Origin of the sequence: Oceanobacillus profundus, assembly GCF_003515705.1 — a bacterium.
In the GTDB taxonomy this organism is placed as follows: Bacteria; Bacillota; Bacilli; order Bacillales; family Amphibacillaceae; genus Oceanobacillus; species Oceanobacillus profundus.
In genome coordinates, this window is record NZ_QWEH01000015.1 from 56889 (window position 1) to 114559 (window position 57671).

Below are 57671 nucleotides of genomic sequence, written 5' to 3' on the forward strand. Positions count from 1 at the left end.
TACGAACTGGAAATTAATATAACTTCAGGTGGTAAGGTAGTGGGTTTGATTTATCGAGAAGCTGGTGGAGACTCTCCTGAAGTACACGTTATTCATTAGACCATAACTTATCTTTTTTTATAAATTCAACAAATAATGTTGCTTATCTGGTAACACTCCTCTTTTGAATAATAAGGGAAGCGAAGAAGAAATGTACGGTATATTTATAGCAATTGCAGGGCAGTTTTAGTTTGTCTAAATTCATAGATGGTAATTTACTCAGGAACCTTAAAAAAATAACAGTTGTTGCACAAACCTATTGAGTTAATTCAACAAAAGTATCATTTTACTAAAACGCTATCCTTTACGATAGTGGATGTCATCAAAGTGCATACTTATCTTAAATTCTACTTTCTATATAATGAGGGTATCCCAGGAAATCGGGACACTTGGTACAGGCATGTGGAACCGGATTGGTTCCTATTATATTGGATGAGGATAAAATATTTTTTACACTACCCGAAGCTCAAATAACATCAATTGATCATCATGAAGATATAAAAGAACTTGCAGATGCTCTAGGTGTATCTTCAGATAACGTACAGAACCAAGGCTTTCTCAAAAAAATCAAGTATATCCTTATTTTTATATCAAGCAATACAAAACAATATTAACGTTGTGCACCTAAGTTCTCAAAATGAATAATTAAAACAGTTATATATCAACATTTACAGGCTATCTCATTTATGAGGAGACAGCCTGTTTTTTAAAACAGAGTGTATGAATAAAACTTTGGGAGAGCCACTATCCAGGTTATTTTGGGACAGTTCCGTCTAATAAGTTTGCACAAAAATTCCGTCGTCTTCTAGCCATTCAGCTATAAAAACACTTTTATAATCTGCCACATTTTTCGATAAGAGCTGTGACTTTAACCAGTCTTCATCAAACCCGAGATCATTAACTTCATCCCATAATACTTTACTATCGCGAATGAGCGTAACAGGAGCATAAACAGGTTTAACGGGTAAATTGAAATCCTCTACTGTTGTTTTCTGGTATGGTGTTTTCTTTAAAATGCTTATTGATCCGTTCGCCTCCAAGTAACAAAAGGCAACTTCCCGAATAGAAAATGTTTCGCTTTGGCGAAGTAAGCTTTGCAGTTGATTGATATTCATTCGATGTTTTTTCAGTGCCTCTCTGTCGACAATACCATTTTTTATAAGAGCAGCAGGTTTTCCCTCAAAAAGACCACGGAAAAATAAAAGCTTCTGACCCAAAAATTCAACAATAATTAATAAAAATCCCCATAAGCACATGGAATAGAAAATATAAAAAGCTCCAATTTTATCTTCATATACAGCGTTTCCAAGTAATTCTCCCAAAATGATAGAGGCAATAAAAGTAAACGGTGATATTTGATTAATGATTTTCCTTCCAACAATCTTAACAATAATAAACAACAAGAAAAACCCGAGGATAAGTTCGAAAGTTAGCTTAATAATCATTATAATTCCCCAATCTATTCCCATTCTAGTAAATCATTTTATTTATTGCCACTTAGCATAAAATTATTACATATCCTCAAGAATGATTTACAGGTAACAATTCATAACATTAATGTTACACCATGTTGATAGACGGTCAATTCAATACATAGCATACTAAGGGAGGAGGTGTGAAATGTATGATAAATATGAATTTGAAACGACTCAGGCAACAGTATCAATATACACAGGAAGATTTAGCAGAAAAGTTAGGCGTCTCCCGCCAAGTAGTTGCCAAATGGGAAAAGGGGGAGTCGACACCTGATTTGTATTTCTGTATCAAACTAGCGGAACTATACGATGTTACGATTGATAATTTGGTGAACTATGATGAAGAGAAATCCGGTGTATCTGTACCGCCGAAAGGGAAGCATTACTTTGGTGCAACGACAGTTGGAGAACGTGGGCAAATTGTTATCCCGAAAAAAGCGCGAGAACTTTTTCATATTGAAGCAGGTAATACTCTTCTTATTGTTGGTGATGAAGAACGAGGACTTGCGATTGTCCCACAAAATTATATGCAAGGATTTTTCCCGCAAAATGTCCTCCTTAATAAAAAGGAGGAATATGAATGATTGCAATTGAAACAAGAAATATAACGAAACAATATGGTAATAAAAAGTCTATAAATGACGTGTCACTGACAATTAAAAAAGGCGAATTATTTTCACTGCTTGGTGTCAATGGCGCTGGAAAATCAACACTTATCAAAATGCTATCTTGTCTTGTTAAGCCAACTGGCGGCAAAGCCTCTATTTTCGGGTATGATGTGACGAAAGAGCCAGAACAAGTGAAAAATGTTATTTCTGTCTCCCCGCAAGAAACAGCGATTGCACCGAATTTAACGGTATATGAAAATTTAGAGCTAATGACAGGAATACATGGTTTTTCAAAAAAGGACCGTGAACAAAGAGTGAGAGAAATAATGGATACCTTTTCGCTTATGCCCTTCCAAAGGCAACGAAGCAAGACATTATCAGGAGGATGGAAGCGTCGTTTAAGTATCGCGATGGCTTTAATTACTGAGCCAGATATTTTATTTCTAGACGAACCAACTCTTGGGCTTGATATTTTAGCAAGGCGTGAACTCTGGAAAGTTATTAAAGGGTTAAAAGGCAATGTTACAATTATATTAACGACACACTATTTAGAGGAAGCGGAAAGTTTATCAGATCGTATTTGTATTTTAAAGCAAGGTGAAGTGAAAGCGCTTGGTACAGCAGAGGAATTAATCGTCAAAACATCCACGCTATCTTTTGAGGATGCCTTTGTTGCTTTAGTAGAAGGGGTGTCGATATGAAAATGATGATGTTTGGCTTCCGCACAACGAAAGAAATCATACGTGATCCTTTATCCATGTTCTTTGGCTTAGCGTTTCCGATTATTCTATTATTATTACTAACATTCATTAACCAGAATATTCCGAACGATTTGTTCCATATTAGCAGTTTGGCGCCTGGTATAGTAGTCTTTGGCTTGTCGTTTATGACTTTATTTTCAGCACAAATGATTGCAAAAGACCGAGTTAGTGAATTATTAGCACGTTTGTTTACGACTCCAATGAAAGCATATGATTTTATACTCGGCTATACGCTGCCCCTAATTCCGATGTCGTTGGTGCAGGCAATGATTTGTTATGGCGTGTCAATCATGTTAGGAATGGATTTTACATTAAATGTTTTATTAGCGATTATTACTGTTTTACCAGTAGCGATTCTATTTATAGGGATAGGACTTTTATGTGGCAGTATTTTCAATGAAAAGGCGGTAGCAGGTATTTGCGGGGCATTGCTAACGAATTTAACAGCTTGGCTCTCAGGAATATGGTTTAGTTTAGAATTAGTTGGCGGTTGGTTTGAAAAAATCGCGTATGCTCTTCCATTTGTGCATGCTGTTGATATGGGGAAAGCAGTGTTTAGTGGAGATTATTCAAACATCTTTCCTCATATATGGTGGGTAGTAGGTTATGGTTTAGTGATTACCGTGTTAGCAATTTATATCTTTCAATGGAAAATGAAAAACAGATAAAGTGATGCAAAAGGTAAACATTTAGCATCAAAACGTTTCAAAGGCTCTTTTCATTTATGTAAAAAAGGGTCTTTTTTGTGTTTTTAACGGAGAAAATCATAATTAGACAACGACATGATTTTCTATTGTTGAATAAATCGCTATAGGAAAAATGGAGCTATATCTATATTATAAACTCGTGGCTTTTCTAAGCTTACCTGCCAACAAATAAAGTATAGGAAATGAATCTAGAATTAAAAAAATTCTTGACAATCTATTAAAGTTAGCATAAATTTGATAATGATAATCATTATCAACATAATGGGGGTATGTCAAATGAATACATATCGAAAAAGTTTAATTAGCGCATTACTATTTTTAATAGTGTTTATGATTGCTTTAGTTGGCTGTTCACAAAAATCAGATACAGCACCTGCACCGGCTGATGATAATGACGCATCAGAATCCGCGTCTGCAGAATCTGAATATCCAATTGTTATCGAGCATGCTTTCGGCGAAACGGAAGTAACTAGCAAGCCTGAACGTGTAGTTACGGTTCAATGGGGCAATCATGATGTTGCACTTGCTCTGGATGTTGTACCTGTAGGCTTCTCTGCAGCAAATTTTGGCGTTCAGGATGATAGTGGTCTTTTGCCTTGGACAGCTGAAAAGCTTGATGAGCTTGGTGCAAAAGATCCAAATGTCTTCCAAGATACAGACGGTCTTGACTTTGAGGCCATTTCAGATGCAGACCCAGACGTCATTTTGGCAGCATACTCTGGTATAACACAGGAGGATTACGACCTTCTCAGTCAAATTGCTCCAGTCGTAGCATTTCCGACAGCTGCTTGGGCAACTACATGGCGTGAGCAAGTTAGTTTAAATGCAGCGGGAATGGGCATGAAGGAAGAAGGCGAACAGCTTATTAAAGACATCGAAGACATGGTAAACGAGAAATTGACGGAATATCCGCAGATTGAAGGCAAGAAGGTTGTTTGGGTTAACTTCTCGGCTGACGATATGTCTAAATTGCATATTTACACTCCGATAGACTCTCGAGTCTCTTTCCTGCATGAGCTTGGGATGGATTATCCTGATAGTATTACGGAACAAATTACGGACCCTAACAGCTACTCGCTGAATTTAAGTGCTGAGAATGCTGCGGATCTTTACGATGCTGATCTAATTATTGGTTATGGTAATGATGAATTACTACAAACTCTTCAAGCAGATCCATTGCTTGGAAAAATCCCTGCAATCGAGAGAGGTTCTGTTGCGTTCATTGAAAGTGATACACCTTTAGTAGCTGCTGGAACTCCGAATCCACTTTCGATTACGTACACGATTGATGAATACCTGGAATTAATAGGAGGAGCTATTGACAAGATAGATGAAAAGTAGTTCAGCAGTTTCAAAGATGCATGAAGTCAATTCACATATACCGAAAAATTTCATGGTAGTTTTAGTAATTGGTTTTGTCTTGCTCGGGTTGAGTGTGTTTCTCTCCTTATCACTAGGCTCTCGAATGGTAGGCTTACAGGAAGTACTGGACGGCTTATTCCGTCAAGATATAGACTCTTATGAAGCAAATGTTGTCCGTAAAAGGATATCACGTACCGTTTTCAGTTTGTTTTGCGGAGCGGCACTCGGAGTTTCGGGAGCGCTTATGCAGGCGGTCACTCGCAACCCGATTGCCGACCCAAGTATATTGGGAGTGAACACGGGAGCATCCCTATTTGTTGTTTTTGGAATAGCATTTTTGAATATAAGCAGTGCACATCAATATATATGGCTAGCGTTGGCTGGTGCTGCAATTACTTCGGTTTTCGTATTCGGAATCGGTTCTCTTGGGCGTAGTGGGGCCACGCCGATCAAACTTGTTCTTGCGGGGGCTGCCACAACTGCAGCCCTTTCCTCTTTGGTTGTCGCAATCATGATTCCACGTTCTCATGTTATGGATCAGTTTAGATTTTGGCAGGTTGGAAGCGTCGGTTCGGCAACTTGGGATGGTATTGCTACCTTCATTCCCTTTTTGCTAATCGGAATACTGATAGCTATTCTGTCTGCACCAGCACTAAACGCATTGGCATTAGGGGACGCTATTGCGACTGGACTAGGTGTCCGGATCGGAATATTAAGGCTTGTTGCAGCTCTTGGGGCTGTTCTTTTATGTGGTGCAGCTACAGCGCTGGCCGGTCCAATTGGCTTTGTGGGACTTTTATCTACTCATGTTATGCGCCTTGTACTTGGTCCCGATCTGCGTTTTGTTATTCCGATGTCGGCAATTTCAGGTGCAGTCATATTGACGATTTCTGATGTGAGCGGCAGGGTAATCGGGAGTCCTGGCGAGCTTGAAGTCGGCGTGGTTACAGCATTTATTGGGGCTCCATTACTAATTATATTAGCTATGAGATCGAAAGTGAGTTCGTTATGAAAAATGAATCTATTGCGTTTATTATGGCGGGAAGGCGTCAAAGGCACCGCCGATGGATACTGGTTACCAGCTTTCTAGTTGTTCTTGCATGCATTCTTTGCGGTGCGATGCTTCTATTAGGAAATACGATTCACCCAGTGAAAGATGTAATCCGAGCACTTTTGGGAGAGCAGATTCAAGGTGTCTCATTTGCAGTTAATACGATACGTCTGCCGAGAATGCTAGCAGGTGTTTTTGCTGGTTTTGCATTCGGTGTTGCGGGTGACATTTTCCAAACGATGTTGCGTAATCCACTTGCAAATCCGAATGTAATTGGTATTACCACAGGATCCAGTGCAGCGGCTGTTTTTTGTATTGTTATTTTGCATGCAAGTGGTGCTGTCGTTTCAATTGCTTCCGTGATTGCCGGTCTTGCTACAGTAACATTCATCTATATTTTATCCAGAGGAAGGTCCTTTTCCATCGGACGATTAATCCTGATTGGAATAGGCGTCCAAGCAATGCTTAATGCGCTGATATCCTATCTTTTGCTAGTTGGTGCGGAGCAAGATATACCAGCGGCGCTCAGATGGCTCAGTGGTAGTCTGAATGGCTCTCAAATGCATGAACTGCCACCGCTTATCCTATCGGTTTTTATCTTTGCGCCTATCGTTATCATGCTAGCGAAGCAGCTTAGTATATTAGAACTCGGAGAACAGTCGGCAACTTCTCTTGGGATAAATACCGACAGGACAAGAATGTTGCTGATTTTGAGTTCCGTCTGTATGATTTCCCTTGCGACTTCTACTACTGGACCAATAGCCTTTGTATCTTTTCTTTCAGGTCCAATCGCAAAGAGGCTGGTCGGTGTTGGGTTCTCAAATGTAATTCCAGCAGGCCTTGTTGGTATTAATTTGGTTTTGGCAGCAGATCTAATCGGGCAGTTTGCTTTTGTGGTCAGATATCCTGTAGGCATCATAACGGGAATAATCGGAGCACCGTATTTGATTTACTTGCTAATCCGAATGAATCGAAAGGGGGAATTATAATGAAACAGACACATCTTTTCGAAGCTGAGCAATTAGTAGCAGGCTATGATAATAAAACGGTTATCCAAGAGGTAAGCCTTACGATTCCCAGTAATAAAATAAGCGTTATTATTGGAGCGAATGCTTCTGGAAAATCAACACTTCTTAAAACATTAGCACGGCTTATAAAACCGATATCTGGAAAAATCAATCTGGATGGGAAATCAATTACCAAAATACCGTCAAAACAGTTGGCGCGGGTTTTAGGGCTGCTGCCACAATCGCCCATTGTGCCAGAAGGAATCTCTGTCGCAGATTTAGTAGGAAGGGGAAGATTCCCGCATCAATCCATGCTTAGCGGATGGACAAAGAAAGACTATGAGGCAGTTGCTGAAGCGATGAGAATTATGGATATAACAAAGCTTGCCAATCATAATATTGACGAGCTGTCAGGTGGCCAAAGACAGCGTGTCTGGATTGCAATGGCGCTAGCGCAACAGACAGATATTCTATTTCTCGATGAACCGACAACCTTTTTAGATATTACATACCAGGTTGAAATTCTTGATATGCTTACAGACCTTAATCAAAAGATGGGAACTACAATTGTAATGGTTCTGCATGATATCAACTTGTCTGCCCGTTATGCGGACAATATATTTGCTATTCATAATGGAAAACTTGTTGCTGAGGGGGAGCCATCAAATGTCATTACAAGCTCTTTAGTGAAGGACGTCTTTGGTCTTGATTGCATTGTGGTAGAGGATCCGATTTCAGGATCCCCTTCTGTGGTGCCGATAGGACGACATCATGTTAACAATGAGTATACGCCTTGAAGACATGTATAAAGCAGTGGATATCTTTTTATATCCACTGCTTTATATTAGCTACTTAAATAGCTATCCTGTTTTCCATCATTAAAAGTTTATTTTTTGTAATTCTTTCGGTTTCAATACACCGATATCTTTAATCAAGATGTGTAGCATAACTAAATTTGACCACTACGATTTAAAAATCCGATCAATCGTTTCAATTTCCTCATTTGTTAATGTAACATCAAGTGTTTTTAAATTGCTTTGCACCTGATCAGGGTTTTTTGCCCCAGGAATAATGACATCAATGGCACCTCTTGTTAAATACCAAGCAAGCACAATATTTGCAACATCTGTATCTTTTCCATTTGCAATGTTTCGAATCTGTTCTACCTTTTCAAGATTGTTTTTAAATGTCTCTCCCTGGAAATATGGAAGTCCTGCGCGTAAATCATCAAATTTCGAGTCTTTATTGTATTTCCCCGCTAATAAGCCAGCTACAAGCGGGAAAAACTGCACAAAGGAGATGTTTTGTTCCAACGCGTAAGGCAATAATTCTTTTTCTGCCTCACGATTTAGCAAACTGTATTCTCCCTGGTATACATCGACATAGCCATCTTTATTGGCCTCTTTTAATTGATCCATTGAAAAATTCGATAGGCCAATTGCTCTTATTTTCCCTTCATCCTTCAATGCTTTTAATGCGCCAACTGCTTCATCTTTAGGTGTATTCTCATCTGGATAGTGAATATATAATAAATCAATATAATCGGTTTTCAATCGTTTTAGGCTTTTTTCAACCTCTTCTTTTAAGAAAGCAGGAGAATTATCATGGCTCATTTCATTTCCATTGAAAATTGGAGAAACCTTTGTTGCAATGACTAGGTCAGAGCGCTTTCCTGTTTCTTGCACGACTTCACCGATCAATTCTTCTGAGTAACCGGGACCATATAGATAGGCGGTATCAATAAAGTCTACTCCATTGTTAATTGCAAAACGAACCGTATCCTTACCCTGTTCATTATTCAAATTAGGGAAAAGGTTATGTCCACCAATCTTATTTGTCCCAATACCAACCGGATTTACATATAAATCTGTCTTGCCAATTTGCACTTTCTCTGTCATAGGGAGCACTCCTTTTACAGTTTTATATATTTTAAATAACCTCCTATTGGAGATTAAATAATTAATGCCGTGTTGAAATGGTAAATTCAAAATTACGCATAAATTTAAAAATTTTCTTCTCTAAGGAAGTATATATCAGCTGTGTTTCTTGGGCAATAAATCTGCTTTTTTATTTCATCGTAAAATAATAAGTGTTAGTTCCTTAAAAAAGGCATGGTATATAGGTTATACTGAAAGCAATTAGATAAGAAATAACAGTAAAACTTAAAAGGACGGTTTCCGATGGCGAAGATTTTAATTATAGAAGATGACCCAAAGATCGCATTACTTCTGCAAAATCACCTTGAAAAGTATGGATATAAAGCGGTTATAACGGAACAGTTTGATGCGGTAACCGAAGTGTTTAAACTGGTGCTGCCAGATCTTGTTTTATTAGATATTAATTTGCCGAGCTTTGATGGGTTCTATTGGTGTCGCCAGATTAGACAAATTTCAACTTGTCCGATTTTATTTATTTCGGCACGATCTGGAGAAATGGATCAGGTAATGGCATTAGAGAATGGCGGCGATGATTTTATCACGAAGCCATTTGCTTATGAAGTGGTCACGGCAAAAATTCGCAGCAGTCTGCGCCGGGCATATGGAGGGTATGCCCCCAAGGTAAAGGAACGAGTAGTTGAATTGAATGGTTTGACACTTTATGTGGAACGAATGGAACTAGGCAAGGATAAAGGACTTGTTTCGCTTACAAAGAAAGAGGCTGTTCTGCTTGAGGTGCTAATGAAGCGTTCGCCGCGGGTGGTTGCAAGAGAAGTGCTATTGGAAAAATTGTGGGATGATCAATCATTTGTCGATGAAAATACGCTTAATGTTAATGTAACGAGAGTTCGTAAAAAGCTGCAGGATTTGAGTATAGAAGATGCTATTGAAACAATTCGAGGTGCAGGCTATCGACTCGTGCCGAATTGGGAGACTTCCTAATGGTAAGGTTATTTTTACGTGACCAGTTCCCTCTTATTCTAATCAATTTTATTCAGCTGCTGCTCGTTCTGTTTGTTGTTTGGATGAGTGGCTTCCAGCAATTTTCCTTGTTGATCTATGCCTTATTTCTCGGAATTTTTCTTTTGACCATTTATTTAGTTTTCCGTTATATAACCCACCGCAGGTTTTACCACCGATTAACAAGGCAAATTAGCAGTCTGGATGAGGTTTTTGAATCATTGGATACTGCTCCTGTTTCAGCAGCTCTCAGTGATTTGCTCAAAGCGCAGCATCGACTCTACGTAAATGATATGCAGCAACAAGAGAAAAAGCGAAAAGACCATTTAACCTTTATTAATCAGTGGGTCCACCAAATGAAGACGCCATTGTCTGTCGTGGAATTGATCATTCAGGATCGTGATGATGAGCAAATGATGAGTATCCAAGAGGAAACGGATAAATTAGAAAAGGGACTTGAGATGGTTTTATATGTCGCGAGATTGGACGCTTTTGAACAAGATTTCCATGTACAGCCCGTATCACTGAAAGCTGCAGTTGACGAAGCGATCCAGGATAATAAACGTCTTTTCATTAAGAATCAGGTTTATCCGGATGTACAAGTTTCTCCCGCAATGGTTGAATCGGACGAAAAATGGCTGGAATTTATCTTTAATCAGGTTATAACCAATGGTATTAAATACTCTAGTGGAATTGGGAAGAAGATATCGATATACGACCAAAAAACGGAAAACGGAATAGATTTAGTGATTCAAGACATGGGTGTTGGAATTCCGATGACTGATTTAAAGCGTGTATTTGACCCATTTTTTACAGGTGAAAATGGTCGCGTTTACCGGGAGTCTACAGGTATGGGGCTATATCTTGTAAAAGAAGTTTGTGAAAAGCTGGGACATGAGGTTCACATAGAATCCGCGCAGGGAGAAGGCACACTGGTTAAGATAAGTTTCATTTCTTAAATCAAAAAACAAAACCTTACATGAATGTAAGGAAAATGAAAGTTAGAGCGATGTTTAAATTCCCCATTTTCTTTTACACTGTATATAAGAGGAAAGGGGATTTTGAATTGGATATATTAAAAGTTAAAAACTTAAGCAAGGTATACGACGGAAAAGTAGCCCATAAGGCATTAACAAATATAGATTTAACAATTGAAGAAGGAGAATTCGTAGGAATCATGGGGCCTTCTGGGAGCGGGAAATCAACCTTGCTCAATCTGGTAGCAACAATTGATCAGCCAACCTCGGGGAGCATTATGGTGAATGACAAGGATCCGTTACGAATGAAGCATAATGAGCTAGCGATATTTCGGCGCAGGGAGTTAGGCTTCATTTTTCAGGATTTTAACTTGCTGCCTACATTAACGGTAGAAGAGAACATTGTTCTCCCGCTCACGCTTGAGGGTGTTCGCGTGAAGGAGATGGAGGAAAGGGTAGTGGCTGTTGCAGAAAAGCTTGGGATTACGCCAATCTTGAAAAAACGGATTTACGAAATATCAGGTGGACAGGCGCAGCGAACTGCCATTGCCAGGGCAATTATTCACCGTCCTAAGATGGTTTTAGCGGATGAACCGACAGGTAATTTGGATTCGAAATCTTCCCGGGCTGCAATGGATATGATGGAGAAAATCAACAAGCAGGATAAGACAACGATGATGATGGTAACACATGACCCCGTAGCAGCAAGCTATACAGAGCGAGTTGTTTTTATTAAAGACGGAAAGCTGTTTAACGAAATTCATCGCGGGGATAATCGCCAAGCTTTCTTCCAAAAAATTATTGACGTGTTATCGCTGTTGGGAGGGGATGCAAGTGACCTTTCGTCAATTCGCGTTTAATAACGTTTTACGAAATAAGCGTATCTATGCAGCATATTTCCTAAGTAGTCTTTTTTCGGTACTCGTCTTTTTTGTGTATGCAATCTTTGCTTTCCATCCAGGATTATCAGCGGTACACCCAGCTGTGTCCAAGGGTCTTCACTTTGCCGAAGGGATTATTTACGTGTTTTCCTTTATCTTTGTCCTTGTATCGATGAGTGCCTTTTTACACTCGCGAAAAAAGGAATTCGGTCTAATGGTGATGCTCGGCATGACAAATCAGCAATTACGCCGAATGGTCTTTTTAGAGAATATACTAATTGGTTTTTTAGCAACGGCTTCAGGAGTAGGGCTAGGGCTCGTATTTGCTAAACTGTTCTTGATGACAGCAGAAACAGTCCTGGATTTAAAGGAAATGCTGGATTTTTATATCCCGTGGCAAGCTGTTGTTTTAACATGTGTTGCTTTCTTGTTCTTATTTATTGTCATTTCCTTCTTTACAGTCATGATATTAAAAGGAAATAAATTAATCGACTTGATTAAAAGAAGCTCAGCACCTAAGAAAGAGCCTAAAGCTTCTGCTGTCCTTTCGATATTGTCATTCCTTTTATTAGCAGCTGGCTATGCAATTGCATTGGCAGTAAGCGGAGCGATGGTCGTTGTTGCAATGATACCTGTTACGATTATTGTTATTATCGGCACGTATTTTCTTTTTACCCAGTTAAGTGTATTTATGATTCATCAGCTAAAGAAACGCAAACTCTTGTTTTGGAAAAAGACAAATCTTGTCCTGTTTTCTGACCTGGCCTATCGAATGAAGGATAATGCTCGTGCCTTTTTCTTTGTAGCGATTGTTTCAACCGTTGCTTTTACTGCAATTGGCAGCCTTGTAGGTTTTCGCTATATGTCTACGACTTCAATGGTAGAAAATACACCATTTGCAATGGATTATGTCTCAAAATACGGTAATGACGATGAAGAAGAGCATATTAAGCTAATCGAATCAAATTTAGCTGATTTCCCTTATACAAAGGTGGCTGTTCATATCAAAAAGGTGTCCATACCTAGCTTGGCTAGTGAGTATGTTCCTCTTACAGGGATTATATCGGAGTCTGAATACAATGAGCTCGCTAAGGAAGCTGGTCAACAAGACCAACAGCTTGAACTGACAGATAATCAGACAATCTTCCTTTACTATCAAAATTCTACCTCTGAAGCAACAGAGCATGTGGAGAGTATGGATCTAGAAGTTGATGGTAAAGAACTGAATCAGATTTCAAATCAGGGTTCAAATCTGATTCGAACGTATGATGACTACCTTGTAGTAGATGATCAATTCTATAATGATATAGAAGCAACCGAATCAGAGAGTTATTATGGGTTTCAAGTGAAAGATTGGAAGGCAACTGGAGAGGTTGGTGAGCAGCTTCTCCAGGAAATGGATGTAGCTGAAACAAGCGGATATGGAGAGGATTTTCGCTATGCTAGTCTTGGCTATGATTGGATGGAGCTAAACCAGGCATTAGGTGCCACGTTATTCATTGGATTATTTATCGGTGCAGTATTTTTTGTTGCTGCGGGAAGCTTTTTATACTTCCGTTTATATGCTGATTTAGAAAATGAGAAACAGAAATTTGCTGCGGTTAGCAAAATAGGTCTTACGGATAAAGAATTATCCAAGATATTAACGACTCAATTAGCTTTGTTATTCTTTGTTCCAATTGCTGTGGCAGTCATTCATGGGGCAGTAGCTTTAACTGCACTGCAAAATATGTTTGATTTCAGCTTGTTTAAGAGCTCAGCTCTCGTTTTAGGAAGCTTTAGTCTTATTCAAATTGTTTACTTTATAGTTATTAGACATAATTATATCCGAAAAATAAAAAGTTATTTATAAAGTTGGGGGTTTCCCTTCCTCCCCACTGAATGGTTGAACAGAATCAGGAATTTACGGGCTGTTTATCCCCCGCCTTTACATGTTTTTGGTTACCTTATGCATAGAGGCGGAGGTGTTACAGCTCGTTAATGCGTGATAAAAAGGAACACGGGAGAAGTGCTTATCTTCTCTTGTGTTCTTTTTTACTAGATAAAAAGATACGGGATAACGCAGCAAAAATCTATTTTTACCAGGACAAACAAAGGCAAATGGATTTTTTACATACAATGGATAAAAAAACACAAAAAAACTTCGCGAAACTCCATGTACAAATAACGAAAATTTGCTATTATTTTAATTGAGGATGATTATCATTATCATCACGTTGCTAGTGTTTAAGAAAAGGTTACATATGGCTGGGTTAATTTAAAAGAGTTTTCCGCATATTAATTGCACATTGTGTATCCCATAGGATTATTTCCCTGCATCTGAAGGAAGGAGTGGGTAGGAGATATGACAAATATGGAGCAAATAAAAGAATTATATACAACAGCTCCACTATCCTTTGTTGATATTATTACGCAAAAGGTTACATATACAAATTCAGTCCGAACCATTTTTACGAATGAAAAATTAAGTGGGTTGGTATTCCCTTTAAGAGGAAAGGCACAATTTTCAATTGATGGGTTGACCTATGAAATTGAACAAGGATCCATTTTACATGTAGGGCCTAACATGGAGATGAAGCGCACGGCTGAGAATGACGAAGTTTTTGAATATGCAGTGATTCACTTTGAACTTTCGAGTGAATCAGCAAATCGATTTCCGATTTTTAGGGAGCACTTTATGCTTCGGATTGGCGATAGTATGAAATTAAATAATCGTGTTCAGCAGCTTATGCAAAACTTCCTAATTCCTGGTGGTTTGGCATTTTTACAATCGAAGCGGTTATTTTTAACGATTTTGGCAGAGATGATTGTGGCAAGTGAGAAGACGGATTTAGAAAAAGCAGAAAATATGGATGTCATTATTCAGTATATGCATCAATTTTTTCCGAAGGGGATAACCGTTCTACACGTTGCAAAGCATTTTCAGATAGACCGCAGGAGACTATCGTCTTTATTTGAAAGACAAATGGGTGTTAGCCCAAATATGTATTTAACCGACTTGCGGATTCAGAAGGCGAAGTTATTGCTTCGCACATCTAATCTATCAATTGCTCATATTGCTGAAAGCATTGGTTACAGAGATCATTTTTATTTTAGCAGAGTTTTTAAAAAGGAAACTGGATTATCCCCCACTCTTTACCGGAGGCATTTGGGATAATAATTCACTACAAAATGAATCTAAAGGGAGCGTTACGATATGAAGCTAAAATCACGGTTATGTATTCTATTATTTATTAGTCTGCTTGCATTAGGCGGATGCAATACAGGGGATGCGTCGAAGGAATCGGAAGCATCCGTGAACGGGGGAGAAAAGAGTGAATCGGACACACGGGAGATTACCTATTTAGGAGAAACGTATACGGTTCCTGTCGATGTGGAGCGCATTGTCATTACTGGTGCAATGGAAGCGATGGAAGATGCTACGGCATTGGATGTTGAGCCTGTAGGGGCTATTACGCTTGGCGGAGAGTTCCCAGAGGTATTTAAGGAATCGATGGGGCAAGCAGAATCAATTGGGGAGAAGCAAGAGCCTAATTTTGAGAAAATATTACAGTTGAAGCCCGATGTTATTTTGGGAACAACTAAATTTCCGGAAGAGGTTGTAAGTAAGCTGGAACAAATTGCTCCAACCATTTTAGTTTCCCATATTTCAACAGATTGGGAGGATAATCTGCTGTTAATGGGAGCGCTAAACGGAAAAGAGAAGGAAGCTGAAACATTATTGAGTGATTACGGTCAGCTTGTTGATACGGCTAAGGCAGATCTAGCAGAGGATTTCGAGGATAAAACTGTTGTTGCAATTCGCGTTCGGGCTGGTAAAATGTTTATTTATCCAGAAGACGTCTTCTTCAATCCAATTTTGTATAGTGAGCTGGAATTAAATGCTCCAGAAGCAGTAAAGAACGCTAAAGCACAAGAGGAAATATCGATCGAACAGCTTGCCGAAATGAATCCTGACTATATTTTCATGCAGGTACAGCAGACAGGAACGCAGGAGAATGAACAAGCTTTTGAGCAATTAAAACAAAATTCGATTATCCAAAATATCGATGCATTTAAAGAGGAACAAGTCTATGTAAACATCGTTGACTCCTTATTAGAAGGGGGATCCGCATTCAGTAAAAGTGAATTTGTGAAAGCATTAGAGAGTAATTGAGATTACAGGAGGAAATAGGGGTAACGTGCATGTCTAGTATCCGAAATAAAACGATTCTATTACTGATTAGCATACCAATTGGTCTCGTGATTACAATATTTTGTTCGGTTATGTATGGTGCGAACACCTATAACATATCGACCGTTTTTGAGGCTATCTTCCATGCTGATCTTTCTAATATGGATCATCTGATTATTCGCACGTCCCGTATTCCGCGTGTTATCGGGGCTCTGTTAGTCGGACTGTTTATAGCCATTTCAGGTGCATTAATGCAGGGGATGACGAGGAATTATCTCGCATCCCCTAGTATTATGGGAGTTTCAGATGGATCCATTTTTGTTATTACGCTGAGCATGATATTTTTACCGAACGCAACACCATTGACATTAATTATTTTTTCGTTTATTGGGTCTGTTCTAGGTCTATTATTTGTGTTTGGAGTTGCTCGTTTAATACCCAATGGATTGTCTCCCATTTCTTTGGCCATCATTGGGACGATTCTTGGTATGTTCCTGAATGGCGTTTCCCAGGCGCTTGCTACATATTATCAGGTTTCACAGAATATTAGTTTTTGGTATAACACAAGGCTGCATCAAATTGATCCGCTTGTTATTAAATGGTCAATTCCTATTGCAATCATTGGGCTCCTTCTGGCATTGGCGGTTAGCAAAGCAATTACAGCAATTTCTTTAGGAGATGAAGTCGCCCAAGGATTGGGAATTAAACTGATGAAGATGAAATTACTAACAATACTAAGCGTAGCAATTCTAACCGGTATTTCGGTAGCGATGGTTGGGAAAATAACATTTATTGGGTTAGTTATCCCGCATATCGCCCGCTTTATTGTAGGAGAAGATTATAAACGGATTATTTTTTTTGCTGGCATACTAGGGGCGTTTTTCTTAGCTTGGGCAGATATTATCAGCAGGGCAATCAATCCGCCATTCGAAACTCCAATTGGCGTCGTAACAGCCTTAGTCGGTGTCCCGTTCTTCCTTTATTTAATTCGAGTAAAGGGAGGAAAACAACATGCATAAACGTAGGGAAAATCGGCGTTTTATTCGAATATTTTTGTTGGGAATCGTGTTCACCATTTTCATCATGTATATGAGTTTAGCAACTGGCATATTTGATCTAACGCATTTGGAAATCATCCAGACTCTCCTGGGACTTGATGCCCTCTGGGAAAATCATCTTGTTATCTATGAATTTAGACTGCCCCGTATTGTGATTGGTGCATTTGTCGGATGTGCTTTAGGAATGGTAGGTTCTGTTTTACAAGGTGTAACAAAAAATTACTTAGCAGATCCAGGCATTTTAGGAATACAAGCCGCAGTTGGGTTTTCTGTAGTTTGTTATATGCTTATCGTTCAAAGTAATGTAACTGGGATGAGCGAGCTGTCTATCATTAGTATGTCCCTGTTTGGTTGGATTGGGGGCATACTGGCTGCTATCTTTCTCTTTTTGTTTTCAAGGAAGCGAGGGGAAATCGATCCAAGACGGCTGATCTTAGTTGGGATTGCGCTGAATGCTGGATTCGGTGCACTTACCCTTTTTGTATCATTAAAGATGAACCCGCAAGATTTTGAAATGGCAACAGTTTGGCTATCTGGAAGTATTTACAGTGCCTCTTGGGAACAAATTTATTCGATGATTCCATGGTTTATCCTGGTAGTCCCGCTCTTTTTGTCGAAGGCTCGTATATTGAACCTTTTACAGCTTAATGAGATGACTATCGTTGGTTTAGGAATACGGGCTAACCGAATCCGTTTCTTGCTTCTTTTAGGAGCGGTAGGATTAATCAGCTCCTCTGTGATTGTCTCTGGGAGTATTGGTTTTGTTGGCCTGATTGCTCCGCATATAGCAAGACGCTTGGTAGGAATCCACTATCCATACATATTGCCAATTAGTGGTCTGACTGGCATGCTATTGGTTGTGGTGGGAGATTGGATTGGCAGAACCATCTTTGCACCTGCTGAATTGGCTGTAGGAATAGTCATATCCATAATTGGTGTTCCATATTTTATATATTTATTAATGCGTTCAGCGCGCAACGTTTAACATTATGAAAAAAGAGGGGGCAGGTAGACTATGCAACACGAATTAATACAGACATTTCGACATTCGATATCTGATATATCTTATCAAGTAAGCATATCGATTCCTACTGATCGTGCTCCTAAGGAAGGTTTCCCGGTTTTATATGTTTTGGATGGAAATGCATATGGAACGTTATGTAGAGAGATTGTAAAGATACAGTCCAGGCGCGCTGAGAAGACGGGAGTATCTCCGATGATTATCGTTAGTATAGGATACGCTGTAAATGATATTTTCCCTTCTTTAAGAGTATATGATTTTACACCTGCATCAGCTGCTGCGTCCCTTCCGCCCAAGCCAGATGGTGCATCATGGCCAACGCATGGTGGGGCAAAAGAATTTCTCGATTTTTTAGAGACGATTGTTCAGCCATTTGTATATCAGTCAGCTCCTGTTAATCCACATAATCAAATACTGTTTGGCCATTCATTAGGTGGATTATTTGTTTTAAATACGTTGTTTGAACGTCCCAATTTATTTCGGAATTATATTTGCTTTAGTCCATCCATTTGGTGGAACGACAAGGAGATTTTAAATAAGGAACGAGCGGATTTTCTCATGCATGATCGAAATCTGTTTATAGCTGCGGAAAGAACGGAGAAAATGGATATGCACGAAAATGCCTTCCTCCTTTTTCAAAGGCTGCAAGTAAATAATCCAAGAGCTGTTGCTTTTCGTTCTCCCACGGGAGAAAACCATATGTCGATTGTTCCTACTGTTTTAAGTGATGCGCTTCGTTACTTATTTAGTCGTTAGCAAAAGCTACAAACGTCGCTAGCTGCTTAAATGAAACGAAAGTAATGATTCAGGAAGGTTGAAATCTCTGAATGCCTAGAAGAAATTCTAATCATACATACTATCATCCAGATGTGGCACCATAGAAGCATGGAGGTGCTTATCTGTGAGCAAAGCAGGAAACAATAAACGTGAAGTCGTAAGTGACAAGCATGCAGTAAGAGAAAAGCTATCGACTGAATTTGACCATGAATTTGCTAATGAACCATTAACAGCAGAAGAAAGACATAATAATAAAAAAACGAAGAAACGACAATAGTAAAAACGACACTTCTTAGGGAAATCCCGGGAAGTGTCGTTTCTTAATGAATTTTGGAAAGATATGTACACAAAAAAGGGTAGCTATCCCTTGAATATTAAACCGGTTACATATATTATAAACATATAGCAATCAAATAATTTGTTGAACAAACAAACTATTTGATTTTTTAAAAATTATTTTTATATGCTTTTGCTGTTTCTATTTATAATAGTCTTCATGCATCGTTTACATCAATTTCCCAATGTTGGGGATTGCTATAGAAACAAAAGCAGTATTCTCTAATAGGTTTAGTTTCATCAGGGCAAATGATATAATATACAACGAAAAGGATAAATTGGAGTTGCTATATTGAACAAATCGTTCTAAATGAGTGAGTAGCTCGATTTTAACATCTAGTGTTAGAGGTATAGTCTTGACTAAGACTAGGTGTTAGGAAAAGTTTATAGCATATTGTGTAATGGTTTTTAAAATAAAGGTATAAAGGAAGGTAATAAGATGTCACAACAACAAATTGGTGTTATCGGTTTAGCGGTAATGGGGAAAAACTTAGCTTTAAATATTGAAAGCAGAGGATATTCTGTAGCAGTATTCAATCGTTCTTATGAGAAAACAGAGGACTTTCTTCAGAACGAAGCACAAGGAAAAAACTTTGTTGGAGCCAAAACCATTGAAGAGTTTGTGAATTCACTAGAAACGCCTCGTAAAATTCTATTGATGGTTAAAGCAGGAGCGGCAACGGATGCAACAATTGAATCTTTACAACCTTACCTAGAAAAAGGCGATATTCTAATCGATGGTGGAAACACGTTGTTTGAGGATACGATGCGCCGTAATAAAATGCTTGATGAAACAGGTATCCACTTTATTGGAACAGGGGTTTCTGGTGGAGAAGAGGGGGCTCTAAACGGCCCATCTATGATGCCTGGAGGACAAAAAGAAGCTTATAAGCTTGTTGCACCTATCTTTGAAGCTATTTCTGCGAAAGTGGATGGAGATCCATGTGTCACATACATTGGACCAAATGGTGCTGGGCACTTCGTGAAAATGGTACATAATGGAATTGAATACGGTGATATGCAATTAATCGCAGAGGCGTATGATATTTTAAAAAATGTACTTGGCATGGATGCTGGGGAGCTGCATGAGGTATTTACAGAGTGGAACAAAGGTGAGCTTGACAGTTACCTAATTGAGATTACTGCAGATATCTTTACGAAAACAGATGACGAAACAGGAAATCCTCTAGTAGATGTCATCATGGATAAAGCGGGACAAAAAGGAACTGGAAAATGGACAAGTAAAAATGCGTTGGATTTAGGTGTTCCACTACCACTTATTACGGAATCTGTATTTGCACGATTCATTTCTTCCTTGAAGGATGAGCGTGTAAAAGCTAGTGGTGAACTATCTGGTCCAAGCGTACAAAAACACGAAGGTAATCGCAAAGAGCTAATCGAAGCGGTTCGTAAAGCACTATATATGAGTAAGATTGTTTCCTATGCACAAGGATTTGCACAAATGCGTGCAGCATCTGAAGAGAATGGCTGGGATCTTCAATATGGTGATATTGCGATGATCTGGCGTGGAGGCTGTATTATCCGTGCAAACTTCCTGCAAAAGATTAAAGATGCATACGATCGTGAACCACAACTAGCTAACTTGATGCTAGACCCATATTTTAAAGAAGTTGTGGAGAACTATCAATCTGCCTTACGTGAAGTTGTTGCTTTAGCAGTACAAAACGGAATTGCTGTACCAACTTTCTCTAGTGCGGTTGCTTACTACGATAGCTATCGTACAGCTGATCTACCAGCAAACTTAATTCAAGCGCAACGTGACTACTTTGGTGCACATACGTATGAACGCAAAGACAAAGAAGGTACGTTCCATACAAATTGGTTTTAATAATTCTGTACATCTTATAATTTAAATACCTAAGTCCTTCATACTCTGTGTGAAGGGCTTTTTCACGGTTGAAAGTTGGATCATTGTGTTACGAACAGACCGAGAGTATATCTCACAGCTGGAACTCGAAACATTTCGCTCCAATACGAGACCGTGATAGACAATATTTCAGCCGCGTATCCCTTCTTTTTTAAACAACCGAGAAAATAAATTCGGGAATGCGTGCAAGAGCAAGATTGAGGGATGGAAACTTATCATTATATAAAAAATAGAGTGTAAAAACCTCGAAAGATTTCCACACTCTTGACTAGCTCCTAACAATTAAACGCTAATAAACCAGATTTATTACCAAAGTTAGTTTTCGCCGTTCTTAAAACTAACTTCCTGTACATCGAGAAAATTTTGAATTGCAAGTGCACATGCGCCTTGAACGATTGCGTTTCTACCTAAATCAGACAGTACAATTTTACGATAAACACTCACAGAAGATTGGAGGTTATTTTCGATTTCTTCAATAGCATTCGGATATAAATGTAATAGTTCACTGTTTAAAACTAATGTCTCTGGATTATAGGAATTAATCATATTATTGAGTCCGATAGAAACATAGCTGATAAATGTCTTCATCTCTTCACATGTCGTCGGATCGTTTTCTGCTATTAACCGTTTCAGGTCTTGGTGTGTTAAGTTTGGACGATCAAGCTTTTCAGCAAGACTTGAAAACACAGCAGGTTCGGCTGCATAAAGCTCCCAGCAGCCATGATTTCCACATCTGCAAGCTTTTCCAAAAGGAGAAATAATCATATGCCCAATTTCACCAGCATAACCATCATGGCCTTTAACCAAATTGCCGTTGTGCATGATTCCAGCTCCAATACCAGAACTAAGGACAATGGCTAATAAATTGTTGCTATGATGATGCTTGTATACTCTTTCAGCATAGACGGAAAGGTTGGCAGTATTTTCAACAGAGACATCGACATCTATTTCCCGTTCTAAATCTGACTTTAAGTCTTTGTTTCGCCATTGATATCTAGGAACAAAAAGGATGGATTGATCATTATTTACAGTACCATGAACGCCGATTATGGTTTGGACCAAACCATAATAACAGTCAGCATATTTTTGCTTGTATTTTTTAATCTGTTTGATTAGAATGTTTACGACTTCTTCATAAACTTCGGTGTCAAGCTTTGTAGTATTAGTTTCAATTTTATTCCCTTGAAGGTCGGATATTCGGTATTGAATTTCTTTGTAGTCAAGGTCAATTCCAAGTACATATCCAGCTTCTCCATTAATGGAAAGCATGATTGGCCGTCTTCCAACAGCATTATGTTCCTGCTGTGTTTCACATACGAGCTTTTCTTCAAGTAAATCAACAACCTGAACAGAAATGGTTGCCTTATTTAATCCAGTAATCTTGGAAAGCTCGGCCCTGGATATAAAACCGTGTTCAATTATTTTTTGTAAAATGATACTTCTGTTTATCTTTTTGATGTAAGCTCCATCGCCTGTAACCATGATGTTTCTCCCCCTTTGTCATAACGAAATGAGAATTATGTATAAAAACATGTTATTATTTGTTTAGTAAACAAATAATAAATCATTGCAAAAAAAATAGATAGCTGCCATACTATTGTGTTCGGTTGAAAAGGCTTTCAAAATGTTGTGCGCTAATAGTAATTCTATTATAACAAAAAAAGGAGATTTTGGAATGAAAATTCTATATTTTGATTGTTTTTCTGGTATAAGTGGAGATATGACGATTTCATCATTAGTTGATGCCGGTGGGGATCCGATTCATTTAGAGAGTGAATTGAAAAAGCTGGGCATGGAAGATGAATATCAATTAAAATGGAATAAGGTTGTTAAAAATGGTATCACAAGCACGAAGTTTGATGTTGTACTTTTAAACGAAGAAGGACATCACCACCATCATGATCATGGACATAATGAAGAAGGACATCACCACCATCATGGTCATGGACATAATGAGGAAGGACATCACCACCATCATAGTCATGGACATAATGAGGAAGGACATCACCACCATCATGATCATGGACATAATGAGGAAGGACATCACCACCATCATGATCATGGACATAACGAAGAAGAGCATCACCACCACGCAGACGACCATGGCCACCACCACAGCCATGAACATCATCATGCGCATGACCATCGCTCCTATAAAGATATTGTAAACCTGATTAAAGGAGCGGAATTTTCGGAACCAGTAGAGGAAACTGCATTAAAGATTTTTAGAAAAATTGGTGAGGCAGAAGGGCGTATTCATGGGATGCCACTAGAAGATGTCCATTTTCATGAAGTGGGTGCAGTAGATTCTATTATAGATATTGTTGGGACAGCTATACTACTCCATCAGATGGAAATCGATTTGGTTATATCAGCTCCAGTTCCAGTGGGAAGTGGGAAAATACGTATTGACCATGGGATATATCCAGTACCAGCACCAGCAACTTTAGAGATTTTGCGTGGTGTACCAATTGCTGCCAGTGAGCTGAGAGCAGAATTGACAACACCAACTGGAGCGGCAATTATTGCAGTTTTAGCGGAGGAGTTTGGTAATATGCCGACGTTGAAAGTTGATGCAATTGGATATGGTGCAGGAACCAAAACATTCCCAGAACATCCGAATGTATTGCGTACCATTGTAGGTGAGAGGTATTAACATAAGAAATGAGGGATAACGATGAAAATAGCATTGATTGCTCATGACAAAAAGAAGACAGATATGGTTCGATTTACACAAGCTTATAAACACAGTCTCCAAAAGCACGAGCTGTATGCAACTGGTACGACGGGAATGAAAATAGCTGAAAATACTGGGCTAACTGTCCATCGTTTTCAGTCCGGGCCACTTGGTGGAGATCAGCAAATCGGCGCAATGATTGCAGAAAACAAAATGGATATGGTTATATTCTTTCGCGATCCACTTACTGCTCAACCACATGAACCAGATGTTTCAGCATTAATGCGTCTTTGTGACGTATACGCTGTCCCGCTGGCTACCAATATGGGTAGTGCTGAAGTATTCATTCACGGCTTAGAGCGGGGCGATTTACAATGGCGTGAAATTATTGAGGACAATCAGGGCGAGTAATAGCTAAATGAAGGTTTATATCAGTTAATCAGTTGACTGTAAAAAACCTTCATGTTATGCTTTTTATACAATTAGTTTGGCGGACAAATTAATTAAAGTGCTTTTTGAAAGGGATTACAAAAATAGCTTGCAGTTAGTAAAGCAAAAGTGGAACGAGAAATCAATCTCATGTTTTACCAAAGAGGAGCTTTCACATAGCATTCCAAAAGGGTAATCCTTTGCTTGCTAGGGAATTATAGTATGTAGTTATTTGTTATAGATAATTTTACAGTGAAATGGAGTGAATCGCTTTATGGGTATTTTGCAGGAGCTGCTACAGGATATTCCTGTACCGAAATTGGCAAAAGTAAAGCAAACGTTTGACAGCACAAAAGAAGAAGATGTTGCTGGAACATTACAGGCACAGTTAGAACAGGTCAAGGATACCGTCAAACCGGGTATGGAAATTGCTATTGCAGTTGGTAGCCGAGGGGTGGATCGACTTGTTGATTTAACTGCAGTAACCGTTAAGTTTCTGCAAGATTTGGGAGCGAATCCTTTTATCGTTCCATCTATGGGAAGTCATGGGGGAGCGACAGCAGAAGGGCAAAAAGCCGTACTGGAGCATTTAGGTGTTACAGAAGAAGCAGTAAATGCAGAAATTCGTTCTTCCATGGAAGTAGTAAAAATCGGGGAGCTTTCGAACGGCTTACCAGTATACATTGATAAACTTGCGTCACAAGCTGATGGTATCGTTGTCATTAATCGGGTCAAACCACATACTGCATTTCGAGGTCCAGTAGAAAGTGGCATCATGAAAATGATCAGTATTGGTCTTGGGAAACAAAAAGGTGCAGAGGCTTGTCACCAGTTAGGCTTTAAGCATATGGCTGAGCATGTTCCTGCAATGGCTAAAATGACAATGGAAAAAATGCCAATTATATTCGCTGTAGCGACAGTTGAAAATGCCTTCGATAAAGTGGCAAAAGTGGAAGTACTTCGCCCAGAAAACATTGAATCAAGAGAAACAGAGCTTCAAAAGCTTTCGAAGCAGCTGCTGCCCAAGCTTTTCTTTGATGAAATTGATGTACTCATTATTGATGAGATTGGTAAGAATATCAGTGGAGACGGGATGGACCCGAATATTACAGGTAGATATCCGACACCATACGCACATGGCGGACCAGATGTATCCAAAATGGTCGTTTTAGATGTAACACCACAGTCAGAAGGAAATGCTAATGGGGTTGGTACAGCAGATTTTACAACTGAGCGACTAGTGAACAAGATGGATAAGCATGGAACATATGCAAATGGTTTAACTTCTACGGTTGTTGGACCGACACATATCTCAACAACGTTGCCAAATGATAAGATGGCGATTCAGTCTGCGATTAAAACATGTAATATTCTTGATTTTACTAAGGTGAAATTAGTTAGAATCAAAAATACGTTAGAAATAAGTGAAATTGAAGTATCCGAAGCATTTCTTGAACATGTGCAGGAGCATGAGAATTTAGAAAAAGCTTCAGAGCTATATGAATTTGATTTTAATAAAGAAGGTAACTTATTTTAATACATTAGTAGGGGGAATTTAGAGTGAGTAATCTATTTGATTTAACAGGGAAAATTGCAGTTGCGATCGGTGGAAATAGTACATTAGGCGCTTCTATGGCAAAAGGGCTTGCTGCGCACGGGGCAACGGTAGCAATTGTTGGTCGTAATTTAGAAAAAGCTGAAGCAGTTGTAAAAGATATTGAAGCAGACGGTGGATCGGCAAAAGCTTTTCAAGCAGATGTAAGTGATTTGGAATCCGTAGAGAAAGCTGCAAAAGATATTGAAGCATGGTCTGGTGGCTGGGACATCGTTTTAAACGCTCCTGGTAAAAATAGCTCTACGCCGTTTCTTGAGCTTGAAACAGATGAGTGGGATGACATTATGGATGTAAACTTACGTGGCCTTGTATTCGCTACGCAGATTTTTGCAAAGCGTATGATTGAGCAAGAGCGCAAAGGGAGCATTATCAATATTTCATCTGTATCATCAACAACACCATTGTCTCGTGTATTTACGTATTCAGCATCTAAAGCTGGTGTTAACAGTGTAACACAATATTTGGCGAAGGAATTTGCACCTTATAGTATTCGGGTAAATGCGATTATTCCAGGTTTCTTCCCAGCAGAACAAAATCGTAAAATTCTTGATGAATCACGTATTAATTCGATCATGAATCATACACCAATGGAGCGATTCGGTGAACCGGAAGAACTGCAAGGTGCAGCAATTTACCTTGCATCCGATAAAGCATCTGGCTTTGTAACGGGATCTTTACTTCGCGTTGACGGTGGTTACGGGAGCATGACAATATAAAGAGATAGAGGCTCCTTGTGAATTAGGAGCCTTTGGTTAATATAGGTCTGTAAAGGGTGAGATTACTTTGAAAAGGAAATTAGTTATTGGACTGGACATAGGGACGACAAGCGCAAAAGCTGTCGTCTTTGATATGAAAGGGAAGTTAATTGCAGAAGCAGAAGAAATGATTGAAACATATTATCCACAAGCAGATTGGGTAGAACAGAACCCCATAGAAGTAGAGGCTGCTTGTTTAGTAGCGATGAAACAGGTTGTGAATAAAGCGAATGCTAATCAGGATGAATTTCTCGCCACGGGAATTTCCTGTGCCATGCACTCGCTCATTTGCATGGACGAGCAGTTCGAGCCACTATCCAACATGCTGATTTGGTCAGATGGCAGAAGCAGCAAACAAGCAGAAGCGCTTATGCAGTCAGAGCAAGGGAAAGAAATCTATGCTCGCACTGGAACACCGATTCATCCAATGACACCATTGATGAAGCTGATATGGATGCGCGAGAACAATTATGAACCTTATAAAAAGGCAGCCCATTTTATGACAATGAAGGAGTATTTATTGCAAAAATGGTTTGGCAAACGCGCTATTGATTATGCAATGGCATCTTCTACTGGTTTAATGAATGTAAAGGAGTTAGATTGGGATAGCACTGCACTTGCTGCAGCGGGTGTTGAAAGGGAACAGCTTTCTGCGATCGTGGCGCCAACAGAAACCTTCACAACAATTGATACTCAAATTGCAGCGGAAATCGGAATTGCTCATGACCATCCATTTGTGATTGGAGCGGCTGATGGCCAATTAGCGAATCTTGGAAGCGGTGCTACTGCGCCAGGGGAAGTTAATATTTCAGTTGGGACGAGTGGAGCAATAAGACAGTTTGTTCAAGGTGCCCCAGTTAATGAGGTAATGGAAACATTTACGTATGCCTTTTCAGAAGAGCGTTCGATTATTGGCGGACCAACGAATAATGGCGGAATTGCCCTGCAATGGTTCAAAGACATCATTGAATTTAATGGTACGCATGATGAATTGCTTGCGGGTGCAAAGGACGTAGAACCAGGAGCAGATGGGATTATTTTTCTCCCTTATGTAAATGGAGAGCGTGCGCCACTTTGGAATCAAAAGGCAAAAGGGAATTTCTTCGGACTTTGCATTGGGCATAAAAAAGAACATATGACGCGTGCTGTATTAGAAGGAATCGCATTCAATATTTACCAAATCAGCCAATCATTAGAGAAGATGGCAGGAGAATCGAAAAAAATCAGTGTTAACGGTGGACTTTCCAAATCCGAGCTTTGGGTACAAATTCTTGCCGATATTTTTGGCAGTGACATCCATATATCTGATACACATCATAACGCCGCATGGGGGGCAGCTTGGACAGCTTTGGTAGCTATTGGTGAAGCAGAAAGCTTTGACGATATTAAGGAGAATATGCCTGCTGAGAAAGTAATCCATGCAAACAATGATAATCATGAAATATACTTAAAAATCTTTGAAAAGTATGAGAGAATGGTTAGTGACTTAATGGTGTATTTTACTTAAAGAGGTTATTTAATAAAGGTGTTCAATATGTCCTATCAGTAAATAGGAGTTGCAAGGTGAGGAAACGTGATGGATGAAATTTTAAAACAGCTGCAAGATGGAAAAATCAGTATCGAACAAGCAAAGGGACAATTGGCTCCATACGAGAACCTAGGCTTTGCTAAGGTTGATCATCATCGCCCGAAAAGGCAAGGATTTCCAGAAGTAATTTATGGTGAAGGAAAGACTGTAGAGCAAATTCAAGCAATTATCCATGCAATAAAAACAAAGGGTAATAATGTACTTGTTACGAGAGTTGCAAAAGAAAAGGCGAGTGCTATTTTAGAAGAGCATCCAGAATTGCACTATGATGAAACTGCAGCGTTAATTTATTGGAAACGTGAAGTATCACCAGCCAATCGAGATCAAGGATACATTGCTGTCGTCTGTGCAGGAACATCAGACTTAAAGGTGGCAGAAGAAGCAGCAATAACAGCTGAGGTTATGGGTAGCAATGTCAGACGTATTTATGATGTCGGAGTTGCAGGACTCCATCGCTTACTAGATAATTTAGAAGCGATTCAACGAGCAACTGTAACCATTGTAGTGGCAGGGATGGAGGGTGCACTTCCAAGTGTTGTCGGAGGACTTGTCGCTAATCCATTAATTGCTGTTCCAACGAGTGTGGGATATGGAACCAATTTCCAAGGGCTCTCTGCACTGCTTTCCATGTTAAACAGTTGCTCATCTGGTGTAAGTGTTGTCAATATTGATAATGGCTTTGGCGGAGCGTATAATGCAGTGTTAATTGATCGTTTAGCGAATAAAGTGTAATGGTAAAGAAGGTGTATTGATCTGAATTCTTATCGACCTCCAAATGAAGAGCATATTGATAATCACATGATTAAAATGGAAGTTAATTTAGATGATATTTCTGGCGAGTGGCTAGGGTATGTGATGGACATGCTCTTTAATGCTGGTGCAAATGATGTGTTTTACACACCTATTTACATGAAAAAAAATCGGCCAGGCGTGTTACTACAGCTGCTTTGCCGCGAAGAAGCCATTGAAGAGATGAAGGAAATATTACTGCGGGAAACAACCACACTTGGTATTCGTTATTACCCATTAACCGTCCATCGAATGGAACGGGTCTTTACGAAAGTAGATACGAAATGGGGACCTGTAACGGTGAAACAGGGAGTTCGGAATGGAGAAGTATTTCAAAGTTCTCCAGAATACGAAGAATGTAGAAAGATTGCAGAAACTCACGATATTCCATTGAAGCGTGTTTATGAGGAAGTTTGGAGTCAACTGAAAAAAGGGGATTAATCATTATATCTCTGAAGCATTGTCAGTTTAGCTTTTGATAAATCGTTTAAAAAGACCTTAAAGATGCCGCATCAGCCCATCTTTAAGGTCTTTTTTCTGTAAATAGATGCTGAAGGTATACGATAATTCTAAGATTAATCTTTAGATAAGCGAGCAATAATTATTGTTTATTTCCAAAAAAGGAATCTTATAAAACACTTGTTATTCTAAACGCTTACAACTATAATAGGTAATGTTGTAAATTTGTTGAGTATACAAATTAAAAATTCACGCTAATGTGATAATATATAATTTTTTGATTGTTGCATTTAAATAAGTGATTTCAGAGGTGAAATAATGAAAGCGATTAGAATACCTGAACCGCATATTATTGAGGTTTTGGATATTCCAGTACCAGAGCTTGAAAAGGAAAACGAAGTGAAAGTAAAAATTAAGCGAGTAGGAATTTGTGGCTCGGACATGCATATTTACCACGGTACAAATCCACTTGCAACGTACCCAAGAATTGTTGGACATGAAGTGACAGGGGAAATAGTCGAAGTTGGTTCAGGGGTTTCTAAAGTATCGATTGGAGATCATGTTGTTATTGAACCAATTACCTACTGTGGGGAATGCTATGCATGTAAAAACGGTAGACCAAATGTCTGTAAAGAAGTTTCTGTATTTGGTGTCCATGAAGATGGTGGAATGAGAGAATTTGTAGTTCTAGAAGACAAACAAGTTCATAAAGTAGATTCCGAGATTGAATGGGATGAAGCTGTAATGGCTGAGCCTTATACAATTGGTGCTCAAGCTACATGGAGAGGAAACGTAGGGGAAGGTCAAACTGTATTTATTCAAGGAGCAGGACCTATTGGAATAACGGTTCTAAAATTGGCCAAGCTTCGTGGGGCAACCGTTATTATTTCAGATTTTACAAACGAACGCTTAGTGTTTGCGAAAGAAAATGGAGCAGATTATACGATTAACCCATCTGAGGTTGATGTAAGCGGTCAAATAAATGAAATTACAAATGGTGAAGGTGCCAATGTTGTCATTGATGCAGTAGGTGTGCCGCAAACATTCGAATTAGCTGTTGAAGTAGCATCTCCTGCAGGTAATGTTGTTACGTTAGGTTTCAATGCAACTCCTTCATCAATTGCAATGATGCACATCACGAAAAAGGAACTGACAATCACTGGTTCAAGGCTACAAACAAATCAGTTTGGGAAAGTGGTAGAGCTGATTAATTCTAAGAAGTTAACGCATAATGGTCTTGTGACACATCGTTTCCATGTGGATCAAGTAAAAGAGGCATTTGAATTTGTTGAGAAAAACCCAGACAAAGTGAGAAAAGCGGTTATTGAGTTTGAATGACTAGATAAATAAGAACAAAAGCGCAAGCGCCCGGTTAGCGACGTACGGACTGCGCCCCGAACTTTGGGGTGGTTCGACCTGTCGAACATTCCTACGTAGGAGATAAAGGAAACATGCCCCTTTAGGGGTATGCCGATGTTAGGCGTAGCCTGGTTTTAGTCGGCCATCCTTTTACCTGGAGTCGATGTTGACTTTCACCGCCAGGGTATAAGTGCGACTAAGCCTCTGGCACAGCCAATCGGCAAGTCTTCTTTATCGTGTCATGAGGTGAGGGAAGTCTCGCTAGTCGTTGGGCGCTTCGTGGACTTGGCTGCTCCGGCATCTAAGTTATACACAGCATTCAAATTTTATAGTTTCCAAGGCTATAACAAAGGATTTAGATGTTTGCCAAATCCTCATACAGCCTTGAATGAAAACGGTTCATTACACATCTAAGTAAAGACATAAGGGGAGAGAAAGTTATGCCATTACTAATTGTTGCATTAGGTATTGTTGTATTACTCATTTTAATTATGAAGTTTAATTTGAATACATTTATTTCATTAGTTGTTGTGTCCTTCTTAATTGCATTGGCACTAGGTATGCCAGTTGATCAAATCGTTAAAACGATTGAAGCTGGAATGGGAGGTACACTGGGTGGTATTGCATTAGTATTCGGTCTCGGAGCAATCCTTGGAAAATTGATTGCAGATGCAGGCGGTGCCCAGCGTATCGCAATGACATTAATTGATAAATTTGGAGAGAAACGAATTCAATGGGCTGTTGTAGCAGCTGGATTTATTCTTGGTATTGCACTGTTTTTCGAAGTAGGCCTAGTATTATTAATTCCAATTGTTTATCAGATTTCCAAACAAATTAATAAATCATTCCTTTGGTTAGGATTGCCAATGACGACGGCTTTATCTGTTACACATGCGTTCCTGCCGCCGCATCCAGGCCCGACGGTCATTGCCCAAGAATATGGTGCAAACGTAGGGATGGTATTGGTTTATGGATTTATCATTGCTATCCCGACGGTTATTATTGCGGGTCCGCTATTTACAAAAATCGCAAGAAAATACGCACCATCAGCATTTGAGAAAACGCCTACAGGCAGTATGGCTTCAATTGGTGATGCCAAACAATTTAAATTAGAAGATACACCAAGTTTTGGAATTAGTGCTTTCACAGCATTATTCCCTGTTATTCTGATGGCAATTTCAACCATTGTTTCGTTATTAAGGGAGCCAGAAACAGATAATGCTTTCTTTGATTTTGTTGCAATGGTAGGTGCGCCTACTACAGTTATGCTGATCTCTGTTTTGCTTGCTGTGTACACAATGGGTGTAGCAAGAAAGATTCCAATGAAAGACTTAATGAAGTCTGCCGAGAGCTCAATTGCAGCTATTGGTATGATGCTATTAATCCTTGGTGCTGGAGGCTCATTAAAGCAAGTATTAATTGATGGTGGTGTTGGCGATTATGTCGCACAGATCTTTGAAGGAAGTACAATTTCACCATTAATTCTAGCTTGGCTGATTGCTGCTTTAATTAGACTTGCACAAGGTTCTGCAACTGTTGCCGCATTAACAACCGCTGGTCTTGTTCTGCCCATGATGGTAGGCACAGATGTTAATGTAGAGTTAATGGTACTTGCAACTGGTGCAGGTAGTATTATTGCCTCTCACGTAAACGATACTGGATTCTGGATTGTAAAAGAATCCTTTGGTTTAACAATGAAAGAAACATTTGCAACGTGGACGGTGCTCGAGACACTGATTTCTGTTTGTGGTTTAGTGTTTGTACTGGCGCTGAGTTTGTTTGTATAAGAAGTTTTGGAAAGGCTTTGGGTTTATATCCCAAAGCCTTTTTTGTATTCGAAACAAATTGTTTTTAAAGGGATTTAATATCGAGTTTTTGTACCAGCGAAGGTTAGAGAGCTGAAATTAAATTAGTATTCTGGAAGGTATATTTCACCACTATTATCAAAATGAAACATTTAAAAATTGTTTGGAGATGAAGTTAGAGGTAATATGTTACATATTAATACTGTGATTGTTCATGTATGTGGAAACAATTGATTCTTTGGAATGAAGTAATAGACGGGCTGGGGGTGTTATGTTGGGAAATCAAAATATATTGAAAAACAGTATTAGGATTAGAGAAAATAAACATAAAGATAGAAATTTAGTTCAGAAACACTATCACCAGATACATCAAATTCTATACGTATTGGAAAATAGCGGAGAGATTATATTGAATGAGCAAGTTCATTCATTTACACAAGACAGTTTAGCATTTATTACTCCGTATTCTCCTCATTCCATTACCTCTGATACAAAAATGACGGTGCTTGTTCTTGAGTTTGAAATGGACGAGTTTGGAAACGACATGAAAATGCTGCTTCATCAACATTGTTTTGATGAAACAAGGTTAATCAACATGAATCTATTCACGTCAGGAAATGTTAGGCAGCTATTAAGAAGAATGCTTTACGAGCAATCACAGGGGAAAGTGATTAATCAAATGTCTATGAAGATTTGTTTATCTGAGTTATTACTTATTCTTCTTAGAAACAGAAAAGAACCAAGTATAACGAATGCAAATACTTTTCGCGCGGAGCGCTTGCGTAAATATATGGATACACATTATTTTGAAGTTACAAATGCTACAGAGTTATCTCAGAAAATTGGAATCAGTACCCGCCATGTCAATACTATTTTTAAAGAACAATATAACACTACTCCAATGAAATATTTGAATGAAGTACGTATGGAAGTGGCTAAAAAGTTACTGGTGGAGACAGATAATGATATTCCTTCCATTTGCTTTGAAATAGGTTTTGAATCACTTGCTACTTTCTATAGGAGATTTAAAGAATTCACTGGAGTCTCGCCAAAAAAATTTCGCTTAGAAAATAAGTACTCCGGTTAAAAGGGATTTTTTGAGAAACTATCAACCGAATAAATTGAATTTATGTAAGCACGTTTATCATTTGAACTGATTTAATCGCATTTCATAACGTGCTTATTTTTTATTTCCGAAAATGAGAATTAAATTCTTTGAATAATAAGACTTATCATAAAAATGATTGTATGATAGCGCTAAGAAATAAAATTATTCAGGAGGATAAATATGACTGTACATCAAATTGGGATAATAATGAACGGAGTAACAGGACGTATGGGTACAAATCAGCATTTAATTCGCTCAATTGTTGCGATACGTGAACAAGGGGGAATTGAGTTATCTAGTGGTGATAAGATTATGCCTGATCCGATTTTAGTTGGAAGACGTGCAAATCGTTTAGAAGAATTAGCAAAAATCCATCAATTATCACGTTGGACAACAAATTTCGATGAGGCATTATCTGATGATTATAATCAGATCTATTTTGATGCACAAACAACGGTAAGAAGGTCTGAAGCAATCCGCAAAGCAATTGCAGCAGGGAAACATATTTATTGTGAGAAACCAACTGCAACAAATTTTGAGGATGCGATTGAACTTGCTCAATTAGCAAGTGAAGCTGGAGTAAAAAATGGGGTTGTTCAAGATAAATTATATCTTCCAGGACTATTAAAATTAAAACGCCTAATTGATTCGGGATTCTTTGGGAAAATTCTTAGTGTTCGGATGGATTTTGGTTATTGGGTTTTTGAAGGGGACTGGCAAGAAGGTCAACGCCCATCTTGGAATTATCGAAAAGAAGATGGTGGTGGAATGATTGTCGATATGTATCCACATTGGAGTTATGTCATACAAGATCTTTTCGGGAAAATTGATTCCGTTTCCTGTCTTGGAGCTACTCATATTCCGGAACGCGTTGATGAAGGCGGTAACATATATACTGCAACAGCAGATGATGCAGCGTATGGGATGTTTGAACTGGAAAATGGTGTGATTGTTCAAGCGAATTCTTCCTGGGCAGTCCGTGTAAATCGTGACGATTTGTTTACGGTACAAGTGGATGGTATCGAAGGGAGCGCTGTGGCAGGTTTAAGAGATTGTAAAGTCCAGCATCGTGTTAACTCGCCAAAGCCAGTCTGGAATCCAGACATTCCAAATCCATTTGATTTCCAATCGCACTGGCAAGAGGTACCAGACAACAAAGTATTTGATAATGCCTTTAAAATTCAGTGGGAAATGTTTTTAAAACATGTTGTTGCAGATGAAACCTATACATTGGATTTATATAAAGGAGCAGAAGGGATTCAGCTTGCAGAAGCTGCACTGCAATCATGGAATGAACGTCGATGGGTTGCAGTACCGGGGGTTAAAAATAAGGTGAATGTGTAGGAGGTAGTGTTGGTGAATTCTATAAAATTGCCGAACAAAAACGGAGAGTTATATACGTATACACCACAAGATCCTGTTTCTGTTCATATACCAGAGGTCCCATTTAAAAGCCGTATTGTTTATTCGGCAGCGCATGTGGTTGCCAATCCGCTTGCAGATACAGACCCAATTCAAAACAGTAAAATTGATTGGGAAACAACTCTAAAATACCGCCACTATTTATGGTCTTTAGGTTTAGGCGTAGCCGAAGCAATGGATACTGCCCAACGCGGGATGGGGTTGTACTGGGAACATGCAAAAGAGTTAATAAGACAATCTGTAAAGGAAGCGAATTCTGTAAACGGATGGATCGCTTGTGGAGCTGGAACAGATCATTTGCTTCCACATCCAAGTTTAAAGCTAGAAGAAGTCGAAAGAGCCTACGCGGAGCAATGTGAATTTGTTGAGAAACAAGGTGGTCGTATTATCATGATGGCAAGCCGCGCCTTAGCTGCGTGTGCGAAGACTCCAGAAGATTATGAGCGCGTCTACCGAAATGTATTGAATGAGGTTTCCGAACCAGTCATCTTACATTGGCTTGGTGATATGTTTGATCCAGCATTAAAAGGTTATTGGGGTCATGAGGATGTCGATCAAGCGATGGATGTTTGTCTACAAGTGATTAAAGAGAACGAGAGTAAGATTGATGGAATTAAAATATCCCTACTGGATGATAAAAAGGAAATATTGATGAGGCGTCTTCTTCCTGATAGCGTCAAAATGTATACAGGGGATGACTTTAACTATCCTGACCTGATTAAAGGCGATGAACAAGGTTATTCTCACGCCCTACTAGGAATCTTTGATGCAATTGCGCCTGCAACAGCAAATGCAATGCACGCACTGGATGCGAATAATATCGAACAGTATGATGCAATTTTAGAGAAAACCGTTCCATTATCGCGCCATATTTTCCAAAAACCGACGTATGCCTATAAAACTGGTGTTGTGTTTATGGCATATTTGAATGGCCATCAATCCCATTTTCGTATGATTGGTGGAGCAGAGGGGCAACGTTCCATCATTCATTTGTCTGACTTATTCGTGATGGCAGATGATGCAGGATTATTAAAGGATCCAGAGCTAGCTGCGGAAAGAATGAAAATTGTCCTGGCTCAAGCGGGTATCATGCAACCATCCAAGCAATATATGTAACATAGTAGGAGGCGTAAGTAATGGCAGAAGACACATCCTTGTTAAAATACCTTAGTTTGAATCAAATTACAACGGAACAGTGGAACCTAAAGGAAGCAGCTATCGGCTGTGCACAAGCTGAAGTTCCATGGATATCAATATGGCGCCACAAATTAGAAGCACTCGGAATTGCAGAAAGTAAACGAATCATAAAGGGTACAGGTCTGAAGGTTTCAAGTCTATGCCGTGGTGGGATGTTTCCAGCAGCGACAGAGGAACAACGTCGGAAAAACCTAGATGATAATAAACGAGCAGTGGAAGAAGCCGCTGAACTTGGTACGGATGTGCTTGTACTGGTCTGTGGACCAGCACCTGATCGTAATATCGATTTATCTCGTCAGTGGGTAGAAGAAGGAATTGAACAACTTGTTCCATTTGCTGAATCCTGTGGTGTGAGACTGGGAATCGAGCCACTTCATCCGATGTATGCAGCTGATCGTTCCGTAATCGTGACACTTGGTCAAGCAAATAAAATAGCACAAGAATATTCACCCGATCAAGTTGGGGTTGTTGTCGATGTCTTTCATGTATGGTGGGACCCAGAACTATATAAACAGATTGCTCGTGCAAAGGAAAGGATTCTCGGTTTTCATGTATCGGATTGGAATGTGCCAATTACGGATACTTTTAAGGCCCGCCGAATGATGGGGGATGGGGTAATAGAAATTCGTCGTATAAGAAAAGCAGTTCAAGAAGCGGGCTATCATGGACCAATTGAGGTTGAAATCATGAATCAAGAACTATGGGATATGCCTGGGGAGGACGTACTTAAGCTTATGAAGAACAGTTTTGTAAAACATGTGTAAGGAAGGATGGAGAATAGTTTGATTCGCTATTCTCTTTCCTGCGTCCTTAAAGAATAATAGTGTTGACCTCGTATTAAAGGGCCTATTCATTTAAAAGTAAAGTAGTAGATTTGGTTTATTCGAAATGAATAAGACATTCCACTATTTGTAAGCGTTAACATTAGGACTGAGGAGGAGTTATATGAATGGTAAGAGAAAAGACATTATCGCTGGGGGTGCATTTTTAATATTGTTATTGATTGCTGTTGGTTTTGGTCATGATAATAAAGCTTTAAGTGAAGGTCATGGGAATTATACGATTAAGTTTGCACATGTTGTGACTCCCTCTGTAGCAAAAGGGAAAGCCGCAGAAAAATTTGCGGAAATGATTGAGGAAAGAACGGATGGTCAAATCAAAGTTGAAGTATATCCGGATTCACAACTAGGTAGTGATAGAGAAATAATCGAACATATACAAACAGGGACAGTACAAATGAATGCACCATTTACTGGTGTGCTGCCAACTTTTGTAAAAGAGTTTGAGATATTTGATTTACCTTTCTTATTTGAAAGTAGGGAAGAAGCTTATCAAGCTACTAATGGAGAATTAGGTGAAATATTAGGTGAAAAGCTAAAGTTGCAAGGTTTGCATTTACTTAATTTTTGGGATGGTGGTTTTAAACATCTTACAAATTCTGTACGGCCAATCGAAACACCGAAAGATATAAGCGGTTTAAAGATGAGAATATCACAAAGTCCTCTCCTAATAGCGCAATTCCAAGAAGTTAATGCTGGCGGTGTTTCTATAGATTTTTCCGAGTTATATACTGCCCTACAAACAAAAACGGTTGATGGACAAGAGAATCCGCTATCAAATGTTGTAAGTAAAAAGTTTTACGAGGTGCAAGATTACCTTACGTTAAGTGGACATGGATATATGGCATATCCTCTAGTAATTAGTAGCGATTTTTATAATAAACTCCCAGAAGATCTGCAAGTCGCTATAGATGAAGTCGCTCAAGAAGTTACCGATTGGCAATGGGAAGAAGCTTTAAAAGACGAGGAAGAGTACATGAAAGTGTTAAATGAGTCCAATATTCAAATAAATGAACTATCTTCAGAACAAAAGAAAGCATTCAGAGAGGCGATGTCTGGAGCCTATGATCAATTTAGTGAGATGGAAGGAAGTAACATATTGCTGAATATAATTGATAATTAATGATTTCACAACCTCAGCATGGTACTTTATTTTGTTTATAGAAGGTGGGATTTCTTTGGATAGAGTAAATAAAATTTTAAACCATATGGAAGAGTATTTTGCGGTGATTTCTCTTCTTATAGCTTCTTTACTTGTATTTATTCAAGTTGTTTTAAGATATGCTTTTAATAATTCTTTAGTGTGGTCTGAGGAAATTGCAAGGTATTTAATTATTTGGTTAGTTCTTATCGGTAGCAGTATTGCTGTGAGAGAGAAAGCACATGCAACTGTTGATGCAGTTGTAGCATTTTTACCACCATTACCAAAAAGGATTTTTTCCATTATTGCTAATCTGATGGGGATAGCCTTTTGTTTTATTCTTGTAAGATCTGGTACGATAACAGTTTCAAATGTAGTTGAATTCGGCAATGTTACTCCAGCCGTTGGAATTCCAATGGCAATCCCTTACTTATCACTTCCAATAGGCGGAGCCCTTATGCTTTACAGATTTATACAATTACTATTTGAGGATGTCGCAAGCCTAAATCAAATCAGAAAAGTGGAATCCTCGTCAGTAGAGGAGCGTGCAGAAAAATGATCATACTAATTTTTGCTATCTTGTTAATAATTGGCGCTCCTATAGCAATAGCAATTGGTTTATCTAGCTTTATTGCAATGATTCAAGAGGGAATGTCAATAGATGTATTTGCTAGAAATATCTTTTCGGGAATAGATTCTTTTACTTTAATGGCGATTCCATTTTTTATTTTTGCAGGAGATTTAATGTTAGTGGGCGGAACATCAAGGAGATTGGTTGACCTTGCAAAAAAACTAGTTGGATGGGTCACTGGAGGTTTGCCAATTGCTGGGGTTATATCTTCAATGTTCTTTGCATCGCTTTCTGGTTCAAGTCCAGCTACAGTTGCAGCAATTGGTGGTGTAATGATTCCCTCGTTGGGAGAATCAGGATATTCTCGTAAATTTTCCATCGGGTTAATGACTGCTGCGGGAACTCTAGGTATAATCATTCCGCCAAGTATAACTTTACTGGTATATGGTTCTTCTGCTGAAGTATCCATTAGTGATTTATTTATTGCAGGAATTATACCTGGTATATTTATTGGATTTGTTTTAGTTATTGTAAGTTTCATAATTGCAAAGAGAGAAGGTCATAAGCCAGAAGGTAAAGCTAGCTTACAAGAGTTATGGAGCTCTTTTAAATCAGCGATATGGGGTATCTTACTACCTGTAATTGTTTTAGGTGGTATCTATGTAGGTGTTTTTACACCTACGGAAGCAGCAGCCGTTGCGATTGTATATAGTTTGATAATTGGTTTCTTTGTCTATAAAGAAATGGACGTCAAAAAATTATTTGAAAGTACTAGAAAGTCTGTAGTCATTTCTTCAATGATTATGCTTGTAATTGCAGCGTCTAATGTATTTAGCTGGTACTTAACCTATGAGCAAATCCCTACAAAACTCGCATCTATTTTTCTTGAATATGCAAATACTCAAGTGATTTTTATACTAATGGTCATAATAATTCTGCTAATTGTAGGGATGTTTATGGACACAAGTGCAGCGGTTCTAATCTTTGTTCCTCTATTTCTACCGTTGGTTTACGAACTAGGAATAGATCCCATACATTTTGGTATCATTATGATCGTTACATTATCAATAGGAATGATTACCCCTCCGTTTGGATTAAACCTATTTGTGGCACAAGGGATAACTGGAGAGTCGCTTACACAGGTCATAAAAGGAGCGTTCCCATTTATCATTGTTTTAATTCTAACGGCAGTTGTAATTGCATTTATTCCACAGATATCATTACTTTTAGTTAATCTGTGAATCATTTTTAAATTAGTATAAATAACCGACCCCTCTTTGCAATGAATATTGCTCAACAAATGAGAAATATTCATTGTGAAGGGGGCTTTTGATTGCGCAGAAGCAAATCGAAACAAATTGGATATAGTGTCCATAGAAAATCAAGGTTTTATTTTACTTTACACTTGAAAAATAAAGCGGTTACATATAGTATTATAATATAGTCATGTTTGTTTGTTTATCAAACAAATTATAAAACGGAAACAGATCGAAGGTTCATGTTTTAATTAATATATAAAGAATGAGAGGTTGATTGAAAATGAAAACGTTTATAACAGATGATTTTTTACTTTATAATGAGACAGCACGTGAGCTTTTCCATAATACTGCAAAGCATTTACCAATTATTGACTATCATAATCACTTGAACCAGCATGAAATTCTGCAGGATAAAAACTATTCGAATTTAGCTCAAGTGTGGTTAGGCGGTGACCATTATAAATGGCGTGGTATGCGTGCTAATGGGATTGCTGAAGATTATATTACTGGAAATAAAAGTGACTATGAGAAATTTCTTGCATGGTCAAAAACAGTGCCTAACACATTAGGGAATCCTTTATACCACTGGACACATTTAGAACTGCTACGCTACTTTGACATTGATGTGCTGCTTAATGAAGATTGTGCGCCAGCAATATGGGAAGAAGCGAATGCCAAGCTTCAGGCGCCAGAGCTATCAACTAGATCTTTATTAAGGAACAAAAATGTTGAATTTGTAGGAACAACAGATGATCCAACAGACGATTTAGAAGCACATAAAGCACTTGCTAAAGATGATTTCTCTGTAACTGTATCACCATCATTCCGTCCAGATAAGGGCTTAACTATTGAAAATGATGACTTTTTACCTTGGGTGGAAAAGCTAGAAAAAGCTGCAAATATGTCGATTGATAACTATGGTGCCTTTTTAGATGCGCTTGCGAATCGTGTCGATTACTTTGACGAGCAAGGCTGCCGTAGTTCAGATCATGGAATTAATGTGATTTTTTATGAAAAGGCGACGAGGGATGATGTTGCATCCATTTTTGCAAAACGTTTAAAGGGTGAAACGTTGTCTGCGAAGGAAGTCGAGCAGTTTAAAACATACACACTAGTTGTTCTTGGCGAATTATATGCAGATAAGGGATGGGTCATGCAGCTGCATATCAATCCATTACGTAATAACAGCACAAGAATGTTTAAGCATGTAGGGCCCGATAGTGGGTTTGATTCAATCGGTGACAACCTTCTTGCTGATAAATTATCTAATTTGCTGGATGCAATGGATATTCAGAATAAGCTTCCAAAGACAGTATTATATAGCTTAAATTCACGTGATAATAATATTCTTGCTGCAATGGCAGGGAATTTCCAAACGGATGAGGTTCCTGGAAAGGTTCAATTTGGAACAGCATGGTGGTTTAATGACACAATCGATGGAATGGAAGATCAGATGAAGACATTAGCCAATATGGGATTGATTAGTAACTTTATCGGGATGTTGACAGACTCAAGAAGTTTTCTTTCCTTCCCTAGACATGAATATTTCCGCAGGATTTTATGTAACCTGTTAGGAACGTGGGTAGAAGAAGGAAAGGCTCCCAAAGATATGGTGTTGCTTGAAACGTATGTTAGAAATATTTGCTATGAGAATGCGAAACGATTTTTTAGGGTTGGATAGTCTATCTCTTAAGTATATATAAATTTATTAGAAGAAAAGTTTAAAAATTATCCTTTACGATTGAAGTAGCTATCTGTACTTCTATTGTAAAGGATTTTTTGTTATTTAATGGAATAAACAAAACTCGAATGGCATAAAGCACACTCGAGCTTAAATTGAACGTTAACGGTTTCCTTTATTCTCTATTTCCAGATTTCCAGCAATTCAGCAGCATAGGCATAAAGCTTTTCATACCCCTCTTTAGAGATAAAATCTTTATCATATTGCTGATGCAATTTTTTATTAAACTTTTTAACGTGCTGAACAACCTTTTTGGCATTTCCTTGATTTTCGAATTTTACTACCGGGTTTAATTGTGCCTGGAGGGAACGAGCAGCCCCATGATTCGCGAATTCTCCAGCTTCTGCTAGACGGTTAATTTCTTCGATCAATAGTGAAGCGCCTACATACGATAGCCCAAATCCTAAAGCGTAGTCATCACCAACCTATAAAATAGAATTAATTGAGTATCTTCAATTCTAATTGATTGTATTTTTAATGAATAATCTTGAAATTGCTTGCGCTTACATATATGATAGATTTGTTTGATGTATAAACTAATAAATTGTTACTCAATTGAATTGACAATTGCTCAGAGGTGAGTAACGAAGGGAGGACATAATGAAACACCATCCAGTCTTTAGCTATTTATATATCTTCTATTCCAGTGTATTTATCATACATATCGTTAATGTGTTTATCGAAAGTGATTCCCTTAATTACATCGTCGGAATATTCGCTTTAATGATGGTAGCAATATCATTCATCGGTGCATCTAATCTATTTAGAATACTTGGAGCGGCATTTATTTTAGTTGGGGGTATTGCTTTTTTAACATCAAATCACTCACTGCTAGAGATTCCTAGCTTGCTTACATCGAACATGTCACTTCTAACTCTCTTAGCAATGCTGCCATGGATGAACAGTGTTGTAAGAAGTGGCCGGTTTGATCGAAGTTTGAACAATCTACTAAACGTAAATGTTTCTGATTTGGGTAAGCTCTATCCACGTGGATCAATTACAACCCTCACCTTAGCAGCTTTCTTAAATTTATCAGCCGCAAATATTTCACAAGATGTGTTAAAAGATAACTTACGCTCCTTGAATAAAAAGGTAAGAAATTCATTTGTTGGCACCGCGACACTTAGAGGTTATACATTAGCACTATTATGGAGTCCGCTAGAGATCTTATTAGCTGTATCGATTTTCACCACGGGTGCTGATTATGTTTCGTTATTGCCTTGGCTTCTGTTGATTGCAGGTATTACATTTCTACTTGATTCATTTTGGGGACGTTATCATTATAAGAAGTATTCCTATGACAATCCTGCGTCAGAAACGATAAGTATGAAAGAGATAGCAAAAAAAATTATTCATTTAATGTTTGCTCTTGTTGTATTTCTAACGCTTGTGATTACGTTAGGAAATCTATTTAATATAGATTTTATTTTTACAGTGACAATTATTATTTTTCCTTTTGCGTTTATATGGGCTCAACTTATGAAAAGAGGACGCAGTTTTTGGATAATAGGGTGGAATACATGGAAGCAGAAGACAAATGCAATGCAAAATTTTGTTGTTTTATTTATTACCTTGGCGTTCTTTGCGAATAGTATTAGTGGCACATCGTTTTTAGAGTTTATTCAGCAGCCGGTTTTAGCTATTATCGATTATCCATTTCTTATTTTTATTGTAATTCAGCTCATTTTTATTTTTATGAGTATGTTTGGGGTACATCCAATTGCGACGATTGGAATATTAAGTGGAGTGATTGCTACTTTGCTTGAAACAATGAATCCTACCAGTCTTGCGATTGTTTTAACAACAAGCGCAGTTTCTACATTAACGGTCGGCTCTTATGGACTTGTTGTTCAGTTAACCTCGATGAACATTGGACAGAATCCGTACCGAATTACATTAAATAATATGCCATATGCGCTTATGTTTGGCGGGATAGGGTCAATAGTTGCATACCTGCTTTTGTAGTAAATGAAGCAGATAGTACAGGATAAATGTACTATCTGCTTTCTACTACCTAATAATCATAAAACTTAAACGGGAAACTGAAATATCACATTATTTTGTGTATAAAAAACCTTGAAAATAAAAAACGTTTTCATTTATAATGAGATTAGCATTTAGTTTGTTTGGCTAACAAATAATATTTAGGTGGGAATTAAATGAAAAAGAAAGCGTTGACATTAATCTCGGTTTTGTTGTTTGTAGCTATGATATTAGCGGCATGTGGAGGATCGAGCGCTGGAATGGATCCCGTTCATTTTGGTGTTGTATTAATATTAGCCTTAGGTATTGGACTAGTTACACCACCAGTTGGTTCGGTGCTTTTCGTTGGTTCTGCTATTGGTCGAATATCGATAGAGAAGTCAGCAAAGGCCATGTTACCTTTCTATGGTGTTATGTTTCTCGTGCTATTATTAGTTGCGTATATACCAGAGTTTTCGTTGTTCTTGCCAAATTTATTTGGACAATAAGAAGGCTAGCTTAGACACCACAAATCATCGTTTACACGGATGGTTTGTGGTGTTTTTTGGTAAGTCTTTTTCAATCTTTAAGTTCTGACATGAAAAATAGATATTATTGGCTACTTACAGCCCCTTTTTGTTACGCTATTATCTAAAATAATTTTTAAAAAAGCACTCTCAGTCAATTTTTGATAAATAACAGACAGTTTAGGCTAATGCTATTATTATATAATTCATATAAAATTAATTTAGACCTCTGAAAGGAGTGGTCTGTTTGAACCAATCAATGATAGCGTTTTATCGAATGCGAGGTACGAATGAGCCATTTGACTACCACGCCCACGAAGAATATGAAATCTACTTCTTTCACGCTGGTACATGCCGTTATCTGATTCATAACCAAATATATGACTTGGAACCGGGGGATATTCTAATCATGGATGGGATGACATTGCATAAACCAAATGTCCACCCAAATAGTGAGTATATTCGTAGTGCTGTTCATTTTTCACCAAAATGGGTGAAGTCTGTACTTGAGGAATTAGGAGCGATGTATTTATTAGAAGCATTTCAACGGCTGCACCACTGCTTAATTCGAACGAAGGAAAATGAAGAATCAAAGGCATTAGAGAAGCTTATTCAACAGCTCTCTGAATTAAGCCAGGTAACGAATCGCCAGGAGCTTCATCTAGAAACGGAGCTGAAAGTACTCTTACTCCAAGTGCTAATCAGTGTATATAATTTAGGCCAAAAGGATTCCAAGAAGCTAATCGACAAAAAGTCGGAAAAAGCGGAGCATGTTGAAAACATTTTGAAATATATTCAAGCGCATTATATGGAAATATTAACAGTTGGCTCGATTGCTGAGGCATTGAATTTAAGTAAGTCCTATGTTTCTCATTTATTCAGAGAAATGACGGGGTTTACAGTAATGGAGTATGTGATGGCATCCCGATTGACGCAGGTGAAGTATTTACTGGAGATGGAACCAAAAAAGAGTATAAAGGAAATTGCATTTGAAAGTGGTTTTGAAAGCGCTTCGCATTTTAGTCGTTATTTTCGTGAACACGTAGGCATGACAGCGGGCGAATTCCGTCGCAAACGTCTAAAAATATATAGTGAGGAGAATGGATAATGGAAAAAGTAAGATTAGGCATTATTGGCTTAGGTGCACAAGGTGGGGCTTATGCAGGGTTTATTACTGAAGGAAGAGTACCGAATATGGTAGTTGGGGCAATTTGTGACATAGATCCTGATAAAAAAGCGTTGGCACAAGAGAAGTATCCAGATGTTCCTTTTTACGATAATTACATTGATATGTTGGAGAGTGGAGATGTAGACGCAGTTGTTACGTGTGTTCCACATTACCTCCATCCAGAAATGGGGATTGAATCACTAAAAAGAGATGTTCATGCATTGGTAGAAAAGCCAGCAGGTGTTTATACAAAGCAAGTGAAGGAACTAAATGACTTTGCTGCAACAAAGCCAGAGCTTACATTTGGCATCATGTTTAATCAACGAACTAATAAATTGTATCAAAAGGTTAAAGAAGTTATAGATAATGGGGAAATTGGAAATATCCGCCGTACGAATTGGATTATTACGACTTGGTGGCGTCCACAAGGATATTATGATCAAAGCGCATGGAGAGCAACATGGGAAGGTGAAGGTGGAGGAGTTCTTGTGAACCAAGCACCACATCAATTGGACTTGCTTCAGTGGATTGCTGGTATGCCAAAGAAAGTTTACTCCAATGTAAAATATGGCTACCAAAGAGATATTGCTGTAGAAGATGAGGTAACAGCTTTACTTGACTATGGAAATGGTGCTACAGGTACATTTATCACATGTACACATGACATCATGGGTACAGACCGTTTTGAAATCCATGGCGATAAAGGGAAAATTGTTGTTGACGATAGTGAAACCGTTACAATTAAACGCTTGAAAACTCCTGAGTCTGAGATGAGTGCAACAATGGATATGCAGGACGTAATGCGAATTTTCATGGGTGCTGGTCCTGGAGAGATTTATGATGAAGAAGTAATAAAGTTTGAAAGTGTATGGGGAGAACAGCATACTTCAGTAATGGAGAACTTCGCAGCCAACATCCTTGAAGGAACACCATTACTTGCTCCTGGTAGCGATGGAATCAATGGTGTTGCACTAGCAAATGCGATTCACTTATCTAGCTGGTTAGGGAAAGAAGTAGAGTTACCAGTTGACGAAGACGAATACTTTGCTGCGTTAACGAAGAAAATCGAAGAAGAAAAGAAGAGCCCTATCCCAAAATAAGGAGATAGGATCGCTTATAGATAGAAAAAGAAGGGCTCCCGCAGCCCTGTTTTTCTAATAAGCTTTAGTGAAGGGAGTACCAAATAATGCTGAAGGTAGCAGTAATTGGTTTAGGTGATATTTCCAAAATCCATATACCAGCTATAAAGGAGAATTTAAACGTAGCTTTAGTTGCAGTATGTGATACAAATACGAACTTAAAGGAATCGTTCCCAGATGTTCATTTTTATCATGACTATCATGAAATGCTAGAAAAAGAGGAATTAGACTGTGTCCATGTTTGTTTGCCGCATCACCTGCACTACCCGGCTACAAAAGCATGTGTCGAAAAAGGGGTGCACGTTCTTTTAGAAAAGCCTCTTGCAAGAAATGCAGAAGAAGGTATGTTTTTAGCTGAATTAGAAGAACAGCATAAGGACGTTAAGATTTGCGTCGCTTTCCAAAATCGTTTGAATGAGTCATTTGAAATGCTTCAAGAACTAATTCAGAGTGGAAAATACGGCAAAGTAACAGGAATAAAAGGGTTAGTAACGTGGTTCAGGCCAAAGGAATATTACGATGTAAAGCCATGGCGAGGAACGTTTAAGCTAGCGGGCGGTGGCGTCATGATTAATCAAGCTATCCATACGTTAGATCAAATGCAATTAGTTGGCGGGAAAATCGAAACGATACGAGGTTCGATCGATAACCTAGTTGACTATGGCTATGATGTCGAAGATACTGCGACAGCGAATATTCAATTTGCAAACGGGGCAACAGGATTGTTTTTTGCAACCGTCACAAATGCAACGAACTCATCGGTTGAATTTCAGGTAATTCTAGAAAAAGGAAAGTTAACAATTAAAGATAGTATCCTTACAAAAACAAATGAAGATGGAATAAAAGAAAGCGTAATAGAGGACAGTAAGCTTCCTGGATCGAAATTCTATTACGGTGCAAGCCATTCTAAATTGATAAATCACTTTTATACCTGTATTGAAAATGATACAGACAATTACATTCATGTCAAAGATGCACAGAAGTCCATGGAAATGATTAGTGCAATTCGCAGATCATCTGAAATTAAGAAAACGATAAAAATGGAGGTATACCAATGACAAAAGGCAAAATTGGCGTACAAATGATGATGCTCAAAGGTAAAGTCGAAGAGATCGGTGCATACGAGACAATGAAACGACTGCATGAACTTGGCTTTCGTGCTGTTGAGGTTTCGCAAATTCCGATGACAGTAGAAAATGTGCAGGCGTTAAAACAAGCAAGTGAAGAATTTAATATTGAAATTGCTGCACTTTCTGCTGGATTAGAGCCGATGCTGCCAGGTGCTCCAGGGGAAACATTAAGCAAGGACTTCGAAAAAATCGTGGAGGATTGTAAGACACTTAACTGTAACTATATACGTATTGGGATGCTTCCATTAAATGTAATGAGTGATAAAGATCAAATTCTTGCATTTATTGAACGTGCCGAAGCAATGGCTGAGAGATTAGCAGCGCATGGAATCGAATTATACTATCATACACACCATATTGAATTCCAAAAGTATGATGGTGAATACCTACTTGATATGATGAAAAACAATACATCAAAGCTTGGCTTTGAGCTCGATGTTCACTGGATTCAGCGTGCGGGAGTAAACCCGGTAACATTTATTCAAGAATACAAAGATCGAATTGCCTTATTACATTTGAAGGACTATCGAATTGGAAAGCTAGATGTGAACGAAGATGGTTTAAAAGATATGGCTGCGTTTTTCCACAAGTTTACCAATCTCATAGAATTTGCTGAAGTAGGCGAAGGAAATTTGGATATTCCGGCAGTAATTGCAGCTGGTCTGGAAAGCGGAGCAAAATACTTCCTAATTGAACAAGATGATACGTATGGCAGAGATCCATTTGATTGTCTGCAAACATCTGCTGAAAATTTGAGAAAGCTTGGATACGCAGATTGGTTTTAACTGGGGGACTATAAGCTGATTATTACTTACGAGAGATTATATTTGACTTAAAGGAGCTGGTGAGATATGGGAAACGGAGATGGAATGAATTATGCGCCAAAAGGAAAGCCAAATCCTGTCGTTAAAGCAGGAGAGTTTCCAATTGCTGCTGCCGCATTAGACCATGGTCATATTAACGGGATGTGTAACGGTTTAATAGAGGCAGGGGCAACATTAAAATGGGTGTATGATCCAGATCCTGAAAAGGTGCAGAAGTTTGTTGAACAATTTCCTGAAGTAGAGGTGGCATCGTCACTCGAAACTATTTTACATGATGAATCGATTAAATTAGTAGCGGCAGCAGCCATTCCTTCTGAAAGAAGTGCTTTAGGAAACAAGGTTATGAAGGCTGGCAAGGATTATTTTACGGATAAAACGCCATTCACAACGATGGAGCAGCTTGAAGAAACGAAGCGTATCGTGGAGAAAACAGGACAAAAGTATATGGTTTATTTTAGCGAACGTCTTCATGTAGAAAGTGCTGTATTTGCTGGTCAGTTAATTAACGATGGGGCTATCGGCCGCGTTATCCAAGTGACAGGCTTTGGTCCTCATCGTCTAAACGCGGATAGTCGTCCCGATTGGTTCTTTAATAAAGAGCAATATGGAGGAATTTTATGCGATATTGGCAGCCATCAAATTGAACAATTCTTACACTTTACTGGAAATGAAAATGCGCGTATCTTGCATAGTAAAGTTGGAAACTATAACAATCCGAACTATCCTGAGTTAGAGGATTATGGAGATGCTACACTCGTAGGAGACAATGGAGCAACGTTTTACTTCAAGGTCGATTGGTTTACACCAGATGGTCTGTCCACATGGGGAGATGGCCGTACATTTATTACAGGAACAGAGGGTACGATTGAGATTCGTAAATACGTTGATGTAGCAAGAGAAGAAACAGGGGATCATCTTTACCTTGTTAACAAAGATGGCGAGAAGCACTATGCCCTATCCGGTGAAGTTGGCTTCCCATTCTTTGGTGAGTTGATCAAGGACTGTATTCATCGTACTGAAAATGCAATGACCCAAGATCATGCCTTTAAAGCAGCAGAATTATGCTTAAGAACACAAGAGGAAGCTGTAGTAATTACTAAATAGAGCTGGCCGTCCTGAATATTATAGTTCGGGACGGTTTTTTGCTGATTAGTGAGCGTAATTCCAAGCGCTTTCGCTTTTACTCAAATTTTGTTGCTCTTTGCGTTAATAGAGACGGGGGTTTTGTAGAAAATATTCCTCTTAAAATACTTGCTTAAATAGCTAAAAAAAATGCTTGTTATTTAAAGCGCTTTCAATTATAATCAAGAAAAGCTTTTGGTTTTAGTTTGTTTGATGAACAAATAATATTGTATCGAAGGAGGGCAGATTTGTTTATTGAATTAACTAATTTTTAAAATAATTATAAATGTTTAAAGTGAAAGAAAGTATTAACAGGTGTACTACAAAGACTTTTGTTTTTTCTCACATAAGATTGGAATCTAATGAAATACCAACAAAGCCCCATAATTTCTGCATTATAAGACGTCTTCATTAGCTGAATATCGTTTAGTTAGTTTGCATGCCAAACAAACAAATAAATTTAAATTAGATTTTCTCTGTAATACCTGTAATTTAATAAAAAAACCGACAATTTGAAAGCGCTTAATTATAGCTGAGGGGGAAATGAAATGGCAGATACAATAGTGGATAATGGAAAAGTTTACAACAGAGCGAAGATATGGCAAATAGGCCTTTTTGCATTAAACAATACGGCGACAAACCTTTATATGTTTATTCTCATGTTTGTTACCTATTATGCTACGGGAATAGCTGGTTTAGCAGTTGTAGCAGTAAGTACAGTTTTAACAGCTATGCGGATTTTCGATGGTATTACAGACCCTATAGTAGGTTTCATTGTTGATAAGTTGGAGTCTAGATTTGGGAAGTTTCGTCCGTTAATGATTTTGGGGAATATTATCTTAGCAACATCTGTTTTGCTAATGTATAATGTGACACATATATTGCCAGAGTCCATGCAATTTATATTCTTCGTGCTGATTTATGCACTCTATGTAATTGGCTATACCTTCCAGACAACAATTACAAAAGCTGCTCAAACCGTATTAACGAATGATCCAAAACAGCGACCGCTCTATGCAGTTTTCGATGGGGTATATAATACAGTTCTGTTTACAGGTGGTCAGGTTTATGTTGCATCTTATTTGGTTGCAAAATATGGCGGCTTTACGATGGGGCTATTCACAGAATTAAATGCACTTGCATTAATTGCTTCTGCCATCTTTACAATTTTAGCAGCTATTGCAATCTCAGGAAAAGATCGTAAAGAATTTTATGGTTTATCAGAAGACACAACAAATACAAGATTTCGTGATTACTGGAAAATTCTTAAAGGAAACCGACCATTACAATTGTTAAGTATTGCAACAACGTCAGACAAGCTGGCATTCTCCCTATTGAGATATTCTGTAGTTATGGTTATGTTGTTCGGAATATTATTGGGTGACTATGGGATGAGTGGCACGGTTTCCATGATTACAGTTATTCCGGTGTTATTAATAACATTTCTAGCTGTCGGGATCGCTAGAAAATCTGGAATGAGGAAATCCTTTATTCTATCATCCTGGATAACATTCCTTTCTTTTGTTGGTCTTATTGCATTATTCTTATTAATAGACGATCCAACCTCGATGTCACTTTCAAATATTGGTATAGGGATGATTCTATTCATTGTTTTATATACACTTGCACTTGGATTCGGCGGCGTTCCGTCAGCACTTGTAAATCCGATGATAGCCGATGTTTCTGATTATGAAACATCCAAATCTGGCCGCTATATACCTGGAATGCTAGGAACACTGTTTTCATTTATTGATAAGCTAGTGACTTCTTTAGCACCTGCAATTGTGGGGGGCGCTGTTGCAATGATTGGTTTTAAAAACGAATTTCCAACGATAGATGATCCATTAACAACACCACTGTTTACAATGACCATCTTATTAGCATTCGGAATTCCAGCCTTATTATTAGGAATATCTATTACAATGATGAAATTCTATAAACTGGATGATAAGAAAATGGAGGAAATTCAGGCTACAATTGCAGAAATGAAGGATAAGCCTAAAAACATTGAAGACCCAGCAATATAATACACTTTGTTAAAAATAAATAATAGATTAATGCTGTTCACTACTTGTGATCAGCATTTTTTGCATGAGCTATTAATAAATTTGAATCATGTGTCGATACATTGTGAGCAATAACTTTTATTCATTAATAGTGGTAAGTAAATAATCCTGGGTAGTTTTACGCTTCTATAAAATTCAGACGTAACCATTTAGTCACAAAAAACAGAAAAAAAGCACTTGATTTTACAAGCGCTTACATGTAAAATAATATTTAGTTAGTTTAGTAGACAAATTAATAAGAAGACAAATATAATGAAATTAATTTTAAAATTGCATATATTGAAAGCGATTTAGTTATTGGTTTGTTAAATAGAGGCATAGAGTTAATAAATAACCCCTCGTATGGCTTGCTTAACCAGAACCAAATCATTCTTCCTTTTTAGTTTGTTTATAAAACAAAATAATTATTTACATATAGAACATGTAACTATTCATAGTATTCGTGTATGGAAGATTCGCTATTATGAAAGCGGTTTTATGTTGTGGATACGATACTTAGGTAGGTTGAGAAGTTAAAGATAATCTTCAATGAATCAAATTCTTAGGAGGAATTAAAATGAGTCAAGCTGCATTAAAAACACCTGAACAATCACCAAACGAGCTAAAACCATCCGTACGCCCATTTGGGATGAGAGACAAGATAGGTTATTTATTCGGTGATTTTGGAAACGATTTCTCATTTATTCTTGTAAGTACATTCTTAATGGTATACTATACCGATGTCTTCGGTATCAGTGCTGCAGCAGTAGGTACACTTTTCTTAATTGCCCGATTGTGGGATGCGGTTACAGATGTTCTTTGGGGGCGTTTTATCGACTCGAGGAAGACAACACCAAAAGGGAAATTTAAGCCTTGGATCTTTCGAATGTCATTCCCGCTCGCGATAACTACGGTGTTACTTTTTGTTCATATTCCTGGTATGGGCGATGGCTTTTATTTAGCTTATGCGTATGTTACCTATATGGCGTGGGCGGCACTATACGGAACGGTAAACATTCCATATGGTTCTATGGCTTCCGTTATGTCTAGCGATTCCACTGATCGTGCATCACTATCTGGATGGAGAACAACGGGTGCGATGGCTGCGAACCTTATAATTAGTGCAGGTGCACCACTCATCGTATTTGTGAATAATGAAGTTTCTCCAAGTCGCTTATTCACGGTGGCTGTCATATTTGCCGTTTTAGCTATTGCATGTTATATGGCTTGTGTAAATTTATCAACAGAACGTATCCAGCAACCAGAGAAAAAAGCTGGTGAAAAACTCAGTTTTGCGACAACGGCTAAAGGTCTTTTGAAAAATAAGCCATTAATTACGCTCTTGATTGCTTCCTTATTATTTATGTTGACCATGATGCTTGTTGGTTCCATTAACGTATTTTTATTCAAAGACTACTTTGAAAATGCAGCCCTTTTAAGTATATTTAGTTTACTTCAAAGTGGTGCCGTATTTCTTGCAATGCCAGTCCTGGCACCGCTCGTAAAGCGTTTTGGTAAAAAAGAGCTTGGTGCAGCTGGGATGTTAATAGCGGGTATTGCTTATTTAATACTATATTTAATTCCAAATATATCTTTACCACTATTTTTCACAATCAATGCTATTGGGCTTTTCGGTTTTGCGTTTTTACAATTAATTATCTGGGCCTTTGTTTCAGATGCAATTGACTATCAGGAGTATTTAACTGGTTCTCGTGAAGATGGTACGGTCTATGCGGTGTATTCCTTCGCACGAAAAGTGGGACAGGCATTTGCAGGAGGACTAGCAGGATTCGCACTTACATTTGTCGGCTATAATAATGCAGCTTCCGTGCAAGCACAAGAGGTGAAGGATGGAATTTATACAGTGGCAACACTGACACCAGCTATTACTTACTTTGTAGTATTCCTTATTCTAGTATTCTTCTATCCATTAAATAAAAAACGTACGAAACAACTCGAACTTGATTTAGCGGAGAAGCGAGAAACAATACAGTAAGGCGATTTAATAGTGGTCCTCACTTAGGTGGGGACTTTTTGTTTTAGGTTGTTTTTTTAGAATGCAACAGTATAACAATAGGCTAATGCGCAAAAATCTAAATTTAGAAGTAGTTATCCACATAAACCAAGTAAGTTTGAATTTAATTATCCTCCTCTATATACCCGATTACTTTTCAAACATCTCCACCTCCAATTAAATGATTAGCCACCCCTTACATTTTCCTAGTATGATAGAGTAAGACATCGTGTATAAGGAGGATGTACATATGAATCCAATTAAAGAGTTATCTCCAGCTGATTATAACAAGATTTTTGAGTTATCTCAGTTTGCTTTTCAATATAAATTATCAGAAGCCGATTTATTAAAGAAGAAGGAAGAGGCTGATCGACATACCATTTGGGGATGGATGGAGGAAGAGGAGATTGCTGCTAAGCTCCATTTAATACCACTTTCTGTATATATAAATGGTAAGACCTTTGATATTGGTGGTATTAGCTCTGTGGCAACATGGCCAGAATACCGCAGAAATGGAATGGTAAAGGATCTGCTTGCTCATGCCTTAAAATATATGAAGGAAAATGGGCAAACCTTGTCATATTTACATCCATTTTCAGTCCCATTTTATCGGAGATTTGGCTGGGAAGTTGCATTTGATGAAAAACACTACACCATTCCAATGGAAGCATTAAAACAGAAATGGGATACAGCTGGCTGCGTCCGAAGAACTCCCGTGAATATCGAACTTTTTCACACTATTTATACTGATTTCGCCAAGCAATTCAATGGAGCGCTGACTCGTGATGAAAAATGGTGGAAACAGCGTGTTTTAGCGAAGGATACGATGATGGCAGTTTGTTACGATGATCGTAATCAAGCAGAAGGATATATATTCTACAATGTAAAAGATAAACAATTTGAAGTAAAAGAATTTGTATATCTGTCATTAAACGGTTGGAAGCTGCTTCTGAATTTTATTGCTAATCATGACTCCATGGCAAATGAGGTCAAGATGGTGGTTCCTGAAAATGATAAATTACCATTATTGATCGATGAGCCACGCTTTAAGCAAACAATTGAACCATACTTTATGGCGCGTATTGTTGACGTGCCAGGATTTTTGTCAATCTATCCCTTTGAGGAATTACCAGACGTTTCCATGCAGCTACATGTAGAAGACAGTTTTGTACCAGAGAATAGTGGGACTTATGAAATAAGTGGAACAGACGGTAATGTAACGATTTCCAATTTGAACACGAATCTAAGTGGAAGTGAAGGAATGCATTGTACGGTCCAACAGCTCACCTCCATGTTGCTCGGTTATAAACGCCCACAAGAGCTAGCAGAATTGGAGCTAATTTACGGAGATAGGCATACGATTGAAAAAATGGAAAAACTTATCCCGATGAAACAGACGTTTTTTGCGGATTATTTCTAAGGATGTAGAAACACTTGTGAAAACCGTTATGTCTACTGATATAGCGGTTTTCATTAATCAGTTACTGTAAATATCCAAAAATAAGACACCTCCCCGTCCGGTTATAGCGCAAAACGTGAAAATAAGACACCTTCCCGCCCACTACCGCCCGAAACCTAAACTACCGCACCAGCCCTTCCAGCCACCCAACATAGGGACTAATGTCCTGTTATGAGTCAGAAAAGACAAAATTCATAGAATTTCTTCAAATTGTAAGTTAAAATAAAGTCATTACGGCAAGAAGAAAAGGAATGGGGTTTATGACATATCGTGTTCATTTATTTAGGCTCCTCTTTTCGATGGAGGACGATTTATTTCGCATAAAAAAAGCAGAACGCATAGAGCAGTTGTGGAAGGTGAACGTTGTCCTTATTGTTGCTGCAATCGCAATTTATTTTTGGATGGCATTCCTTGGATTAGGAACAGAACGTATTTCAGGTATTGCGGTAACACTAAGTGATACGGCTTATGAAACAAGTAAGCTATGGTTCATACTAGGCAGAGCACTCTATGCGATTTTGTTTGCAGCATTTATCTTATTTTTTCCGAGCCTTTTGTTCTATCTGCTCACTGGAATACCATATCAAAAGCTAGTTATTATGCAGCAGGTTGTCTTGGTTGTCATGTTAATGGAACGACTGCTTTGGATTCCACTTGTTATTTTTGTTGGGTTAAACTGGCAGGTGTCACCATTATCATTAGGAATTATCGCCTCTTACATAACGGAAATACCTTGGGTGATTCTCTTTTTTGGAGCAATTACATTATTCCAATTATGGATTATTTGGTTTCAAGTAAAATATATCTCTGCTTTTTCGGAGATGAAACAGTACGTCATGGCTATAAACGTTATTTTATTGCATTTTCTTGGCTGGTGTCTTACAGCACTTATTGCCATGGGTGATTCTTACATATTAGGCGGGTGGTTTGGGTGATGCGTAAGAGACTGATTCTCATAATGATGATTCTTTTCATCGCTGTAAACTTTCTGCTGGTATTCCTGGACGATGAAGGAAAAGTGGAACGGACATCGTATGTGAATGAATGGACGAAGAGTTTTGAAAAAGATATGACGGAGAAGCTTTTTAAGCCTGGTGTGCTTCGCGCTGTTGGGGAAGAGCATGTTTACTTCGACAAACAGCTTGGAAGCTTTCAGGAATTTCTTGTCGAAGAAGGAGAGCAGGTAAATGCCGGTGATGCATTATATACATACCTCGTTCATGATTATTACGAAATGGAAACTAATTTGATGAATCAGGCCGATCAAATTCAGGGAGAGATTTCGGCAATTGAACAAGCGATTTCGCAAATGGAAATGTATCAGATCCCGTCTGATGAGATTGGTTCGCCACATGCCGTCAGCATTACGGAGGAGTTAATTGAAGTCGAGTACCCGCAAACGTCGATTGAAGCTGATTTGCTGAAGGAGCAATTTCTTGTCGAACAAGAGTTGGAGCTGTCACAAAAAAATGCTCAGCTCCAGACGATTAATAATCAATTAGCCGAGCTGCGGACAACAGGGGATACTCTAACAGTAGAAAGTCCTTATGAAGGGACAATTAGTCAGCTTCATGTAAATCTGGATGATCCCGTAATTACGATTCAAAATAATGATGTGCTTGCAGTCGGTGAATTGACAGAGCAAGAGCGGGCCCAGATGGAGGAAGGGCGGGCCGCTGAAGTAGCTGTTCATGAAATAGGTACTCGCTTAGATGGAGTCGTCGAGGAAGTTAGTAAATCACCAAATGAAATCGAAATCGAAAAAGAAAGTATCTATCCTTTCAAGGTTGCTTTTGAAACAGGAGATGATGCAGAGGAATTGCTTCCAGGCTATCACGTAGATATTGCCATTACAATGGATGAGTCACTAGGTGCAACGGTGCTTTTTGAGGAAGCAATTTTTGCGGATGCTGTTTGGAAAATGACGGAAGGAGGAAGAATCGAAAAAGAAAGCATTGAAAGAGGTCTGCATGTAGAAGATATTGTAGAGGTAGCTGATGGAGTAGAGCGAGGGGAATTCGTTGCTGTTAAACCGTCAAACTCTTTTCAGCACGGTGCTCAATTCATTACCCCACTACAAACGAAGCAATTAACAAAAGAATCGTTTAAGGATGCGAAGTGGCTGGAGTCTTTTATAACAGGCTTATTGTCTAGGTAGCGGTATAGAAATGTAAAATCGGAAATGAGGTTACCTTATGAAGATCCATCATTCTTTAATTAAAATAGGGGAACAATTAGATGAGAAGAATCTAGAATGGGCACTTGGCGGCTCTCTATTATTGAATCACTACCGAATAGCTGATTCACCAAATGATATCGATTTATTGATTGCAGAAAAGGATATCGATCCTATCAGGTATGCGATGAGTCGGGTTGGGAAAGAGAAAACAGCTTCTAGAAAGGATCCATTTCGCACAACCTACTTTTATCAATACGAGGTAGATGGTGTTGGGGTTGATGTAATGGGGAACTTCGCTATTGAACATGATCAAGGGATTTATCAATTGG

At 38.4% G+C, this 57671-nt stretch carries 54 protein-coding genes (2 of these 54 cut by a window edge); 50 read left to right on the top strand and 4 right to left on the bottom strand.

The features are described 5' to 3' along the window. Together D1B32_RS18020 and D1B32_RS18025 are read left to right on the top strand one after the other, a co-directional pair. Nucleotides 1–99, top strand: the end of a protein-coding gene (locus D1B32_RS18020) for a CamS family sex pheromone protein (protein ID WP_118890051.1). The gene continues 1002 nt to the left of window position 1, outside the view; the window shows 99 of its 1101 coding nt (coding positions 1003–1101); its start codon lies beyond the left edge, outside the window; its stop codon occupies nt 97–99. A gap of 329 nt (nt 100–428) precedes the next feature. Continuing rightward, on the top strand, nt 429–653 hold the full coding sequence (locus D1B32_RS18025) for a hypothetical protein (RefSeq protein ID WP_095313494.1): 225 nt from the start codon (nt 429–431) through the stop codon (nt 651–653). Between the two features lie 159 nt (nt 654–812). On the opposite strand, the gene D1B32_RS18030 is transcribed toward D1B32_RS18025, so the two are convergent. Continuing rightward, nucleotides 813–1487, bottom strand: coding sequence for a DUF421 domain-containing protein (locus tag D1B32_RS18030; RefSeq protein WP_095313556.1), 675 nt, complete (start codon nt 1485–1487; stop codon nt 813–815). 176 nt (nt 1488–1663) lie between these two features. Here D1B32_RS18030 and D1B32_RS18035 point away from each other — a divergent pair, with 176 nt between their 5' ends. The 7 genes from D1B32_RS18035 to D1B32_RS18065 all read left to right on the top strand — a co-directional run bounded on the left by D1B32_RS18035 (nt 1664) and on the right by D1B32_RS18065 (nt 7807). Further along, nucleotides 1664–2098, top strand: a complete 435-nt coding sequence (locus tag D1B32_RS18035; RefSeq protein WP_095313492.1) for a type II toxin-antitoxin system RelB family anti-toxin — start codon at nt 1664–1666, stop codon at nt 2096–2098. Further along, nucleotides 2095–2823, top strand: a complete 729-nt coding sequence (locus tag D1B32_RS18040; protein WP_095313490.1) for an ABC transporter ATP-binding protein — start codon at nt 2095–2097, stop codon at nt 2821–2823. Before D1B32_RS18035 ends, D1B32_RS18040 begins: the two co-directional genes overlap by 4 nt. Further along, on the top strand, nt 2820–3551 hold the full coding sequence (locus D1B32_RS18045; RefSeq protein ID WP_095313488.1) for an ABC transporter permease: 732 nt from the start codon (nt 2820–2822) through the stop codon (nt 3549–3551). Before D1B32_RS18040 ends, D1B32_RS18045 begins: the two co-directional genes overlap by 4 nt. Before the next feature lie 315 nt (nt 3552–3866). After that, entirely contained in the window at nt 3867–4931 is a 1065-nt protein-coding gene (locus D1B32_RS18050; RefSeq protein WP_095313487.1) for an iron-siderophore ABC transporter substrate-binding protein, read from the top strand. After that, nucleotides 4921–5964 carry a FecCD family ABC transporter permease gene (locus D1B32_RS18055; RefSeq protein WP_095313485.1) on the top strand — a complete coding sequence of 348 codons (1044 nt, stop codon included), beginning with the start codon at nt 4921–4923 and terminating at the stop codon, nt 5962–5964. Before D1B32_RS18050 ends, D1B32_RS18055 begins: the two co-directional genes overlap by 11 nt. Next, on the top strand, nt 5961–6992 hold the full coding sequence (locus D1B32_RS18060) for a FecCD family ABC transporter permease (RefSeq protein WP_095313483.1): 1032 nt from the start codon (nt 5961–5963) through the stop codon (nt 6990–6992). The genes D1B32_RS18055 and D1B32_RS18060 overlap by 4 nt, the downstream gene beginning before the upstream one ends. Continuing rightward, nucleotides 6992–7807 (top strand): ABC transporter ATP-binding protein, encoded by an 816-nt coding sequence (locus tag D1B32_RS18065; RefSeq protein ID WP_095313482.1) that lies wholly within the window; start codon nt 6992–6994, stop codon nt 7805–7807. The genes D1B32_RS18060 and D1B32_RS18065 overlap by 1 nt, the downstream gene beginning before the upstream one ends. A gap of 165 nt (nt 7808–7972) precedes the next feature. On the opposite strand, the gene D1B32_RS18070 is transcribed toward D1B32_RS18065, so the two are convergent. Then, nucleotides 7973–8908, bottom strand: coding sequence for an aldo/keto reductase (locus D1B32_RS18070; RefSeq protein ID WP_095313479.1), 936 nt, complete (start codon nt 8906–8908; stop codon nt 7973–7975). A 282-nt stretch (nt 8909–9190) separates the two neighbouring features. Between D1B32_RS18070 and D1B32_RS18075 the strand changes: the two genes are divergently transcribed. From D1B32_RS18075 to gndA, 11 genes are all read left to right on the top strand, one after another. Then, nucleotides 9191–9889, top strand: coding sequence for a response regulator transcription factor (locus D1B32_RS18075; protein ID WP_095313478.1), 699 nt, complete (start codon nt 9191–9193; stop codon nt 9887–9889). Beyond that, entirely contained in the window at nt 9889–10866 is a 978-nt protein-coding gene (locus D1B32_RS18080) for a sensor histidine kinase (protein WP_095313476.1), read from the top strand. Before D1B32_RS18075 ends, D1B32_RS18080 begins: the two co-directional genes overlap by 1 nt. Before the next feature lie 113 nt (nt 10867–10979). After that, complete coding sequence (locus tag D1B32_RS18085) at nt 10980–11744, top strand: ABC transporter ATP-binding protein (RefSeq protein ID WP_095313555.1); 765 nt, start codon at nt 10980–10982, stop codon at nt 11742–11744. After that, entirely contained in the window at nt 11713–13617 is a 1905-nt protein-coding gene (locus D1B32_RS18090; protein ID WP_240033834.1) for an ABC transporter permease, read from the top strand. Before D1B32_RS18085 ends, D1B32_RS18090 begins: the two co-directional genes overlap by 32 nt. A 492-nt stretch (nt 13618–14109) precedes the next feature. After that, entirely contained in the window at nt 14110–14922 is an 813-nt protein-coding gene (locus D1B32_RS18100) for a helix-turn-helix transcriptional regulator (RefSeq protein ID WP_095313471.1), read from the top strand. A 39-nt stretch (nt 14923–14961) separates the two neighbouring features. Further along, nucleotides 14962–15921 (top strand): ABC transporter substrate-binding protein, encoded by a 960-nt coding sequence (locus tag D1B32_RS18105; protein ID WP_118890053.1) that lies wholly within the window; start codon nt 14962–14964, stop codon nt 15919–15921. Between the two features lie 29 nt (nt 15922–15950). Then, nucleotides 15951–16958, top strand: coding sequence for a FecCD family ABC transporter permease (locus D1B32_RS18110; protein WP_118890054.1), 1008 nt, complete (start codon nt 15951–15953; stop codon nt 16956–16958). Continuing rightward, nucleotides 16951–17982 carry a FecCD family ABC transporter permease gene (locus D1B32_RS18115; protein ID WP_118890055.1) on the top strand — a complete coding sequence of 344 codons (1032 nt, stop codon included), beginning with the start codon at nt 16951–16953 and terminating at the stop codon, nt 17980–17982. Before D1B32_RS18110 ends, D1B32_RS18115 begins: the two co-directional genes overlap by 8 nt. A 30-nt stretch (nt 17983–18012) precedes the next feature. Then, nucleotides 18013–18774 carry an alpha/beta hydrolase gene (locus tag D1B32_RS18120; RefSeq protein ID WP_118890056.1) on the top strand — a complete coding sequence of 254 codons (762 nt, stop codon included), beginning with the start codon at nt 18013–18015 and terminating at the stop codon, nt 18772–18774. Between the two features lie 145 nt (nt 18775–18919). Beyond that, a complete protein-coding gene (sspO, locus tag D1B32_RS18125) occupies nt 18920–19072 on the top strand; it encodes a small acid-soluble spore protein SspO (protein WP_095313463.1) in 153 nt (50 codons plus the stop codon). Nucleotides 19073–19570: 498 nt separating this feature from the next. Continuing rightward, a complete protein-coding gene (gene gndA, locus D1B32_RS18130; RefSeq protein WP_118890057.1) occupies nt 19571–20980 on the top strand; it encodes an NADP-dependent phosphogluconate dehydrogenase in 1410 nt (469 codons plus the stop codon). A gap of 354 nt (nt 20981–21334) precedes the next feature. On the opposite strand, the gene D1B32_RS18135 is transcribed toward gndA, so the two are convergent. Then, on the bottom strand, nt 21335–22501 hold the full coding sequence (locus D1B32_RS18135) for an ROK family transcriptional regulator (RefSeq protein WP_118890058.1): 1167 nt from the start codon (nt 22499–22501) through the stop codon (nt 21335–21337). A 193-nt stretch (nt 22502–22694) separates the two neighbouring features. Here D1B32_RS18135 and larC point away from each other — a divergent pair, with 193 nt between their 5' ends. The 17 genes from larC (at nt 22695) to uxaC (ending at nt 41713) form a co-directional block, all read left to right on the top strand. Next, the gene (gene larC / locus D1B32_RS18140; protein WP_118890059.1) at nt 22695–23675 is read left to right on the top strand and encodes a nickel pincer cofactor biosynthesis protein LarC; all 981 of its coding nucleotides are present in this window, start codon (nt 22695–22697) and stop codon (nt 23673–23675) included. A gap of 21 nt (nt 23676–23696) precedes the next feature. Beyond that, nucleotides 23697–24107 (top strand): methylglyoxal synthase, encoded by a 411-nt coding sequence (gene mgsA, locus D1B32_RS18145; protein WP_095313456.1) that lies wholly within the window; start codon nt 23697–23699, stop codon nt 24105–24107. Nucleotides 24108–24399: 292 nt separating this feature from the next. Further along, the gene (locus D1B32_RS18150) at nt 24400–25662 is read left to right on the top strand and encodes a nickel pincer cofactor-dependent isomerase, group 22 (protein WP_118890060.1); all 1263 of its coding nucleotides are present in this window, start codon (nt 24400–24402) and stop codon (nt 25660–25662) included. Between the two features lie 23 nt (nt 25663–25685). Further along, on the top strand, nt 25686–26456 hold the full coding sequence (locus tag D1B32_RS18155; RefSeq protein ID WP_095313452.1) for an SDR family oxidoreductase: 771 nt from the start codon (nt 25686–25688) through the stop codon (nt 26454–26456). A gap of 67 nt (nt 26457–26523) precedes the next feature. Beyond that, nucleotides 26524–28002, top strand: a complete 1479-nt coding sequence (locus D1B32_RS18160; protein WP_118890061.1) for a gluconokinase — start codon at nt 26524–26526, stop codon at nt 28000–28002. Nucleotides 28003–28068: 66 nt separating this feature from the next. Beyond that, nucleotides 28069–28815 carry a nickel pincer cofactor biosynthesis protein LarB gene (gene larB / locus D1B32_RS18165; protein WP_095313449.1) on the top strand — a complete coding sequence of 249 codons (747 nt, stop codon included), beginning with the start codon at nt 28069–28071 and terminating at the stop codon, nt 28813–28815. A 21-nt stretch (nt 28816–28836) separates the two neighbouring features. Continuing rightward, nucleotides 28837–29313: a nickel pincer cofactor biosynthesis protein LarC2 gene (larC2, locus tag D1B32_RS18170; RefSeq protein WP_095313446.1), complete on the top strand. Its 477-nt coding sequence runs from the start codon at nt 28837–28839 to the stop codon at nt 29311–29313. Nucleotides 29314–29649: 336 nt separating this feature from the next. Then, the gene (locus D1B32_RS18175) at nt 29650–30669 is read left to right on the top strand and encodes a zinc-binding alcohol dehydrogenase family protein (protein WP_095313444.1); all 1020 of its coding nucleotides are present in this window, start codon (nt 29650–29652) and stop codon (nt 30667–30669) included. 461 nt (nt 30670–31130) lie between these two features. After that, a complete protein-coding gene (locus D1B32_RS18180) occupies nt 31131–32477 on the top strand; it encodes a gluconate:H+ symporter (protein WP_095313439.1) in 1347 nt (448 codons plus the stop codon). 292 nt (nt 32478–32769) lie between these two features. Then, nucleotides 32770–33582 carry an AraC family transcriptional regulator gene (locus tag D1B32_RS18185; RefSeq protein ID WP_158586291.1) on the top strand — a complete coding sequence of 271 codons (813 nt, stop codon included), beginning with the start codon at nt 32770–32772 and terminating at the stop codon, nt 33580–33582. Nucleotides 33583–33783: 201 nt separating this feature from the next. Further along, nucleotides 33784–34947, top strand: coding sequence for a Gfo/Idh/MocA family protein (locus D1B32_RS18190; protein WP_095313435.1), 1164 nt, complete (start codon nt 33784–33786; stop codon nt 34945–34947). 9 nt (nt 34948–34956) lie between these two features. After that, nucleotides 34957–36141 (top strand): dihydrodipicolinate synthase family protein, encoded by a 1185-nt coding sequence (locus D1B32_RS18195; protein ID WP_118890062.1) that lies wholly within the window; start codon nt 34957–34959, stop codon nt 36139–36141. A 20-nt stretch (nt 36142–36161) separates the two neighbouring features. Further along, a complete protein-coding gene (locus D1B32_RS18200; protein ID WP_118890063.1) occupies nt 36162–36986 on the top strand; it encodes a sugar phosphate isomerase/epimerase family protein in 825 nt (274 codons plus the stop codon). 181 nt (nt 36987–37167) lie between these two features. After that, the gene (locus D1B32_RS18205) at nt 37168–38184 is read left to right on the top strand and encodes a TRAP transporter substrate-binding protein (protein ID WP_095313429.1); all 1017 of its coding nucleotides are present in this window, start codon (nt 37168–37170) and stop codon (nt 38182–38184) included. 55 nt (nt 38185–38239) lie between these two features. Next, nucleotides 38240–38761 carry a TRAP transporter small permease gene (locus D1B32_RS18210; protein ID WP_187393176.1) on the top strand — a complete coding sequence of 174 codons (522 nt, stop codon included), beginning with the start codon at nt 38240–38242 and terminating at the stop codon, nt 38759–38761. Beyond that, on the top strand, nt 38758–40014 hold the full coding sequence (locus tag D1B32_RS18215; protein WP_118890064.1) for a TRAP transporter large permease: 1257 nt from the start codon (nt 38758–38760) through the stop codon (nt 40012–40014). Before D1B32_RS18210 ends, D1B32_RS18215 begins: the two co-directional genes overlap by 4 nt. A 298-nt stretch (nt 40015–40312) precedes the next feature. After that, the gene (gene uxaC / locus D1B32_RS18220) at nt 40313–41713 is read left to right on the top strand and encodes a glucuronate isomerase (protein ID WP_118890065.1); all 1401 of its coding nucleotides are present in this window, start codon (nt 40313–40315) and stop codon (nt 41711–41713) included. Nucleotides 41714–41895: 182 nt separating this feature from the next. On the opposite strand, the gene D1B32_RS18225 is transcribed toward uxaC, so the two are convergent. Further along, nucleotides 41896–42144, bottom strand: coding sequence for an FIMAH domain-containing protein (locus D1B32_RS18225; protein ID WP_118890066.1), 249 nt, complete (start codon nt 42142–42144; stop codon nt 41896–41898). 229 nt (nt 42145–42373) lie between these two features. Between D1B32_RS18225 and D1B32_RS18230 the strand changes: the two genes are divergently transcribed. The 13 genes from D1B32_RS18230 to D1B32_RS18290 all read left to right on the top strand — a co-directional run. Beyond that, on the top strand, nt 42374–43738 hold the full coding sequence (locus D1B32_RS18230; protein WP_118890067.1) for a hypothetical protein: 1365 nt from the start codon (nt 42374–42376) through the stop codon (nt 43736–43738). A gap of 194 nt (nt 43739–43932) precedes the next feature. Beyond that, the gene (locus tag D1B32_RS18235; protein ID WP_118890068.1) at nt 43933–44244 is read left to right on the top strand and encodes a TRAP transporter large permease subunit; all 312 of its coding nucleotides are present in this window, start codon (nt 43933–43935) and stop codon (nt 44242–44244) included. A gap of 265 nt (nt 44245–44509) precedes the next feature. Further along, nucleotides 44510–45370: a helix-turn-helix transcriptional regulator gene (locus D1B32_RS18240; protein ID WP_118890069.1), complete on the top strand. Its 861-nt coding sequence runs from the start codon at nt 44510–44512 to the stop codon at nt 45368–45370. Further along, nucleotides 45370–46530 carry a Gfo/Idh/MocA family protein gene (locus D1B32_RS18245; protein ID WP_187393175.1) on the top strand — a complete coding sequence of 387 codons (1161 nt, stop codon included), beginning with the start codon at nt 45370–45372 and terminating at the stop codon, nt 46528–46530. The genes D1B32_RS18240 and D1B32_RS18245 overlap by 1 nt, the downstream gene beginning before the upstream one ends. Nucleotides 46531–46616: 86 nt before the next feature. Continuing rightward, nucleotides 46617–47627 carry a Gfo/Idh/MocA family protein gene (locus D1B32_RS18250; RefSeq protein WP_118890071.1) on the top strand — a complete coding sequence of 337 codons (1011 nt, stop codon included), beginning with the start codon at nt 46617–46619 and terminating at the stop codon, nt 47625–47627. After that, nucleotides 47624–48484 (top strand): sugar phosphate isomerase/epimerase family protein, encoded by an 861-nt coding sequence (locus tag D1B32_RS18255; protein ID WP_118890072.1) that lies wholly within the window; start codon nt 47624–47626, stop codon nt 48482–48484. The genes D1B32_RS18250 and D1B32_RS18255 overlap by 4 nt, the downstream gene beginning before the upstream one ends. Before the next feature lie 66 nt (nt 48485–48550). Continuing rightward, the gene (locus tag D1B32_RS18260) at nt 48551–49627 is read left to right on the top strand and encodes a Gfo/Idh/MocA family protein (RefSeq protein WP_118890073.1); all 1077 of its coding nucleotides are present in this window, start codon (nt 48551–48553) and stop codon (nt 49625–49627) included. Nucleotides 49628–50193: 566 nt separating this feature from the next. Beyond that, the gene (locus D1B32_RS18265; RefSeq protein ID WP_118890074.1) at nt 50194–51672 is read left to right on the top strand and encodes an MFS transporter; all 1479 of its coding nucleotides are present in this window, start codon (nt 50194–50196) and stop codon (nt 51670–51672) included. Nucleotides 51673–52267: 595 nt separating this feature from the next. Further along, nucleotides 52268–53686: an MFS transporter gene (locus D1B32_RS18270; RefSeq protein ID WP_118890075.1), complete on the top strand. Its 1419-nt coding sequence runs from the start codon at nt 52268–52270 to the stop codon at nt 53684–53686. 268 nt (nt 53687–53954) lie between these two features. After that, complete coding sequence (locus tag D1B32_RS18275) at nt 53955–55124, top strand: GNAT family N-acetyltransferase (RefSeq protein WP_118890076.1); 1170 nt, start codon at nt 53955–53957, stop codon at nt 55122–55124. Nucleotides 55125–55423: 299 nt separating this feature from the next. After that, entirely contained in the window at nt 55424–56098 is a 675-nt protein-coding gene (locus D1B32_RS18280) for a hypothetical protein (protein WP_118890077.1), read from the top strand. Beyond that, on the top strand, nt 56098–57321 hold the full coding sequence (locus tag D1B32_RS18285) for an efflux RND transporter periplasmic adaptor subunit (RefSeq protein ID WP_240033836.1): 1224 nt from the start codon (nt 56098–56100) through the stop codon (nt 57319–57321). Before D1B32_RS18280 ends, D1B32_RS18285 begins: the two co-directional genes overlap by 1 nt. 37 nt (nt 57322–57358) lie before the next feature. Beyond that, a protein-coding gene (locus tag D1B32_RS18290; protein WP_118890079.1) for a nucleotidyltransferase family protein crosses the window boundary here: on the top strand, nt 57359–57671 show its 5' portion. Its footprint extends 242 nt past the window's final position; 313 of the gene's 555 nt are visible here — the first part of the coding sequence; its start codon is at nt 57359–57361; its stop codon lies beyond the right edge, outside the window.

Coding starts and splice junctions, on each gene's coding strand:
- D1B32_RS18035 (WP_095313492.1), top strand. CDS start 1,664: ATGATAAATATGAATTTGAAACGACTCAGGCAACAGTATCAATATACA.
- D1B32_RS18040 (WP_095313490.1), top strand. CDS start 2,095: ATGATTGCAATTGAAACAAGAAATATAACGAAACAATATGGTAATAAA.
- D1B32_RS18045 (WP_095313488.1), top strand. CDS start 2,820: ATGAAAATGATGATGTTTGGCTTCCGCACAACGAAAGAAATCATACGT.
- D1B32_RS18050 (WP_095313487.1), top strand. CDS start 3,867: ATGAATACATATCGAAAAAGTTTAATTAGCGCATTACTATTTTTAATA.
- D1B32_RS18055 (WP_095313485.1), top strand. CDS start 4,921: ATGAAAAGTAGTTCAGCAGTTTCAAAGATGCATGAAGTCAATTCACAT.
- D1B32_RS18060 (WP_095313483.1), top strand. CDS start 5,961: ATGAAAAATGAATCTATTGCGTTTATTATGGCGGGAAGGCGTCAAAGG.
- D1B32_RS18065 (WP_095313482.1), top strand. CDS start 6,992: ATGAAACAGACACATCTTTTCGAAGCTGAGCAATTAGTAGCAGGCTAT.
- D1B32_RS18070 (WP_095313479.1), bottom strand. CDS start 8,908: ATGACAGAGAAAGTGCAAATTGGCAAGACAGATTTATATGTAAATCCG.
- D1B32_RS18075 (WP_095313478.1), top strand. CDS start 9,191: ATGGCGAAGATTTTAATTATAGAAGATGACCCAAAGATCGCATTACTT.
- D1B32_RS18080 (WP_095313476.1), top strand. CDS start 9,889: ATGGTAAGGTTATTTTTACGTGACCAGTTCCCTCTTATTCTAATCAAT.
- D1B32_RS18090 (WP_240033834.1), top strand. CDS start 11,713: ATGCAAGTGACCTTTCGTCAATTCGCGTTTAATAACGTTTTACGAAAT.
- D1B32_RS18100 (WP_095313471.1), top strand. CDS start 14,110: ATGACAAATATGGAGCAAATAAAAGAATTATATACAACAGCTCCACTA.
- D1B32_RS18105 (WP_118890053.1), top strand. CDS start 14,962: ATGAAGCTAAAATCACGGTTATGTATTCTATTATTTATTAGTCTGCTT.
- D1B32_RS18110 (WP_118890054.1), top strand. CDS start 15,951: ATGTCTAGTATCCGAAATAAAACGATTCTATTACTGATTAGCATACCA.
- D1B32_RS18115 (WP_118890055.1), top strand. CDS start 16,951: ATGCATAAACGTAGGGAAAATCGGCGTTTTATTCGAATATTTTTGTTG.
- D1B32_RS18120 (WP_118890056.1), top strand. CDS start 18,013: ATGCAACACGAATTAATACAGACATTTCGACATTCGATATCTGATATA.
- gndA (WP_118890057.1), top strand. CDS start 19,571: ATGTCACAACAACAAATTGGTGTTATCGGTTTAGCGGTAATGGGGAAA.
- D1B32_RS18135 (WP_118890058.1), bottom strand. CDS start 22,501: ATGGTTACAGGCGATGGAGCTTACATCAAAAAGATAAACAGAAGTATC.
- larC (WP_118890059.1), top strand. CDS start 22,695: ATGAAAATTCTATATTTTGATTGTTTTTCTGGTATAAGTGGAGATATG.
- mgsA (WP_095313456.1), top strand. CDS start 23,697: ATGAAAATAGCATTGATTGCTCATGACAAAAAGAAGACAGATATGGTT.
- D1B32_RS18150 (WP_118890060.1), top strand. CDS start 24,400: ATGGGTATTTTGCAGGAGCTGCTACAGGATATTCCTGTACCGAAATTG.
- D1B32_RS18175 (WP_095313444.1), top strand. CDS start 29,650: ATGAAAGCGATTAGAATACCTGAACCGCATATTATTGAGGTTTTGGAT.
- D1B32_RS18180 (WP_095313439.1), top strand. CDS start 31,131: ATGCCATTACTAATTGTTGCATTAGGTATTGTTGTATTACTCATTTTA.
- D1B32_RS18190 (WP_095313435.1), top strand. CDS start 33,784: ATGACTGTACATCAAATTGGGATAATAATGAACGGAGTAACAGGACGT.
- D1B32_RS18200 (WP_118890063.1), top strand. CDS start 36,162: ATGGCAGAAGACACATCCTTGTTAAAATACCTTAGTTTGAATCAAATT.
- D1B32_RS18205 (WP_095313429.1), top strand. CDS start 37,168: ATGAATGGTAAGAGAAAAGACATTATCGCTGGGGGTGCATTTTTAATA.
- D1B32_RS18215 (WP_118890064.1), top strand. CDS start 38,758: ATGATCATACTAATTTTTGCTATCTTGTTAATAATTGGCGCTCCTATA.
- uxaC (WP_118890065.1), top strand. CDS start 40,313: ATGAAAACGTTTATAACAGATGATTTTTTACTTTATAATGAGACAGCA.
- D1B32_RS18230 (WP_118890067.1), top strand. CDS start 42,374: ATGAAACACCATCCAGTCTTTAGCTATTTATATATCTTCTATTCCAGT.
- D1B32_RS18235 (WP_118890068.1), top strand. CDS start 43,933: ATGAAAAAGAAAGCGTTGACATTAATCTCGGTTTTGTTGTTTGTAGCT.
- D1B32_RS18245 (WP_187393175.1), top strand. CDS start 45,370: ATGGAAAAAGTAAGATTAGGCATTATTGGCTTAGGTGCACAAGGTGGG.
- D1B32_RS18250 (WP_118890071.1), top strand. CDS start 46,617: ATGCTGAAGGTAGCAGTAATTGGTTTAGGTGATATTTCCAAAATCCAT.
- D1B32_RS18255 (WP_118890072.1), top strand. CDS start 47,624: ATGACAAAAGGCAAAATTGGCGTACAAATGATGATGCTCAAAGGTAAA.
- D1B32_RS18260 (WP_118890073.1), top strand. CDS start 48,551: ATGGGAAACGGAGATGGAATGAATTATGCGCCAAAAGGAAAGCCAAAT.
- D1B32_RS18265 (WP_118890074.1), top strand. CDS start 50,194: ATGGCAGATACAATAGTGGATAATGGAAAAGTTTACAACAGAGCGAAG.
- D1B32_RS18270 (WP_118890075.1), top strand. CDS start 52,268: ATGAGTCAAGCTGCATTAAAAACACCTGAACAATCACCAAACGAGCTA.
- D1B32_RS18275 (WP_118890076.1), top strand. CDS start 53,955: ATGAATCCAATTAAAGAGTTATCTCCAGCTGATTATAACAAGATTTTT.
- D1B32_RS18280 (WP_118890077.1), top strand. CDS start 55,424: ATGACATATCGTGTTCATTTATTTAGGCTCCTCTTTTCGATGGAGGAC.
- D1B32_RS18285 (WP_240033836.1), top strand. CDS start 56,098: ATGCGTAAGAGACTGATTCTCATAATGATGATTCTTTTCATCGCTGTA.